At 42.1% G+C, this 51607-nt stretch carries 47 protein-coding genes and 2 riboswitches; of the genes, 12 read left to right on the top strand and 35 right to left on the bottom strand.

Annotation, left to right across the window (positions count from 1 at the left end):
- Positions 1 to 549: 549 nt before the first annotated feature.
- From GJU40_RS13245 to GJU40_RS13260, 4 genes are all read right to left on the bottom strand, one after another.
- Entirely contained in the window at positions 550 to 822 is a 273-nt protein-coding gene (locus GJU40_RS13245) for an excalibur calcium-binding domain-containing protein (protein ID WP_154308485.1), read from the bottom strand.
- Between the two features lie 416 nt (positions 823 to 1238).
- Complete coding sequence (locus GJU40_RS13250) at positions 1239 to 2024, bottom strand: LysM peptidoglycan-binding domain-containing protein (RefSeq protein WP_154308396.1); 786 nt, start codon at positions 2022 to 2024, stop codon at positions 1239 to 1241.
- A gap of 502 nt (positions 2025 to 2526) precedes the next feature.
- Positions 2527 to 3765: a S8 family peptidase gene (locus GJU40_RS13255; protein WP_154308399.1), complete on the bottom strand. Its 1239-nt coding sequence runs from the start codon at positions 3763 to 3765 to the stop codon at positions 2527 to 2529.
- A 375-nt stretch (positions 3766 to 4140) separates the two neighbouring features.
- On the bottom strand, positions 4141 to 5163 hold the full coding sequence (locus GJU40_RS13260; protein WP_154308401.1) for a threonine aldolase family protein: 1023 nt from the start codon (positions 5161 to 5163) through the stop codon (positions 4141 to 4143).
- Positions 5164 to 5254: 91 nt separating this feature from the next.
- Between GJU40_RS13260 and GJU40_RS13265 the strand changes: the two genes are divergently transcribed.
- A complete protein-coding gene (locus GJU40_RS13265; RefSeq protein WP_154308403.1) occupies positions 5255 to 5719 on the top strand; it encodes a DinB family protein in 465 nt (154 codons plus the stop codon).
- Between the two features lie 68 nt (positions 5720 to 5787).
- On the opposite strand, the gene GJU40_RS13270 is transcribed toward GJU40_RS13265, so the two are convergent.
- The 8 genes from GJU40_RS13270 to GJU40_RS13305 form a co-directional block, all read right to left on the bottom strand.
- On the bottom strand, positions 5788 to 7002 hold the full coding sequence (locus tag GJU40_RS13270) for a homoserine dehydrogenase (RefSeq protein ID WP_154308405.1): 1215 nt from the start codon (positions 7000 to 7002) through the stop codon (positions 5788 to 5790).
- Positions 7003 to 8121: a homoserine O-acetyltransferase MetX gene (metX, locus tag GJU40_RS13275; RefSeq protein ID WP_154308406.1), complete on the bottom strand. Its 1119-nt coding sequence runs from the start codon at positions 8119 to 8121 to the stop codon at positions 7003 to 7005.
- On the bottom strand, positions 8093 to 9799 hold the full coding sequence (gene acsA / locus GJU40_RS13280; protein WP_154308408.1) for an acetate--CoA ligase: 1707 nt from the start codon (positions 9797 to 9799) through the stop codon (positions 8093 to 8095). Before acsA ends, metX begins: the two co-directional genes overlap by 29 nt.
- A gap of 22 nt (positions 9800 to 9821) precedes the next feature.
- Positions 9822 to 10553 carry an ABC transporter ATP-binding protein gene (locus GJU40_RS13285; protein WP_154308487.1) on the bottom strand — a complete coding sequence of 244 codons (732 nt, stop codon included), beginning with the start codon at positions 10551 to 10553 and terminating at the stop codon, positions 9822 to 9824.
- Between the two features lie 14 nt (positions 10554 to 10567).
- Positions 10568 to 11305, bottom strand: a complete 738-nt coding sequence (locus GJU40_RS13290; RefSeq protein ID WP_343031549.1) for an ABC transporter permease — start codon at positions 11303 to 11305, stop codon at positions 10568 to 10570.
- Positions 11306 to 11442: 137 nt separating this feature from the next.
- Entirely contained in the window at positions 11443 to 12429 is a 987-nt protein-coding gene (locus tag GJU40_RS13295) for an aliphatic sulfonate ABC transporter substrate-binding protein (protein WP_154308412.1), read from the bottom strand.
- Between the two features lie 18 nt (positions 12430 to 12447).
- Positions 12448 to 14235 (bottom strand): PLP-dependent aspartate aminotransferase family protein, encoded by a 1788-nt coding sequence (locus GJU40_RS13300; RefSeq protein ID WP_154308414.1) that lies wholly within the window; start codon positions 14233 to 14235, stop codon positions 12448 to 12450.
- A 74-nt stretch (positions 14236 to 14309) separates the two neighbouring features.
- A riboswitch (SAM riboswitch) is annotated at positions 14310 to 14421 on the bottom strand.
- Positions 14422 to 14598: 177 nt separating this feature from the next.
- A riboswitch (SAM riboswitch) is annotated at positions 14599 to 14704 on the bottom strand.
- A gap of 67 nt (positions 14705 to 14771) precedes the next feature.
- Positions 14772 to 15407, bottom strand: coding sequence for an FMN-dependent NADH-azoreductase (locus GJU40_RS13305; RefSeq protein ID WP_154308416.1), 636 nt, complete (start codon positions 15405 to 15407; stop codon positions 14772 to 14774).
- 333 nt (positions 15408 to 15740) lie between these two features.
- Between GJU40_RS13305 and GJU40_RS13310 the strand changes: the two genes are divergently transcribed.
- The 3 genes from GJU40_RS13310 (at position 15741) to GJU40_RS13320 (ending at position 16850) form a co-directional block, all read left to right on the top strand.
- The gene (locus GJU40_RS13310) at positions 15741 to 15962 is read left to right on the top strand and encodes a DUF2187 family protein (protein WP_154308418.1); all 222 of its coding nucleotides are present in this window, start codon (positions 15741 to 15743) and stop codon (positions 15960 to 15962) included.
- Between the two features lie 25 nt (positions 15963 to 15987).
- Positions 15988 to 16200, top strand: a complete 213-nt coding sequence (locus GJU40_RS13315) for a heavy-metal-associated domain-containing protein (RefSeq protein WP_154308420.1) — start codon at positions 15988 to 15990, stop codon at positions 16198 to 16200.
- A gap of 191 nt (positions 16201 to 16391) precedes the next feature.
- Positions 16392 to 16850, top strand: a complete 459-nt coding sequence (locus GJU40_RS13320; protein WP_170289407.1) for a DUF2512 family protein — start codon at positions 16392 to 16394, stop codon at positions 16848 to 16850.
- An 18-nt stretch (positions 16851 to 16868) separates the two neighbouring features.
- On the opposite strand, the gene GJU40_RS13325 is transcribed toward GJU40_RS13320, so the two are convergent.
- The 6 genes from GJU40_RS13325 to GJU40_RS13350 form a co-directional block, all read right to left on the bottom strand.
- Entirely contained in the window at positions 16869 to 17720 is an 852-nt protein-coding gene (locus GJU40_RS13325) for a manganese catalase (RefSeq protein WP_154308423.1), read from the bottom strand.
- Between the two features lie 110 nt (positions 17721 to 17830).
- Positions 17831 to 18379, bottom strand: a complete 549-nt coding sequence (locus GJU40_RS13330) for a DUF3231 family protein (RefSeq protein ID WP_154308425.1) — start codon at positions 18377 to 18379, stop codon at positions 17831 to 17833.
- A gap of 44 nt (positions 18380 to 18423) precedes the next feature.
- Positions 18424 to 18966 (bottom strand): hypothetical protein, encoded by a 543-nt coding sequence (locus GJU40_RS13335; RefSeq protein WP_170289408.1) that lies wholly within the window; start codon positions 18964 to 18966, stop codon positions 18424 to 18426.
- Between the two features lie 47 nt (positions 18967 to 19013).
- Positions 19014 to 20543, bottom strand: coding sequence for an alpha-amylase (amyS, locus tag GJU40_RS13340; protein WP_154308429.1), 1530 nt, complete (start codon positions 20541 to 20543; stop codon positions 19014 to 19016).
- Positions 20544 to 21366: 823 nt separating this feature from the next.
- Positions 21367 to 22767 (bottom strand): M28 family peptidase, encoded by a 1401-nt coding sequence (locus GJU40_RS13345; protein ID WP_154308431.1) that lies wholly within the window; start codon positions 22765 to 22767, stop codon positions 21367 to 21369.
- Positions 22768 to 23121: 354 nt separating this feature from the next.
- A complete protein-coding gene (locus GJU40_RS13350; RefSeq protein ID WP_154308433.1) occupies positions 23122 to 23628 on the bottom strand; it encodes a spore coat protein in 507 nt (168 codons plus the stop codon).
- Positions 23629 to 23753: 125 nt separating this feature from the next.
- On the opposite strand from GJU40_RS13350, the gene GJU40_RS13355 reads away from it, so the two are divergent.
- A complete protein-coding gene (locus tag GJU40_RS13355; protein WP_212029836.1) occupies positions 23754 to 24626 on the top strand; it encodes an SDR family oxidoreductase in 873 nt (290 codons plus the stop codon).
- Positions 24627 to 24789: 163 nt separating this feature from the next.
- On the opposite strand, the gene GJU40_RS13360 is transcribed toward GJU40_RS13355, so the two are convergent.
- Positions 24790 to 25584, bottom strand: coding sequence for an alpha/beta fold hydrolase (locus GJU40_RS13360; RefSeq protein ID WP_154308436.1), 795 nt, complete (start codon positions 25582 to 25584; stop codon positions 24790 to 24792).
- A 216-nt stretch (positions 25585 to 25800) separates the two neighbouring features.
- Between GJU40_RS13360 and GJU40_RS13365 the strand changes: the two genes are divergently transcribed.
- On the top strand, positions 25801 to 26280 hold the full coding sequence (locus tag GJU40_RS13365; RefSeq protein ID WP_154308438.1) for an RIP metalloprotease: 480 nt from the start codon (positions 25801 to 25803) through the stop codon (positions 26278 to 26280).
- 59 nt (positions 26281 to 26339) lie between these two features.
- Positions 26340 to 27158, top strand: coding sequence for a protein-glutamine gamma-glutamyltransferase (locus GJU40_RS13370; protein ID WP_154308440.1), 819 nt, complete (start codon positions 26340 to 26342; stop codon positions 27156 to 27158).
- Positions 27159 to 27169: 11 nt separating this feature from the next.
- Here GJU40_RS13370 and GJU40_RS13375 read toward each other — a convergent pair whose 3' ends face one another.
- The 3 genes from GJU40_RS13375 to GJU40_RS13385 form a co-directional block, all read right to left on the bottom strand.
- Positions 27170 to 27412, bottom strand: a complete 243-nt coding sequence (locus tag GJU40_RS13375) for a hypothetical protein (protein WP_154308442.1) — start codon at positions 27410 to 27412, stop codon at positions 27170 to 27172.
- Positions 27413 to 27726: 314 nt separating this feature from the next.
- Positions 27727 to 27981, bottom strand: coding sequence for a DUF2651 family protein (locus GJU40_RS13380; protein WP_170289409.1), 255 nt, complete (start codon positions 27979 to 27981; stop codon positions 27727 to 27729).
- Between the two features lie 496 nt (positions 27982 to 28477).
- Positions 28478 to 28879: a secondary thiamine-phosphate synthase enzyme YjbQ gene (locus GJU40_RS13385; protein ID WP_154308447.1), complete on the bottom strand. Its 402-nt coding sequence runs from the start codon at positions 28877 to 28879 to the stop codon at positions 28478 to 28480.
- Positions 28880 to 28994: 115 nt separating this feature from the next.
- Here GJU40_RS13385 and GJU40_RS13390 point away from each other — a divergent pair, with 115 nt between their 5' ends.
- Complete coding sequence (locus GJU40_RS13390; RefSeq protein ID WP_154308449.1) at positions 28995 to 29528, top strand: small multi-drug export protein; 534 nt, start codon at positions 28995 to 28997, stop codon at positions 29526 to 29528.
- 87 nt (positions 29529 to 29615) lie between these two features.
- Here the strand turns inward: GJU40_RS13390 and GJU40_RS13395 are convergent, their stop codons facing one another.
- From GJU40_RS13395 to GJU40_RS13435, 9 genes are all read right to left on the bottom strand, one after another.
- Positions 29616 to 32495, bottom strand: coding sequence for an ATP-binding protein (locus tag GJU40_RS13395; RefSeq protein ID WP_154308451.1), 2880 nt, complete (start codon positions 32493 to 32495; stop codon positions 29616 to 29618).
- Positions 32473 to 32853 (bottom strand): response regulator transcription factor, encoded by a 381-nt coding sequence (locus tag GJU40_RS13400; RefSeq protein ID WP_154308454.1) that lies wholly within the window; start codon positions 32851 to 32853, stop codon positions 32473 to 32475. Before GJU40_RS13400 ends, GJU40_RS13395 begins: the two co-directional genes overlap by 23 nt.
- 11 nt (positions 32854 to 32864) lie before the next feature.
- Entirely contained in the window at positions 32865 to 36122 is a 3258-nt protein-coding gene (locus GJU40_RS13405; RefSeq protein ID WP_154308456.1) for a hypothetical protein, read from the bottom strand.
- Positions 36115 to 37527 (bottom strand): glycosyltransferase family 2 protein, encoded by a 1413-nt coding sequence (locus tag GJU40_RS13410; RefSeq protein WP_154308457.1) that lies wholly within the window; start codon positions 37525 to 37527, stop codon positions 36115 to 36117. The genes GJU40_RS13405 and GJU40_RS13410 overlap by 8 nt, the downstream gene beginning before the upstream one ends.
- Positions 37517 to 38566, bottom strand: coding sequence for a HEAT repeat domain-containing protein (locus tag GJU40_RS13415; RefSeq protein WP_154308459.1), 1050 nt, complete (start codon positions 38564 to 38566; stop codon positions 37517 to 37519). The genes GJU40_RS13410 and GJU40_RS13415 overlap by 11 nt, the downstream gene beginning before the upstream one ends.
- Positions 38557 to 40179, bottom strand: a complete 1623-nt coding sequence (locus GJU40_RS13420) for a response regulator (protein WP_170289410.1) — start codon at positions 40177 to 40179, stop codon at positions 38557 to 38559. Before GJU40_RS13420 ends, GJU40_RS13415 begins: the two co-directional genes overlap by 10 nt.
- 373 nt (positions 40180 to 40552) lie before the next feature.
- A complete protein-coding gene (locus GJU40_RS13425) occupies positions 40553 to 42214 on the bottom strand; it encodes a glycoside hydrolase family 13 protein (RefSeq protein ID WP_154308463.1) in 1662 nt (553 codons plus the stop codon).
- Between the two features lie 294 nt (positions 42215 to 42508).
- Positions 42509 to 43747 carry a dicarboxylate/amino acid:cation symporter gene (locus GJU40_RS13430; protein ID WP_154308465.1) on the bottom strand — a complete coding sequence of 413 codons (1239 nt, stop codon included), beginning with the start codon at positions 43745 to 43747 and terminating at the stop codon, positions 42509 to 42511.
- 266 nt (positions 43748 to 44013) lie between these two features.
- Positions 44014 to 44697, bottom strand: a complete 684-nt coding sequence (locus tag GJU40_RS13435) for a zinc metallopeptidase (protein ID WP_154308467.1) — start codon at positions 44695 to 44697, stop codon at positions 44014 to 44016.
- Between the two features lie 236 nt (positions 44698 to 44933).
- On the opposite strand from GJU40_RS13435, the gene GJU40_RS13440 reads away from it, so the two are divergent.
- Both GJU40_RS13440 and GJU40_RS13445 read left to right on the top strand, forming a co-directional pair.
- Positions 44934 to 45200, top strand: a complete 267-nt coding sequence (locus GJU40_RS13440; RefSeq protein WP_154308469.1) for an atypical membrane-integrating protein (Mistic protein) — start codon at positions 44934 to 44936, stop codon at positions 45198 to 45200.
- On the top strand, positions 45187 to 46179 hold the full coding sequence (locus GJU40_RS13445) for a potassium channel family protein (protein WP_170289411.1): 993 nt from the start codon (positions 45187 to 45189) through the stop codon (positions 46177 to 46179). Before GJU40_RS13440 ends, GJU40_RS13445 begins: the two co-directional genes overlap by 14 nt.
- On the opposite strand, the gene GJU40_RS13450 is transcribed toward GJU40_RS13445, so the two are convergent.
- From GJU40_RS13450 to GJU40_RS13460, 3 genes are all read right to left on the bottom strand, one after another.
- Positions 46176 to 46580 (bottom strand): YugN-like family protein, encoded by a 405-nt coding sequence (locus tag GJU40_RS13450; protein WP_154308473.1) that lies wholly within the window; start codon positions 46578 to 46580, stop codon positions 46176 to 46178. The two genes, GJU40_RS13445 and GJU40_RS13450, sit on opposite strands and share 4 nt — an antisense overlap.
- Positions 46581 to 46753: 173 nt before the next feature.
- Positions 46754 to 48100, bottom strand: coding sequence for a glucose-6-phosphate isomerase (locus GJU40_RS13455; protein ID WP_154308475.1), 1347 nt, complete (start codon positions 48098 to 48100; stop codon positions 46754 to 46756).
- Between the two features lie 215 nt (positions 48101 to 48315).
- Positions 48316 to 48528: a hypothetical protein gene (locus GJU40_RS13460; RefSeq protein WP_154308477.1), complete on the bottom strand. Its 213-nt coding sequence runs from the start codon at positions 48526 to 48528 to the stop codon at positions 48316 to 48318.
- A gap of 186 nt (positions 48529 to 48714) precedes the next feature.
- Here GJU40_RS13460 and GJU40_RS13465 point away from each other — a divergent pair, with 186 nt between their 5' ends.
- Positions 48715 to 49449: a DUF6973 domain-containing protein gene (locus GJU40_RS13465; protein WP_154308479.1), complete on the top strand. Its 735-nt coding sequence runs from the start codon at positions 48715 to 48717 to the stop codon at positions 49447 to 49449.
- Between the two features lie 190 nt (positions 49450 to 49639).
- Here the strand turns inward: GJU40_RS13465 and GJU40_RS13470 are convergent, their stop codons facing one another.
- On the bottom strand, positions 49640 to 50803 hold the full coding sequence (locus GJU40_RS13470) for an iron-containing alcohol dehydrogenase (RefSeq protein WP_154308481.1): 1164 nt from the start codon (positions 50801 to 50803) through the stop codon (positions 49640 to 49642).
- A 148-nt stretch (positions 50804 to 50951) separates the two neighbouring features.
- Here GJU40_RS13470 and GJU40_RS13475 point away from each other — a divergent pair, with 148 nt between their 5' ends.
- Positions 50952 to 51188 carry a DUF378 domain-containing protein gene (locus GJU40_RS13475; RefSeq protein WP_154308483.1) on the top strand — a complete coding sequence of 79 codons (237 nt, stop codon included), beginning with the start codon at positions 50952 to 50954 and terminating at the stop codon, positions 51186 to 51188.
- Positions 51189 to 51607 lie beyond the last annotated feature (419 nt).

Raw genomic sequence — 51607 nt, forward strand, 5'->3', positions numbered from 1 at the left:
AGGGGCGATGAAGGACATAACTCAGTGAAAATGCTAGAGAAATGTCCTTCATAGGGGCGATGAAGGACATAACTCAGCGAAAATGCTAGAGAAATGTCCTTCATAAGGGCGATGAAGGACATAACTCAGTGAAAATGCTAGAGAAATGTCCTTCATAAGGGCGATGAAGGACATAACTGAGTGGAGCAGCAAGCTCAAGGCCCCTCCCCTTCATACCAAAGGAAAAATAAGCGTAAGAATTCCGGTTACATCCAAATTAGAGCGTTTTATAGTGAAAATAAGGGAATGAATTCCGCTTAAGCTGCTGAAAATACTTCATTTTAAGGTTTTTTAGGTGCTTAGACGGAAATACTCCGTTTATTTCAGACCATTTTCGGTGTTTTTTCTGAATAGGCGGAATTTCTCCGTTTATATGCGATGTATATAGTGGCTTTCACAAGGCGCCTTTCCCCCGATTTGGGGGTTTCCCCGAAAATAGTAGAACAAACCCACCCCCATTATTTTTTATAAAAAGTATAAAAAAAAAGGCATTTCTGCCTTCAGCAAGTATCACCTTTCACATGCAATCCCATCTTTATCACGGTCTTTGCCGCTGTTCGCATCATAAAGGGCTTTGGATACAAATGGCTTGTACTTTGTCTTGCCACCTTTGTTTTTTACAGAAGAAGAGCGGGCTACCCCTCCCTTATATACCTTGTTAAGTTCAGTGCAATTACCGTACTTCACTACTTTTTCCGCTTTAGCAGCGGATACTTGATCAGCGGCCATGTGGAACCCAAGAGTTGTGCTGAGTGCCAAGATGAGTGCAAAAATCTTTTTCATTAGTATTCTCCCATCCAAAATTGAATTTTCTCTAATAGAATAATCTTTTTTGGAAGTTTTTACAATCATTTTCCGCATTAAAAACCCTCTTCACAGAAAGAGGGTCAGACCGCAGGACAACTTGGGAATTCCGATTTTGCCTGCCAATATAACTGCTGCTTGGAGCGGAGGGTGCTTGACTCCTGGGGGATTAGCGGGACAAGTGAGACCCCACAGGAGCGTCAGCACCGAGGAGGCTCACCGCCGGCCCCCAGGAAAGCAAGCACCCGGAGCGGAGATCAGCCTTTTCCCCACCATTCCTAAACAAAAAATGACAAAAGGTAGCGAGAAGGGTTTCTCACTACCTTTTGCCGACAATCTGAACCCCTCTTCAGAGAAGAGGGGTATGTATATAAAACTGTTATTCTATAAGATAACTAGTTTAATACTTTAATATTCACTGAACGTTTGCCCCATGCCATGGCTGCATCCTGTGAAGGAATGAATACATCAATTTTGTTTCCTTTGATTGCTCCGCCTGTATCTGAAGCAGTTGCATAACCGTACCCTTCAACATACACTTTGGAACCTAAAGGGATAACTTTTGGGTCAACAGCAATTACTTTTTTATCAGGGTTCGCTCGTAAGTCGTCCCCCGTTGCTGTTGTTCCGGAACATCCATTACAATATGCTGTATAGGCCGTTGCAGTTACTGTAAATTCTTTTGCTACCTGCTCGGATTTTACGCTCGTTTCTGTTACAGCATTCGCTGATGCTTCATTAACTGCCGGATTTTGATCTTTTACCTGAGCTTTTTTCTTCTGTTCTGCTTTTGGCTTAGCCTGCTCCTGAGGCTTTGCAGCAGCCTGGCTGCCTTTTACAGTAAGAGTCTGGCCGGGAATAATTAAGTCACTGCTTAGGTTATTTAATTTATATATAGAATCTACACTAACACCGTACTTTTCTGAAATGCTCCATAAGGTATCTCCAGACACGACAGTATGAACCTCTTCTGAAGAGATAGTTAAAGTTGAATTCGGCAGGATTAAATCAGACGTTAAACCATTCAGATCTTTAATCTCCTGTACCGAAGTTCCGTGCTGCTGTGAAATGCTCCACAAAGTATCACCTTTGTTGACCACGATTTGTTCTGCTTGTGCGGAAGCTACACCTGCTGTTGAAAGTGCCGCTACAGCCGCAATCGAAAATATTGTTTTTTTCATATTGTTCATAACCTCCCATAGCATTTGCTAACAGTGACTATCGTATCATGAATATTTCTGATACAAAGAACAAGAAGGTTATAAAAAAGCTACAATCATAACATAAACATCACAGCAGTATTACAAAGAAACTGAAAATTCCGTTATATACTTGCTGATTTACCAGGGTTTATATCAGGGGTTTATCTGTTTTTTATTCTTATAAATTACCTCTACGCAAGAGTTTACAGCTCTTTCATTGTCTCTTCTTTTTTATTTGAATAGTGAAGATTTTCATTTTTTCAGCTAATACATTTTATTCGACACAAACAAGATATCTGGGTCTATTTTCCATAAACTTTTGTACTATTCAGCAAGAACGCAAGGAAAAAAAGTAATCTTTTTTATATTGACAGGGGAAAAAAACACACCAAAATGGCATTTACTTCCTATTCAGATATAACAAAAAATAAGAAAGCCGTCTGACAATCAGACGGCTTTCTACTATAATGTAAGAAATGAATTATTGAACTCTGGCAAATCCGAAACCAGAAGCATAGTCATCTCCAGTCGCTGCTCCATATCCACCTTTAATGTCATACTTTTTGGCGCGGTTTTGTAAATCTGCTCTCACCTGAACGTTGCTCAAAGATCTGTTTGAAGACCAAATTTTTGCAGCCAGTCCTGAAACGTGAGGGGTAGCCATTGATGTTCCGCTCAACACTGTATAACCTCCGTTGCTTGCAGTAGACTCAATGCTTGCACCTGGAGACGAAATTTCAATATCACGTTCCTGAATTACGTAGTCGCCTGCCGTATTAGGATTTCCACGAGATGAGAAGTTTGCCACTCGGTACGTTCCATTTTGCTGAACGTTCTCTAGAGCTGCTACAGCTACTGCGTTTGGAAGAGCACCAGGATAGCCGATTGTGTTGGCATTATAACCGCTGTTTCCTGCAGCTGCGATAATAAGGGCACCTTTGCTGTACGCATAGTCAACAGCATTTGCAATCAATGTATCTTTAGATCCTCCAAGTGACATGGAGATGATTACCTTGGAACCTGTTCTTGTTCCTTCGTCAGCAGCATGGCGGACCGCAGCTGCAATATCATCAGAATAGCCTGATCCACTGTCAGTAAGTACTTTGTATGCCCAAAGCTTTGCTTGCGGAGCAACCCCATAAATACCAAGGCCATCAGAGCCTCCATTGGCAAGAGCTGAACCAGCAACATGAGTTCCGTGGCCGTTTTTGTCAGTACATGAATTGTTTACATAAGTAGATGTGGTGGTAAAGTCCTTACATTGTTCTGAATTTCCAGCAAGGTCAATATGGCTTGTATTTACGCCTGTATCCAGAACTGCTATTTTAATGCCGTCTCCGCCAGAAGTAGAAGTAAGAGAGCTATTATTATAAATTGCTTTAATGCCCCATGGCACTCTTGCAGCAGGTACCGCAGCAGCCTTTACCGTCTGCCTTGCCGCAACTTGAATTTCAGGAACGACCTCTACTTCAATATTTTTATTTTTTTGGAGAGCTTGAAACTGTTTTTCATTCACGTCTGTTGTAAAACCATCATTCCCAAAATCCCTGTGCAGCCCGTGAGAGCCTTTCAGTTTTGATTTTTCTGTACTAGATCCCTTGATTACAACGCGGAATTTCTCACTGCTTTCCGGCGCTTTAGCAAATGCATCATTTGCAAACAAAGATAAACTTAAGGACAAGCTCAACAGCCCTGCGCCCATAATCTTTCTCATTTTCATCTTCTTTCTCCTCTCAATTCTTAATTTACTGTGTTGCAAGCTTAGTATATTCTTAATAAAGAATATTCACAATAATGTAAATTTACTAAATATTAAGTCTATTATAGTTCGGCCTTTTGATATGTTCTTTTGATAAAACCATTGCTTAAGAATCAGACATTTTGCAGTAGAAAATATGAAAGAGAGCAGTCCCTTTGATAAAAAAAAGGGACTACTCTCTCATTTTCAGGAAGGTAATTTCCAGTATTTTAATGTTTTGCAGTTACATATACGCACATAAGTTCTCTATCAAACTGTATCTATCAGCTTATACAGTTTCGGCTTGCACTCAATGCTGTCCGGCAATCAGAACGCTGTACGTAAACTACTTTCTTCCTATTTAACAGCAGCTTGTATTTTCCTCAGCGCTCTTTCTATATCATTAGAAGCAACATCGTAATGTGTTGTAAATCGGACTGCATTCCTGCCAAACCCAACAGCAAGCACTCCCTCTGTTTTAAGTTTGTCCACAAATTCCGCCGGAGTCAGGCTTGTTTCGCTGACATCCACTACAACAATATTCGTGTCTATTTCATTCACTACCCGAAGACCCTTCATTTCCCTTATTCCCTCAGCCAGCTGCTTTGCATGAATATGGTCTTCAGCAAGCCTGTTCCGCATTCTTGTTAATGCTACCAATCCTGGCGCTGCAATGATACCTGCCTGCCTTAATCCTCCTCCGAGCCTCTTGCGCCATTTTCTTGCTGCAGAGATCGTTTCACTGTTTCCAGCGAGAATTGACCCGGCAGGCGCTCCCAATCCTTTGGATAAGCAAATCTGCACAGTGTCGGTGTATTGGGTAAAGTGTGTGATGGGCAGCCCGCTTCCTTCCGCTGCGTTAAACAGCCTTGCGCCATCAGTATGGACAGGAACATGATGACTTTTGGCAATTTCATAGATTTGTTTCATATTTTCCAAAGGAATAACGGCCCCTCCTGCACGGTTATGTGTGTTTTCAATACAGATAAGACCTGTTTCAGGATAATGCTGATCCTCGGGCCGGATAGAATGCAGTACATCTTCCGCACTCATCGCACCCCTGTTTCCAGGCAGTGTCCTCGTCTGTACCCCGGCAAGGGCAGAAACAGCCCCTGATTCATAGTAAAAAATATGAGACTCTGATTCTAAGATAATTTCATTTCCGGGCCGGCAGTGCGTTAAGACTGCTATCTGGTTTCCCTGTGTGCCGCTTGTCACAAATAAAGCTTCCTCTTTGCCGAGAATCTCAGCAGCAGTTGCTTCAAGCTCATTGACTGAAGGATCCTCACCGTAGACGTCATCCCCCACCTCAGCCTTGTATGCGGCCATCCTCATTTCTTCAGTCGGTTTTGTAACAGTGTCACTTCTCAAATCTATCATAATGCAGGCACTCCTTTTTGCTTTATTATACCGTATCTTTTTAAAAGAGCTTATAATGAGATGTATACATATAAAAAGGAGGAAGATACAAATGAACCGTGCAGAAAAAATTGTCAATCAATTCCTGGCACACCGTCTTGTTACAAATGAATTAATTCAAAAAATTGAAGAGGGACATTACCAGTATCAGCCTGCTCCAACCTCTATGACTGCCCAAAAACTTGTTACGCATATGATGACTTCTTTTTATAAATTCGCTCAAGTGGCTAAAATTGGGAACTTGGAGCCGTTTCAATCACCTGCAGAGGAGACTGAATCCAATCTTCAGGAATTGGCAGAGTCCTATACCGAAAAAACCGTAAATGTCTTAAGGTCCATTACAGATCAAGAGCTTGACCAAATCATTGATGTGTCTGCTGTATTTGGCGAAAAGCTTCCTGCTGGACAGCTCATTAAAATGGCGCTGGAGCACGAAATTCACCATAAAGGCAACTTATTTGTATATGTGAGGGAAATGGGTCATACCGAGCTTCCGTTTTATGTAAGAAAGCAGTAACCCCAAAACCCCCGCTTCTTATAAAAGCGGGGGTTTTCATATCCATAGTAAAATTTTAACAAGAACGTCTAAGATATTTTCACCGATTTCTGAAGTCCCTGAATTTGAGGAAGGTCAATTCCCCCTAATACCTCAAGTGCATGATCCCTTAATTCCAGAGATTCTTCATCCAGATTTTTTGCAATAAGACATTTGCTACCAAGCTTTCCGAGTATTTTCTTTTTATCCTTCAGCTGCTTTTCAAGCCGGATCGGCAATATCCACAGACTTTGTTCAATTTCTTCTGCTTCGAGATGAACGTCTTCCCTCCAGACTGGCTGGGAATGCTGATTTTCAAGCTGAACAAGATCCTCAATCACTGCGCTTGCTGTCGGGTACATCCCTGCTCCCAGACCTTGAAGAGTAATGCGGCCGGCAATAGTTGTTTCTACCGCAATCGCATTTTGTTCGTATTCCACCTGATAAAGAGGATGCTCGGGAGAAACCAGAACAGGCCTGACTGCACAGCTGATTTTCCCAGGTGCTTTTACAATTTCGGCCACATGTTTAAAGCGGAGATTCAGCGAAGAAAAATAATTGATTTGTTCAATCGTTATGTCTGTGATTCCTTTTAGGAGAGTATGCTCTTCTTCAGGCTTTTTGCCGTATGCCAGGTCGCTCAGCACAAGCGCCTTAAAATAGGCATCTCTTCCTTCTATATCATTGCCGGGATCACTTTCTGCATAGCCTTTCTCCTGGGCTTCCTTCAATGCCTCTTGAAAAGAAAGCCCCTTTTCTCTCATGCTCGACAATATAAAATTAGATGTTCCGTTCAATATTCCCTGTATTCTTTTTACCTTATTCACCTGCAGGAGCTTACTAAGCGTCTGAATTATGGGTATACCGGCCCCGACTGTTGCCTCGTATCCAATAGAGACACCTTTTTCGTCAGCTAGAGATTTTAATTCTCTTCCATGGTGGGCAAACAGCTCTTTATTAGCAGTGATGATATGAGTCCCATTTTGAATGGCTCGCTTTAAATAAGAAAACCCCGGCTCTCTGCCAACAATGGCATCGATGACCACATGAATGTTTCCAAGCGAGAACAGTTCCTCACAGTTGTCTGTCAGCAAGACACTGCTATCTTCAATATGATGTTTGTTTATATTTTTCACCAAAACCCCTGCAAGTTCCACCCTTTTTCCAAGAAGGGTTTGAAGCCGTTCCTGTTGAAGCTGAATGGTTTGATGCACACCTTTTCCTACCGTTCCATAACCTAATAAAGCAATTCTAATAACATCCATTTATAACGCAACCTCCTTGCTTTTTGCTGATAGCGCTTCTTTTATAGGGAAACTCCATTTACTGTACTCCGCAAGGAAGCCATCGTGCCCAAATTTAGTGTCCACATGATTGTACAATGCAGATTGATGATAACTGTATAGCAAATCAGAAGCTTCTCTCAATCTTTCCCCTGGATACAAGAGATCACCGGAAAAGCTGATGAATAACGTCTTTGCTTTTACCTTCCGGAGTGCTTCTTTCCAGCCTCCTCTTCCCCTGCCGATGTCATGGCTGTTCATGGCGTGAAGAAGCCGAAGATAACTGTTTGGGTCAAATCTGCGGGCAAGCTTTTCCCCCTGATATAGCAGATAAGATTCAACCTGATATTGAGCGCTGCTACTACCTTCTTGGGGAGTTTTTATCTCCCGCTGAAAACGGCCATTATACATAGCATCAGATCTATAGGTTACCATGCCGACCATTCTGGCTATTTCTAATCCTTTTAACTGCGTTCCCTCCGGATACTGTCCCTCCTGAAATTGAGGATCACATACGATGGATTGAATTGCGATTGAATTAAAAGCAATTCCATAGTCGCTCAGTTCCGGTGCTGCTGCCAAAATCACAATCGTATCTGCAAAATCCGGATAGGATATACTCCACTCAAAAGCCTGCATGCCTCCCAGAGATCCGCCAATCACCGCTTTTACTGAAGATATTCCCATCTGCGTCAATGCTTTGTACTGAGTGTGCACCATGTCTCTGACCGAAACTAACGGAAAGTCCGAACCATACCGCCTACCCTGCTTGCTGCCGGCTGGCCCGGTGGAGCCTGAACATCCTCCTAAAACGTTAAAGGTAATAACGTCGTATTCATTTGTGTCAATGATTCCTCCAGCTCCGATCAGTCCGCTCCACCAGCCAGGGTTTTCTTCAGTTCCGACAGCATATTGATTTCCTGTTAGTGCATGGCATACCACTATGACAGGCTTCCCTCTTCTGCCGGCACGTTCATAAGCAAGCTCAACAGAGTCAAGTTTCTCCCCTGACTCCAGCTGATAGCTTCCTATTTTTATTGTGCCAGTTTCATACTGAGGTGTTTTTTTGCTTTCATCCTGCTGCAGATTTTCGAAGTTCATGCGCCTTCAACTCTCTTCTAAGAATTTTTCCGCTGATTTTCGTCTTGGGCAATTCCTCCAGTATTTCAATTTCCCTTGGAGCAGCATGAGCTGCCAGCTTCGTCTTTACAAACTTTTTAATATCATCCAGCAGCTGCTCATCAGCAACATAGCCGTTTCTCAGCACAATAAATGCCTTTACAACTTCTCCCCTTAGCGGATCCGGCTTTCCAATTACACCTGCTTCTGCAACTGCAGGATGCTCAATCAGCTTGCTCTCAACTTCAAATGGTCCAATTCTCTCACCTGAAGAGTTGATCATATCATCGCTTCTGCCCTGGAAAAAAACATAGCCATCATCGTCCTGTACAGCTAAGTCTCCTGACAAATACCAGCCTTGAAATGGAAAATAACTGCTGTATTTTTCTTTGTTTTTCCATACTTCCTTCATGAGCGCGGGCCACCCCGCTTTAATGGCCAAGTGACCAATCTCACCTCTCGGAAGCTCATTTCCATGGTCATCAAGTACAGCAGCCTCTATGCCTGGCAGGGGTTTTCCCATCGAGCCAGGTTTAATGATTTGTGAAGGAAGATTCACAATCAGCTGAGCGCCAGTTTCTGTCATCCACCAAGTATCATGGATTCTTTTCCCGAGAACAGACTGTCCCCAATAAATCACTTCAGGATTCAGCGGTTCTCCGACACTTAGCAGGTGGCGGAGCGAAGACAAATCAAATTCGTTTACAGCCTCTTTTCCTTCCCCCATCAACATGCGGTAAGCTGTTGGCGCACTGTACCAGACTGTTACGCCGGCTTTTTCAATGGCGGAATACCACGAACGGGCATGAAAACGTCCTCCATTAATGACAATAGTCGCCCTGTTCAACATTGGGGCAAAAATACCGTAAACAGTTCCTGTTACCCAGCCGGGATGAGCGGTGCACCAGTATACATCATCCTCTTTTAAATCCAATACCCAGTGTCCCGTCAAGTACTGCTGCCCCATTGCCCTGTGTGCATGAATAATGCCCTTCGGTTTTCCTGTTGATCCGCTTGTATAGTGAATGTTAAGCCCATGGTCAAGATCTACCCATTCTGTTACAAAAGGATCTGCCTGAATGCTGTGAAGCTCATCCTGAAGCTGTACTTCGTCTGAACCTGCCTTCCCGCTGGTAATGAAAATTTTCTGAAGAGAAGGGAGATCATTTTTTGGAACTCTTTTAACAAGATCTTCATCAGTAATCAGATATTTGCCTCCGCAATCCGAAATTCTGTCTTTTACAGCTTCTTCCATAAAAGCTTCAAATAGCGGTCCTGCAATTGCTCCCAGCTTAACCACAGACAAAATGGCAAAATAGCAGTCGGGATGCTTTGGAAGAAAAACAAATACAAAATCACCTTTTTTTACACCGTGGTGCTTGAGGATGGAAGCGTAATGGTCTGTTTTTTCTTTTACTTCTTTATAAGTAAAAAATGCTTCCTCATCTCCATTTATGTAGTGAAAAGCAATTTTGTTTCCGTGGCCTTCAGCGACATGGCGGTCAATGCATTCGTGAGCCATATTGACCTTTCCTGTTTGTTTCCAGCTGAAGCCTTCGTCAGCCTGCTTCCACGAAAATTGTTCCCGTTCTTGCTGATAGTCCTTGAAGTGATAATCTCCTTTTTCAGGATGCAGAACTGTAAAATCCGCTGTACTCATTCTTTTCCGCTCCTTTCTGAAATCAATTGTGAACAGCATTTAAATCCAGAAGGCTTAGTATCTCTTCTTTCAGCTCTCCCAGCTTTCGATTGCCCCTTGCACGTGGTTTTGGCTGATCCACCTTTAAAGTGGCATAAATTTCTCCTGGCTGTCCCCTTAAAATAATAATTCTGTCACATAGATACAAAGCTTCATCAATATCATGCGTGACAAGCATAATCGTGTTGCGAAACTCCTTCCATAGTGACAGAAGAAGATCCTGAAGCTGCATTTTTGTAAATGCATCAAGCGCACTGAAGGGTTCATCCAGAAGGAGAATTTCCGGATTGGTCACTAACGATCTGGCAATAGCAGCTCTTTGTGCCATTCCTCCGGATAAATCCTTTGGATAGTGCTTTTCAAACCCTTTTAATCCAACAGAAGACAGGTACTTTTCCGCCTTTGTTAATCTCTCTTTATCGCCGGAAATTCCAAATGAAATATTATCGATAACATTCAGCCATGGCAGAAGACGGGGTTCCTGAAAGATCATTACAACCTTCTTATTTACGTCGCTTACTGCCTCTTCGTTAATCTCAAGAGAACCGGAATACTCTCCATCAAGACCTGACAGTACGCGGAGCAGCGTACTTTTTCCGCATCCGCTTGTTCCTAGAATTCCGACAATCTCTCCCTGCTCAACAGTTAAATCTACATTGATAAATCCCGTTTCCCCTTCGGAAAACGTCCTTGATAGTCTTTTTAAACTAAGCATCATCCTTCAGTCCCTTATGCTTTTTTTACAAATGTATCCTGCCAGTGCAATGTTCTTGACTCCAGTGTCTTCAAAAAGGAATCGGTTATTTTTCCCAATATGGCAAACAGGACGATGCTTGAAATAATTAGTTCAGGCGAGTAAGTATTTTGCCCGTATACAAGCAAGTAGCCAATTCCGCTGCTTGCCCCCATCAATTCGGCTGCAACCACAAACATCCATCCAAGTCCCATGCCGCTTCTCAACCCTGTCAAGAAGGAAGGCAGTGAAGCCGGGAGAATAATTCTCCTGATGATCTGCAAAGTTGAAAAGTGATAAATTTTCCCCACTTCAATCAATTTGCGGTCCACTCCTTGTATACCAGCGACAATGTTTAAATAAACAGGAAAAAATACTCCGACTGCAATGAGTACTACTTTTGAGGATTCTCCAATGCCCATCCACAGAATAAACAAAGGCACCCACGCCAGAGAGGGAATTGAGCGAAATGCCTGTATTAAAGGATCAAACAAGCTTTCAGCTTTTTGAAAGTATCCTACAGCCGCTCCCAGTAAAACGGCAGCAGCTGTTCCAATTACGAAACCAAAAAACAGCCTGTATAGGGTGATACCGACATGGCCCCACAGCGATCCTTCACTGGCCATTTGAATAATATTTTTCAGGATATAAGAAGGTGCCGGAAGGAGATGGGGCGGGAAAACTCCCCCCCTGCTGAATGACTCCCAAACCAGAATCAGAATGGCTGGAACAATCCATCCGAGAAACGGGAAAGTAAATTTAACCCCGTTTCCTGTCCGGCCCCTTTGCTTAAGCTTTAAAGGTGTTGCAACAGTTGAATCCTTCGCACTCAAGGAAATCTTCCTCTCTGTAAAGCTGCTAAAACAGCTTTCTACTTATTAATTACTTTTTCAGCAAAGTCAGGAAATATCAAATCCTCTGCCAGCTGATCTGTATCTGTTTCTTTATTAATAATGCCATCTTCCTTTAGAACACTTCCTGCCGATTGAAGGGCCTTCACCTGCACGTCTCCTGGTACAGGGCTTGAAAAGTCATTTCTTTCCAGCTGCTTTTGGGCAACCTCAAGGCTGATTTGTGCTTCTTCAGAAAGGATTTTTGCCGCTTCTTCCGGATTATCCAGTATCCATTCTCTTGCTTTCTCATAAGCTGCAATGACTTTCTCTGCATAAGCTGGATATTTTTCTGCAAATTCGCTTCTTACATTCAATACACCATAGGTATTGAAGTCAGGATTACGGTAAAACAATTCTGTATCAGCCTCAAGCTCAACTCTTGCCATATGGGGATCAAGCCCTGCCCAGGCGTCTACCTGTCCTGTTGTTAATGCACTTGCTCCGTCGCTGTGCTGAAGGTTCACAATTTCAACATCTCCTTGTGACAATCCAGCTTCGTCCAGTGCTCTTAACAGAAAAATGTAAGGATCTGTTCCAACCGTCGCAGCAATTTTCTTTCCTTTGAGATCTTCTACAGAAGAAATACCTGAACCCTTGGTTGTAACAAGCGCGGTCCACTCCGGCTTGGAATAAACATAGATGGATTGTACAGGAGCACCTTTTGATTTCGCCAGATAGGCTGCTGCTCCGGCAGTAGATCCAAAATCAATACTGCTGCTGTTCAAAAATTCCAGTGCTTTGTTGCTGCCTTGGCTTAGTACATACTCCACTTTCACACCGTCTTCTTTTAAATCTTCTTCAAGCCACCCAAACTTTTTCAATACCAGGCTTGATGGGGAGTAGTATGCATAGTCGAGCTTAATGCTTTGGGGCTTAGCAGCACCATCAGCATTTGTTTCGTTTGAACATGCTGACACTAGAAGAATGAAAGCGAATGCAGCACAAGATAAAAACCATTTTTTCATGTTAGTAATCTCCCTTTTTTATATTTCACATGCAAATGTGACAATTGTTCCTCTCAGCCGCTGGGCTTCCTTGTAAGTACAGCGGTTTTGGACTACTTCAAGCCCCGCATCCTTGGCAATATCAACAGCTCTTGGTGAAATGACGCCTTCCTGCAGCCAGAATACTTTTGGCTGTATATCTGCGGCTTCGCGGGCAATATCAATTGCTGCTTCGGGACTTCGGAAAACCTGGACAACGTCCACAGCAAATGGAATTGACTTTAAATCAGGATAAGCTTTTTCACCAAGCACCTCTGTTTCCCGCGGGTTGACTGGTACAATCTGATAGCCTAGACGCTGCATCTTTCGGGCGAGGCGGTGGCTGGGACGGGCAGGATTTCCACTCAATCCGACAACGGCAAGTGTTTTTGCTCTTTGACCGTCTCCTTCTTTTGTGAATGGAGATTGAAGCGCCCAGCGGATGACGCCTTCGTCATTAACGGCTGTTTCGCCTTTTTCTTCTCCTTTGCTGGATATTCCAACAGCCTGATAGAAAGCCTGATCCAAATCGTTTATCAAGTCTCTTACTGATTCAATTCCTACAGACAATCGAATCAACTCTTCTGTTACACCTGTTTTCACAAGGTCTTCTGCACTCAGCTGCTGATGAGTTGTGGAAGCTGGATGAATAATCAGTGACTTCGCATCCCCTACATTTGCCACATGTGACCAGAGGGCAATGGAGTCAATGACTTTTTTCCCCGCGTCCCTTCCGCCTTTAATTCCAAAGTTCACAATGGAACCTGCTCCGCCAGGCAGGTATTTTCCAGCCAGCTCATGGGCAGGGTGATCTTGGAGCCCCGGATATGAAACCCATTCCACAGCAGGATGGCTGCTGAGAAATTCAGCAATTTTCAAAGCATTTTCAGTGTGTTTCTCAATTCTTAAATGAAGTGTTTCCAGACCCTGAAGCAGATGAAAAGCATTGTGCGGACTTAAGCAAGAACCAAAGTCCCGCAGCAGCTGCACTCTCAGTTTTGTGCTGAACGCCAGGGTGCCAAAGTCATTTGCATACCGGATTCCGTTGTAGCTAGGATCAGGCTCCGTAAACCCTGGAAACTTGTCTGAATTCCAGTTAAACCTTCCTCCATCTATGACAACTCCGCCGATGGTCGTACCATGTCCGCCAATCCATTTTGTAGCAGAGTGAATGACGATATCAGCTCCCCATTGTATCGGCTTGCATAGATAGGGCGATGCAAAGGTATTATCAATGATAAGCGGAATGCCATTGTCATGTGCAGCTTCAGCAACACCTTCAATGTCCAGAACGTGCAGGCTCGGATTTCCAATAATTTCAGCAAAAACAGCCTTTGTCTTTGGCCCAATCGCTTTCCGGTAATCTTCCGGATTCTTTGAATCTACAAATTTAACAGATATGCCGTACTTAGGAAGAGTGATGGCAAAAAGATTATATGTACCTCCATAAAGACTTGCACTTGCAACAATTTCGTCTCCTGCCTGAGCAATGTTCATAATGGCCAGGGCGATCGCCGCCATGCCTGAAGAAGTGGCAACAGCGGCTACTCCGTCTTCCAAAAGAGCGAGTCTCTTTTCCAGCACATCCACTGTCGGGTTCCCAATTCTTGAGTAAATATTTCCTGGCTCATCCAGTGAAAAAAGGCTTTGCGCATGCTCTGTATTATGAAAAACATAAGAGCTGGTTTGATAAATCGGCACTGCTCTTGATCCTGTTGTAGGGTCAGGTGATTGTCCTCCGTGCAGCAAAACTGTTTCAATATCGTATGTTTCATAAGTATCGCTCATTAGTAATTCCTCCTAAATTGGTATGCTTTCCAAGCAAATAAAAACCCCCGCTTCATAAGAAGAGGGGGCTCCTCCTCTTATCTTTCAGACATACTTATGCCTGCAGGATGTAGCACCATTTCAAGCAGCTGCATGATGGTTGCCGGACGTCAACGGGCCTGTTCCCTCGGTCTCTCTCGATAAGAGTTTATATTTTATTTGTTTAACACGTTAAAACATGAATCCTAAACAGTAGTATAGAGAAGGTTATTCTTTATGTCAACAGAATATTCCTAATTTTCAAATTTTAAAAGTGTTCCTGTGAAAAATAAAAAACCCCTTTTCACGAAGAAAAGGGGGACAGTTTAAAGTAACCGGTCCTCCTTCTCATCTTTGGATTTATTTGAGTAAATCCTCTGAAATTGGCACCGTGCAAAAGCTGGTTGCCGAGGCTTCTTAGGGTCAGTCCCTCCACCTCTCTTGATAAGAAGAAAACATATAAAATTCTTATTCCCTATCTTAAACACATGTAGTGGAAGAGTCAACAGTTTTATTAATTAAAAATTTTTTGCGAGTTGAGCTGCTTCCTCAATTCCCTTTTGTTTGATCTCTTCTGCACGGTCAGGATATTGATTGTGCCCCTCTATAAACAAGCCCTGCAGTGAAGGAACTCCAAAAAAATTCAGTATAACAGTCAAATAACGGTGTCCCATTTCAAGATCCTGTGCCGGTCCTTCTGAATAGACTCCGCCCCGCGCCTGAATGTGCAATGCTTTTTTGTCTGTCAAAAGACCGACAGAACCGCTATCAGTGTACTTGAAAGTCTTCCCTGCCGTGCAAAGAGAGTCGATATATTTTTTCATAACCGGAGGAAACGAGAAGTTCCAAAGAGGTGTGACGAATACATATTTGTCAGCTTCAACAAATTGATCTGTCAGCTCGGACAGCCTGCTGACCTTACGCTTTTCCTCTTCTGAAAGTTGATCAAAAGAAGAGCCTGTTCTCAATTTTCCCCAGCCGCTGAAAACATCCGCATCAATCTGAGGAATATCCATATTGTATAAATCTAAATGAACAACAGCATCTTCAGGTTTTTCTTTTTTGTACGCGTCAAGAAATGATTTTCCTGCGGCCATGCTGTAAGAAACCGTTTCATCATGAGGATGTGCAGTGATATAAAGAAGAGTCGCCAAGAATGTTCACAGCCTTTCAATATTTTAAGTTTTTACCCCTTTATCTTGTTCTAGTTTCGCGAAAATTATCTGAGAAACTTTTTAACAAAAGCTTGTCCACATAGCAGAAAGTATTTAGCACTGTCCAAGTGTCTGCAACGATGAAAAACCAGCTAAATATAATGCACATTCTCCAAAAAATACTTGCATATTATTCCATAAGAGAGTAAAAATAAGGAAAGAAATAATTGGAAAATATTATTTCGCCATATTAGGATTAAAAGTATGAATAAAAAGGTATAGGAAAGGTAGAAAATAAAGAATTCTGAAAAAATAGGAAAAGGGGCCTAACATATGAGAGCAAATATAGGGGATATTATTGGTTTCACAAGGAAGGATATGCATTTAGAAGGAGTCGTAACACATATTCGCGAAAATTCCGTTATCGTTAAGCTTGCAAGCTGCTATGATTTCAGGGACTTAAATATTGATAATGAATTTACAGTAGTGGGCCACAGCAAATACGAAGTGGTTCAGAGTGCAAAAATACATTTGGCAGATGAGCAAACTGCCTAATACTTGTAAAGAAAGGACATGTTAAATGACTCAAGTCACTCTTTTGATACAACAATCATCGGAAGTGGAACCTGTTCAATCCATCGAAGAAATTTTATCAGCAGCGAATGGAATTGAACGAGCTTTGGCAGATGTGGATAACGGAGAAGTAAAAGTGGAATATAACGAGCTGATCATCACAGAAGATCAAATTCTGGCTGCCCTTCAACAGCACGGTTTTGCTGTAAGTGTGCGTTAGTCTATTACAGGCAGATTAAGTACATACATCTCCACATGTTATAACAAAGCCCTTGTCAAAGAGGGCTTTTTAGTATGTTTAAATTCATTATTGGTTTTTCAGAGTAGTGATCATCAACAGCACTCCAAAGAATAAAATCCTCACTTTACCTTCAAACTATGTATACATACCACAAGGAGGTTTTTTCATTTATGATAAAAAGCAACGTCCTGCTGACCAAGTTTCTTCTCACTCTTACAATCCTTTTTATGATCTTATCTCTCTTTTTTCGAGTAAGTATTATCAATACACTTATTATTGGGATAGTACTGACTGCAGTATCCTACTTTATCGGCGACAGATTGATATTGCCGAGGGCAGGAAATCTGATAGCCTCGATTGCCGACCTGGGATTGGCTTTTATTGTGATTATGATTATGCTTAATGTTTTAGTGCCAAGCCCCTTTTTTCCACATGCCGGTGCAGCTGCCTCGGCAGCAGTGGGTATTACACTGGGTGAGATAGCAGTTCATTATTTATTTAAACCGAAGAATACAGCAGATCACTCGAGATACCGCTATCAGCCGAAGGAGGCTGGCTACTCCACAGAGTCCTCAGAAGAATTTCCGGCTGTAAAAAAACAAGGGAAAAATGATCAAGAAGATGTGTAGATACCTACACATCTTCTTTTATTTTGTATGCGGAGGCACCATTGCCCCCAATACCTGCGGCGGCGTATCATGGATATAAGCCGGTGCGGGGCGGAGAACTGGCTTTTTGGCAAATGGCTGAGGATTTTCAACATATTGAAACTCTCCAAGCCCATCCATGCTTTTACCTTGTGCCCAGCGTCCTGCGGCACTTTCATTGCCTCTTGAATAATTGAAAAGTACATAAGAGACTTCACGTTTTTCAAGCTCTTTTGGAAACGTACTTGGAACAACAATATTTTCTTTTGCCTCCAGCTCTTTGATTGCGGCATACCATTGATTTTGGTGCATCGTATCTCTTGCGATCAGCCAGGAAAGCATATCCTTTACTCCCCTGTCAGTTGTTGATTCGTATAATCTGACTGCCTGCAATCTTCCTTGTGATTCAGCAGTTAAATTTGCCCGGAAATCTGCAAGAAGATTTCCGCTTGCAATAATATAGCTGGCTGTCCAGCGATTTCCAACACTATCGGCAGGCATGGCCCCAAGTCCTGAAACAATAGCATGCTGCGGATTCATTCCTCCAAGTATAGCGCCAATAACCGGATCTTTAGCTGCAATTTCCTGATCTCCGACAGGTGCACCATCAAGGAGCCTGGCAATCATGGTTGCCAGCATTTCCACATGTGCTAGTTCCTCAGCACCGGTATCCATCAGCAAATCCTTGTACTTTCCATCCCCTCTTACATTCCAGCCCTGAAAAAAGTACTGCAGAGCAACGGATATTTCACCAAACTGCCCTCCTAATACCTCCTGCAGCTTTTTTGCATAAACTGGATCAGGACGATCAGGCTTTGCCTTGTATTGAAGTTCCTTTATATGATAAAACATGGATCATTCCGCCTCCCCCTGTTTGCATTTCACTTTCTTTAAGAAATGTATTCTACAGGGGGTTTTCCAAAGAACAAAAAAACAGGAGTTTTTTTGTCCTGTTGTGTTGACTATTTTCCTGAGCTGCCGGAAGAATAATAGTACGGAGGGACCTTCAGCCAGCCTCTTTTTTTCATCAGTCTTTTCAGACTTGCTCCAAACAAGGAAAACTCAGTGAAAAACTCAAACCACATGATTCCTACATCAGTTCTGACTGAATCGGCCTGTCCTTTTCCTGCCATTATCATTAAATTGACTGCTTTAAATGCAATACCATTGCTGATGTCATCATCTGAGAGCTTTACTCCCGGAGGTATTTCATTCGGAGACGAGGAAGGTTTAGGAGGTGTCACATTAGGAAGCTCCACTCCCTCTTTTAACAAAAAGCCGCTCAGCCGTTCAGCCTGTTTTTGGCATATTTTCAGAGCATCTTTCAGCATTTCCACTAAATCATCGTCCGTTGTGGTATTCATGCCCATTTCCTCGAAGCGAATGAATTCTTCCAATGTTGCAAGATATGTCCAGCAGTCGCCAACTTCAATCACATGCAGGGGGGAAGTTTCTTCATGATCTGTCACTTCTTTAAAAATGTTTATAAAGGCTTCTATCGGGTTTGCCATTCTGCACCTCCTTACATAAAATAGCGTGCCCCATTGCTGCAAAGTTATGAAATAACAGAAACACTCCTAAACAGCTCTGGTGTCGGAAGCGTTTTGCTGTATTCCCAACGCTGCAGTGAACTGAAGGGGATATCTTCTTTATACCGTGCTTCGACCAGCTCCTCCTGCCCTCCTGCTGACTGTATCAGCACTTGTGGAGGACGCTTGAGATCTTTTACAAGGAGTGTTCCGCTTAAGAGATTATTGTGAAGGTAATACTGTTCATGATACACAAGCATGTTTTCCATCACTGCCAAACCCCGGATTCCTCCCAATCTAAGCTGAAAATGCACTTCTTCTCCACCGGCTGAAAGCTTTACATCCAGCTCAATGCCATGGGACGCTGAACCTGATTGTTTGTCCCCCATGATGTGAAAATCAAAGCCTCCATCTTTCTGTTTCGTCATTTGTTTTCTAATATCATACCTGCTGCTGGAAAAATACAGAGCCGTATCAGAGGAATTAGACATGAGAGTCAGACTTCCTTTTACTGCCCATTCCTTGAAGGAGTGATCTTCCAGAATAGCAGCATATCCATAAGAAACCATTTTTCCTCCAATCGCCAAAGAGGCCTATAAGGCCCCTCGGGAAGTTATTATCGTTTCACCCAAACAGAAACAGAGCCGCCATTTACGGGAAAAGTCGCCCATCCGTCTGAACTGATTGTAACTGTGTCGGTACGGTTTCCGGTAATATCACGCCAAACCTGGTTTGCTTTAGAAGTACCCACGAACATTCTCTTTGTCCCCCCGGGTCCATCAGACATAATGGTAGCCAGGCCTGAACCTGCATGTGCAGCGTCTCCTTCTCTTGTAAATCCAATAATATCATGATGATCAAAATAATCTCTTTGCGTCCCATAAGCATACTTTTGGCGAGCTTCTAAAAGAGGATCAATTTTCGACTTAAATGAAGGAACATTGTTATTTGGAATACCGTAATAATCACCGTAAAACACAGATGGATATCCCTGTTGTCTTGTAAGAATCAATGCATAGGCCAAAGGCTTGAACCAGCCTTGGACAAATGACTGAAGTGCCTGGCTCGGCTGCGAGTCATGATTGTCTACAAACGTCACGGCATGGGTAGGGTGCTTTTGCATCACCGTGCCATTCAAAATATTTCTCATATCATAATTTCCGCCGCCATTGGAGGCATTAAACAAATTGTAATGAAGCGGCACATCAAATACGGAATGATTCCAGCTCGTTTTAGTTAAGTAATTTTCAAGTGCACCCAAGTCATTTTTCCAGAACTCTGCTACAGCAAACATATTTTTCCCCCTGGCATTTCGTACAGAAGTCAGCCAGTCTCTTGTAAAGCTGTATTTGATATGTTTAACTGCATCAATCCGGAATCCATCCAGATTTAAAGTATTTGCATACCATGTTCCCCAATTTCTTAATTCATTTACCACATCAGGATGATCCATATCAACATCGGCATACATCAGATAATCATAGTTGCCGTTTTCACTATCAACTTCCCAATCCCAGGCCTTTCCTGTACCTCTGAATTTATATATGCGGTTGGCAAGCTGGCGGGACTGGTCCCAATCAGAGCCGTCAAAGTGATACCAGCGCCATTTAAAGCTGGAGTAAGTATTTCCCCGTCCCGGAAAATCGAATTTCGTCCATGCTTGAATATCATATTCACCGGAGATTTCCTGATTACGATTACTCGGATTGACTTCTACTGCCCTGACAGTTTCAGTTGCATCGGCGCCTCCCTTATGGTTCATAACCACGTCCCCATAAACCTGGATACCGTTATTCTTCAGCGCTGTAATAGCAGATTGAAGCTGGGCCTTTGTTCCATATTTCGTTCTCACCGTGCCCTTTTGGTTAAACTCACCTAGATCATATAAATCGTAAGCGCCATAACCTACATCATTTTGCTGTGTTCCCTTCCATGCCGGCGGAAGCCAGACTGCTGTAATTCCCTTACTTTTCAAATTGGCTGCATCGTTTTGCAGACGATTCCAATGGTTACCGTCATTAGGTACATACCATTCAAAATACTGCATCATTGTTCCATTATCAGCTGCTTGAGCTGATTTGTTTGCCGGCAGCAGTGAAATCAGCAGCAGTGCAGCTAGAAATACTGAAAACCCTTTTTTCCACATAAATTCTTCCCCCATCCCTCATTTAGTATTGCCGATCTATTCTAAGCAACCGTTTGCATAATCAGCAATACTTCTAAAATATAATCTGAATCGGTATTTTTGTAAACGGTTACATATTCCCCTTTTTTACTTACTGCCACACTCTTTTTTACCTATGAATATAACATGGAGCATTTAACAGAAACTATTGCGAAAGGTGGTTAATACAGCAGGTGAAAGCTCCTTTATAAGGGTGATGAAGGACAAAACTCTGTGGAATAGCAGGTGAAATGTCCTTCATAAGGGTGATGAAGGACAAAACTCAGTGGAATAGCAGGTGAAATGTCCTTCATAAGGGTGATGAAGGACAAAACTCAGTGGAAATGCAGGTGAAATGTCCTTCATAGGGGCGATGAAGGACAAAACTCAGTGGAAATGCAGGTGAAATGTCCTTCATAAGGGTGATGAAGGACAAAACTCACTGGAATAGCAGCTGGAATGTCCTTCATAAGGGTGATGAAGGACAAAACTCTGTGGAATAGCAGCTGGAATGTCCTTCATAAGGGCATGAAGGACAAAACTTAGTGAAAAAGCTGTTTAAATGTCCTTCATCAAGCAGATGAAGGACAAAACTCAGTGCAACAGCAACATTCAAGAGCTTTTGATGAAAGGAAGATGCTTCGATGAGCATGTACAAAAAGACGCCGAAAAAAAGTAACGAAGGCAGTAAAGAGACGAAACAAGATCAAGCTGCCAAGCCGCCCCGCAGCTGCGGAGGGTTGTAGACTGAACCCCAAAAGAAGAAAAGGCTTGAGACCCATTAGAGGGCTCAAGCCTGAATTTATTACTTAAAGTTTTTATGATGATATTGCTCTTTTGGAGCTTTTTGAGGCTTTCCTTTACCAGGTTTAGGTCCCATGTTGTCAAAACGGGCCACATCGTAAATAGCTGTTCCGACAATTTCAGCTACATCCTGAAGTTTTTCTTTGCTGATTTTATCAATTGTGTCTTCTGGTGTATGATACCATGGCTCAGCAGGATTATGGATAAAGAGTGCAGCCGGAATGCCTGCCTCTGCAAATGGAACATGGTCACTTCTTCCGCCTTGTCCATATGGAGTAGGTGTTCCGTTTAATCTTGCGCTTGATGCTTGAGCAAGCTCTGTAACAAGATTAGGCTTACCGTCTAATGTCAGCAATACGAGATCCCCGGCATCGCGGCTTCCAACCATGTCCAAGTTAAAGTTAGCAATAATTCGATTTTTGTCTGCATCAGAAAGGTTTTTCACATAGTGGCTTGAGCCCAGCAAACCTACTTCTTCAGCACCGAAAGTAATAAAACGGATTTCAGTGTCTGTTGGAAGATCCTTGAATACTCTTGCAAGTTCAAGTGTCATAGCCGTTCCTGAAGCATCATCGTTTGCACCCGGTGCTCCCTCTACAGAGTCATGGTGAGCGCCAAGAACAATTACATCATTATTTGCTTTCTTTTTGTTTGTTGGTGCTTTTGTTGCAATTACATTATGAGATGTGCGTTCACTTACTTCAGCTCCTACAACTTTCACCGAAGCAGTCAGTTTTTCTCCGCTGCTGAGCTTGGCAGCAAGTGCTTCACCCTCTGCCTTTGACAGAGATACTGCAGGAGCATATTTTTCATTCGGCTCGCCCAGCGTACCGTTAAGAGCACCTTCAGCATTGTTATAAACAATCACTGCAGCAGCTCCTCTTTCTGAAGCATTCAGTACTTTTTCACCAAAGCTGATTTCTCCGCGTCTGATAAGAGCTACTTTTCCTGTTAAGTCCAGGTTAGCAAGTTCTTCTTTTTTTCCTAAGCCGGCAGCCACAAGCTCACCTGTCACATTTCCGCTGACAGTATAAGTGAAGAATTGAGGCTTTAGTTCACCGGAATAACCGTCGACAGAAACGCTCACGGAAGTTGGCGCTGTATATCCGACAAACGTAAATGGCTGAATTTCAGCTTTGTATCCATAAGATTCAAATTGCGACTTTATGTATTGCACCGCTAGAAACTCTGACTCTGTTCCTGCTACGCGCGGCGTTTTAGCCAGATAGTCAATATTGTTATAAATTTTGTCCACATCAATTTTATTGATTACCTTTTTATCAAATACGTTGAAAGGCTGTGACTGGGGAGCTTCAAACGGTTTTGCAAGTACAGAGCTTGTCCCGACGGCTCCAAGGGCTAAGGATGCAGCCAATGCTGCAGATAATAATGGTTTTTTCAAAGAATAGTCCTCCTTAATAGATGTATAGTCTCTTGATTTCAAATTTTACAATATTCTAAATCATTTTATAAGGTAATATATTACTCTTTTAGTATAGTAAAGATTTACTATTTATTCTGAATTTTCTTGAGCCACCCTTACTTCATAAATTGTAAACTGAATCATTTTTCTTATTTTTTCCAGAGACGTTATCTTCGAAGAATCTTGAATAGGCCTGTATTCAAAGGAACTTATTACTGCGGGTATTATTTCTTCGTAACAGAAAAGTGGTTTTATTCTTTTTCGGAGCTCTAAAACTGTCTAAATCACTCCATAAAAACAAGCCCTGTTAATTCGAACAAGGCTCTTCTATCATTATTCCTCTCTCATTTCCAGAGCCCTTTTTACATTCTTTAAGTCATTTGCAATTAACTCCTGAAGATTGTACGCCGGATATAAGCCTCTGTTAAACATATAAAGAAAGATTCTTTCATGCCAATCAATCGCTGCATTTAGTTGTTTTTTCAATGTTTTTCTTAATGAATAAGAAGCTGTCTCTGTAATGGCAATTGAATAATTTCTAACGGAGGTTTTAGCAAGCAGCAAAAGATCTCCTGCGTAGAATGCGATGAAATCGGCAGGCGTTTCTTCTTCTTTTCTCGACTCCGGGACCGGTATGTTTGGATAGTACTGAATGAGTTCATGTAAATTTCCTTCAATGGCCTTGATAGAAAATAAATAGAGCTCTCTTAATTCTTTATCTTCAACTCTTTTCACTGCTTTTTTCAGTTTAATCAGGCTGTTCGCCTGAGACGCAGTCAGCTCATGCAGCTCCAGTGATTCATGCCAGGCAAGTGTATGACTCAAAGTAAATCCCTCCATTTTTTCATTCGGGATATAATATGCGGGCTAATCACCCAGTGTGCACTATGATTTTTCTGTATGTTTGCTCACTATCGAAGGGGGAAAAGAATGAGGGTGATTACATTGAAAAAGGAGAGATAACAATGTCAGAAAAACCTTCATCAGTACCAGGACAGGAGCAGGATCGTCAGCCTGGTCTGGAATCAGAAATGAACCCCAGACCGGACTTTAAAGAAAACCTTTCTAAAGGATCAGGAAAATTATTTGGAAAAACAGCGCTCATCACAGGCGGGGACAGCGGAATAGGCCGCTCGGTAGCTGTAGCCTATGCAAGAGAGGGAGCGAATGTGGCCATATCATATCTCGATGAACATGAAGATGCAAAAGAAACGAAGAAACATGTAGAAAACGAGGGAGCAAAATGCCTGCTGCTGCCTGGTGATATTGGGGATGAACAATTTTGTAATTCCCTTATTGATTCAGTAGTAGAAGAATTCGGGCAGCTTGATATACTGGTGAACAATGCTGCAGAGCAGCATCCTAAGGAAGCGGGTTTGGAGGAAATCAGCAGTGAACAGCTTGAGAAGACATACAGAACAAATATATTCTCAATGTTCTATTTGACCAAATCTGCACTGAAGCATTTAAAAGAGGGCAGCTCTATTATCAACACTACTTCGATTACTGCCTATCAGGGAGCGCCAAATCTGATTGACTATTCATCAACAAAAGGAGCCATTACCTCTTTTACAAGATCATTGTCTCTGTCGCTTGCTGAAAAAGGAATCCGCGTGAACGGTGTTGCCCCCGGGCCAATCTGGACACCTTTAATTCCTTCCACATTTGATAAAGACCTGGTGGAAGGCTTTGCTAAAGAAGCTTTTCCTGTACCGATGAAACGCCCTGGGCAGCCTGATGAACTCGCGCCAAGCTATGTATTTTTAGCTTCAGAGGATTCTTCCTATATGTCCGGTCAGGTTCTTCATGTGAACGGTGGAGTCGTACTGAATGGTTGACCTACTCACCGCTTATTACTCTTGCCAGTTGTTTTTTGGACTAGAATAGTCACTCAAAAGAAAAAATCCGAACTAATACATCATTCTAATCGTAAAATCATGAATGGTAGTTCGGATTTTTTCATTGGCTAAAACACTTTTGTCCCGGCCTCTTTATTTTCCTTCAGTGTATCAGGATATCGTTGGTTTCTGTTTTTTGATATTGAGTCAAAAACCCCGCGATCATTTGATTAAATTCATTCCATTTTTTTGTGGGAAGCTGGTGGTTAACGTCCTTGAATATGCCAATCTGTTTATATTTCAGGCTCTTTTTATATATGCGCAGATGTTTATTGATGACGTCTGACTTAGCACCATACAGCAGAAGAACCGGACAGGTTATCGCAACAAGCGCTTTTCTGCAGTCATAGTGCTGTGCAGCATGATAATATTCCCTCCATACTCTTGCGTCTGCCTTATGCATATGAGCCGCCAGCTCCCTGCGAAAGTTTTTTTCCTTCGTATGTGCAGCCGCCAGCCCTTTTGCAAGAGGCCTTCTAAAATGGTTTACGAGGTGTTCGCCTATTTCATGTTCCATCCTTAATCCAATGTTTTCTGTGGAAGGGTAGCCTCCCGACAATATGAGTGCCTTCACCCTGGCTGGATGCTGTATAGCAAGGCTTTGAGCTATTGTTCCTCCAGCTGAATAGCCGCAAATAATTGCTTTTGAAATACTAAGCTCATCCAGAAGATTCAGTATTTCCCTTCTGTATTTCTCAATGGTCACTGCACCCCGTACTGCGGGACTGTCGCCGTGTCCGCTTAGATCTGGAAGAATGACCCGGAACTGGCTGCTTAGACTGATTTGTTTTTGAAAAACTACCCGCCCCATTCCCGGCGGGTGGATAAAAACAAGGGGCTGTCCCCTGCCATGTTCCTCATAATAGATTCTGCCGCTTATAGTTTCTGCATATGGCATTGTTCATCAGCTCCACTTTAGACATAGCCATAGTTTTTTCTCATAAAGTAATTCTATTCTTGTAAGTTGCTGTGACTTCTCTTTTTACGTTACAGCGTTAAAAGAAGAACGTGGTTCAAATGTATGATTTTTGTCCTATTTCGTTTTAATCATCTCTTACCTTGGTATAGAACACTATTAGAGAAAATGGACACGGAGAAAAAGGAGGATTCAGTTTTGTTTGGTTTAAGTGATATGCCGTCATTTTTCGTGGCACTGCTGATTGTTTTGCCGCTGGTCGCTCTTGTTCACCAGCTTGGACATATCTTTTTTGCGTGGCTGTTCGGGGGAAAGGTTTCTTTCATACTGGGAAGAGGGCGAACTCTCTTAAAGATAGGTTTCCTGGAAATTAAGACTGTTTATTTTATAGATTCCTTCTGCCACTACGAAGACTTGGCTGTAGATAATAAATTGACACATTCCCTCGTTTATGCAGGCGGGGTTATTTTTAATATTGTGAGTGTTTTCATATTAAACAGCATCATTCTCGCAGGTTATCTCGATCCAAAAATGTATTTTTATCAATATGCATATTTCTCTGTATACTATGCGTTCTTTGCAGTTCTTCCCATTCAATACGGTGAAAATCACCCAAGCGACGGCAAAGCTTTATATGATGTGATCAAATATGGAACCAGATGTGATCTAATTGATTAAAACAGTATCGCACCTCCTCCTGCAGGCATACGTTGTAACAGAAGCCTGTAAGGAGGAGCATGATGATTATAATTGGAGGAATTCCTCAAAATGAGGAACTGATAAACAATCCTGTTTTCACTGGTGAACAGCAAAATATTGTCATGGAAATGCTGAGAACAAACGAGCTCTTTACGTATACCAGCTTTCAACAGTTTTTATTTGAAATAAATGTGAGATCAAGTACAATATCCGCTTCACGTGCACTGTTGGAGAGCGGAGTAAGGTTCAGTACATTTGCAAATTCAAAAGGCAATCCCCAATTCTGGGATGTTACCCCTAAAGGAGCCATTGTCATAAAGCCCGGCATCAAACCCTCTGATGCTCTTTCAGATATATTTAGAAATGGCAGTTTCTATTCTTTTGAGTGTGCAACCGCAATGATTGTTGTTTTTTTCAGAGCTGTTTTAGAAAATATTGATGTAGATCAATTTGACAGGCTTTTTGATGGAATGATTCTTTATGACTGGCAATACGATGAGGATTTAGGCGTCACTACCACAAGAAGCAATGAGTTTGTACCTGGGGATTGTGTTTACTTTATTAATCCAGATGTAGCTCCTGAAACTTCTTATTTCAGAGGTGAAAATGCCATTTATCTGGGTTCAAATTTATATTATGGGCACGGAATTGGTATTATGGATGCTCAAAGTATGATTGACAAGCTTAACACTTTCAGAATTCCCGGCTCTTTACAATCTGCCTATTTGATGTCCCAGGTAACACGGCTGGGCTATAAATATTTATTTCAATTCTCAAGCACCGGACGGGGGATACCGATCTTTCTGCTTGAAAATAAAACCGTGATACATGTTGGCTCTTACTACTCTGCTTCATAGCTGAACTAGGGTTAATCATCTCCTGGCCCTTTCCGCTTGTCATACCAAATCTCCCTGCCCATCTGCCGGTTTACAAGCTGTTCCATTTTCTGCAAATCTTCCCGTGAAACAACCGGATCTCTCTCGTCCCAGCGGACATAACGGACGAAATAGTAATTTCTGATAGGCGAGAACATCACCTTAGAATGAGGCCAAACATCAAAAACAAACTCCAGATTTCCTCTTTTTTTATAAGAATAGTTGATTATTTTCATGGAATTCACCGCTTATAGAGAGTCATTGCATGCTGCTTGCATGTAATGTTACAAGTACCCCCTATGAGTGCAGAAATAAACTCTTGAAACAGACTGCAGGGAATGTGAAGAAGTATAGGAGCTCTTATGAGAGCGGTGTTTCCAAAACATTGATGTGATTTCACATTGCAGCAAGAAATCTCAGTTTCTTCCTTGAAGGAGACACTGTATACGGAAACTATTCAATTGCAGCTGCTTTCCCCAATGGATAGAGGAGAGCCCGGAGCACTATGATACAGCCATTGTTCAGCCTCATATATAAAATTTATAATTCTTTATGAGAAAATAATTTTTGCCAGCAGTGCTGCTGTGATTGACAAAACAGTGAAAGCTGCAGTCCAGCTGAAAAATTCTATACCATGAACAAGCAGCGCCAATAAAAAGAACAAAGCAAATGTTATGATGGGGAAAAGGAACAATTTTTTAGTCACAACATAACCAATAAATGAAAGTATAAAAACAGCCAGGGGATACACAACCATTATCAATAGTGCTTCCATCATAAGCCTCCTTTTTCGCAGTGTGATCATATTCTTCCCCCTGCAACGTTTCTTATCAGGTAAGGTTTTGGCAAATAAATAGGTTGATCTTCCATCATCTATCATAAAAAAAACGATTTAGTCCGTACCCTTGTGAAAAAGGGAAGAGTCATTTTATACACAGTTAGCAATTCTTATTTCACAAGACGCCTCCCCATTACAACAGAAAAAATAAGCGTATAAATTCCGGTTAAATCCAGAATAAGCTGTTCTTCAGAGAAAATAAGGGAATGAATTCCGCTTAAGCTGCTGAAAATACTCTATTTTAGGCTTTTTTTAGGTACATAAACGGAAACCCTCCGTTTATTTCAGTCCATTTTCGGTATTTTTTCTGAATAGGTGGAGTTCCTCCGTTTATATGTATAGTAACTTTCACATGGCGCCTCCCCACCCCAATAGGAGTAGCTGTATTTGTGCGAGTATCTGTAACAAAGTATTTACACAATCTTATTGACTTGATATAAAAAAACACCGTAATCCGGTGTTTTTAACTGCTTATCACTTTCACATAGTAGGTCCGCTGCCTTGGCCCATCAAACTCACAAAAATAAATGCCCTGCCATCTGCCCAGCAGAAGATTTCCGTTGTCGATAATTACCTGTTGAGAAGCGCCGACTGTGCTCGTTTTTAGATGTGCTGCTGTGTTTCCTTCCATGTGTCTGTCCCTTTCATCATTCCAGGGATACAATTCGTCAAACCGCCTTAACATGTCTCTTTTCACATCAGGATCTGCATTCTCGTTAATGGTGATGCCTGCAGTTGTATGGGGGCTGTAGATTACCGCTAGCCCTTCTTGAACCTCTGTGTAGGTAACAAATCCCTGAATTTGCTCAGTAATATCTCTGAATTCATCCCTGCTTCCAGTTGTGATTGAAAATTTTTTTAACATTCCGAATCAGCTCCTTTCCCTAGACTATTCTTTCCTTAGAACTAAAGAAAATAAACATTACCTGTTCCACATTGTGGCAATCTTTAGTACCATAGTAATTGAAGGAGTTGAACAAATGGAAATTGTATGGCCTTACATAGTTGTGTTTATTCTTGCTGCAATTCCTCTCTTTGAAGTTGTAGGCATTGTTCCTGTGGGTATTCTTGCAGGACTTGCTCCTGTTCCTGTTGCCATCGCCGGTTTTATAGGCAACTTTCTGACTGTCCTGCTGCTGATTATCTTGATTGACAAAGTAAAGATATGGATGGCTGCAAGAAAACAGCGTAAAGCAGGCAATATGGCTGAAGCAGCCGCTGCTGCTGAGGATGGAGAAATTCAGACAGAATCTAAACGTTCAAAGAGAGCTAAGAATCTATGGGACAAATATGGACTTCCAGGACTTGCTTTTATTGGTCCGCTGTTTGTCGGCTCCCACGTTTCTGCCTTTATGGGAATGGGCTTCGGATCAAAACGAAGAGCCGTCACAGTCTGGATGACTCTCAGCCTTGTATTCTGGACTGCTGCCGCTGCTGCTCTTACTCATTATGGAATTGGTTTTGTGAGCGGCGAACAGGAATATGAAGGCTTTCTTATCAACTTACTAAGATAGCCTCATCCCCTATGTTCTGTTGAACATATCCAATAGAGCATGTGAAAACAAATGCAAAAAAGAACGCCGCGCCGGCGTTCTTTTTTGTTATTTTGACGGAATAAGAATTTGTCCGTCTCTGTCTTTATTCAACAGTGTCTGCACAATCAATTTGGAAAGCTTGCTTGGCTGATATGGCTTAATTAAATAGCCCTCTGCTCCCAGCGCCAGCCCCTTCTCTTTTTCATCCAGTGCTGAAGAAATAAAAATAGGTATTGAACTTGTTACGGATGCTGCTTTTAAATACTTGATGATTTCCCAGCCTGTCAGATTATGATCTTGCAGCATAATATCTAATACAATCGCTTCGGGCATTTCTGTTCCTATTGCAGCAAGCGCCTGTTTCCCGCTGCTGTATGTTTTCACAAGAAACCCGCTTTCTTCCAGTTCTGTTTGCAGCAGTTTGGCAAGGTTGGAATCATCTTCAACGATGACAACATTGGCACCTGTTTTTTCGGCTTCCTGTGCTTCTTCCTCTGCTGAAAAGCTTTGCAGGACAAGCGGGAAAGTGACGCTGAAGGTACTTCCTTCGCCAAGCTTTGAGTACACCGATATATCCCCGCCATGCGCTTTCACAATTTCCTTTACAATTGCCAATCCCAGACCTGTACCGCCAATTCTTCTTCGATCGGAATTATCCACACGATAAAACTTTGTAAACAGTTTGTCCAGGGACTCCTCTGGAATGCCAAGCCCCTCGTCAGCAATATTAATATATAAGCTGCCGTCTTTTTCAAAAATCGAAATTAAAATCTCTCCTCCATCAGGAGAATATTTAACAGCATTGCTGATCAAATTGTTAAATACCTGGCGAAGCTTATCACTGTCTCCCAGTACTTGGGTTAAAGAGGTTTCTTCTTTCAGTCTGATTCTGTGGGAAGAAGCATTCACATTTTGAGCATCTATTACTTCATTTAGAATGGGCACCACATCATAATAGCGTTTTTCATAGGTTTGCTTGCCAGCTTCCATTCTCTGCACATCAAGAAAGTCATTGATGAGGGAAGTCAGCCTTTTTGCTTCTTGATAAATAGTTGTTAAATATTTTTTCTGCCGCTCCGGCTTCAGTTCTCTATGAAGCATCAGTTCAGTAAAACCCAGAACACTTGCAAGCGGCGTTCTAAGTTCATGGCTGACTGTACTTACAAATTCAGATTTCATCTGATCCACTTCATACTCCCTCGTAATATCTCTGTGAACCAGAACCATGCCTATCTTTTGCCCCTCGCGGAACAGCGGCTCTGAGTATACCTGAATTACTTTGCCTGACTCCAGGCGGTACACAATATTTTCAGAAGCTGCACCATCCTCAGAAAGAACCCCGCTGTCCAGAAAAGCTTTCAAACTTTCAGGTTCACTAACTGACGCCAGCAAATCTGCCGTCCATTCTTCATAAGCCTGACCGTTAATGGCAGCCCCGTTCCAGCTATTCACAAGGGTTCTTACTTTTTCATTCACCTGAATTAAGCGGCCGTTTCTGTCAACAAGCTGGACGCCCTCATTGATTGTGTTCAAGATATCTTGTACCATCGTTCGTTCAGCTTCAGACTGTTCAAATATTTTAATTTTGTCCAAGGAGATGCTGGCATTTTTCGCCAGACTACTGTACTCTTTGATATCCTGCTCCTGAAAGGGAAGACTATATCTTGTAAACAGCATGACTGCCTCTACCGTCTGATTGGAAGAGATGACAGGAATATAAAGATCTTCAGATTGCTGTTCATCCTCATGATAGGCCTTCTCGCCAGGTTCACTCCTGCGCTTGATTGTAAAAGCTTCTTTTGTCTCCAAAAGGCGCTGTACTGGCCCTTCTTCTAGATGATCTAAAAATTGCTTTGCGCCAGCAGGGGAAATTCCAAAAACCGCATAGTCTTTTTTGCCATCCATTGTTGCAATCATTCCTCTATCTGCTTTCACAATGCCGCTCATGGTTTGAATGATGCTGGATAGGATCTTTTGTTTGTTCAAGGTATTGGAGATGCCATGCACAAGTTCATTGCGGAGCTTAAGCTGCGTCTCCCTTTCCCTCATCATTTCAAGCACCTCTTCCAGCTCTGCCTGCTGTGCCTGCAGTTCATCCTGCTGTGCAAATAACTCTTCATTTTGTGCACTTAAATCCTGTTCCTTCTCGTTTATGCTTTTGCCCATTTTGACAAATGCATTATGAAGAAGTCCAAGCTCATCTTCGCGGGTTGATTCCTCAGTTAGCCTGAAGTCTTCTCCGTTCGCAATGCTGCCTGCCGCAGCAGTCAATTCTTTTAGAGGCCCCCCGATTCTGCGCAATAAAATCCGTACAAATACAACCAAGGAAATTAACAATATGCCTAGAGTGATCATAAAGCTCAACTGGCTTATAAAGGTGGTATCCGTATAGTTTTCGTAATTGCGATCAAGCTGATTTTCCAGCGTATCCCGGTATTGTCTTAAACTGTTTTGAAATGCCCGTATGTTGTTGGAGACATTTCCTTTTACTGCAACTTCTGTTACATACTCGAGATCTCCGGCTTCAAAACGGTCCACACTGTCTGGCACAATTTCATTAAAGTAATATTGATAAAAAGATTTTACATCTTGAAGAAACAATGTATCTGCGCTATTTACTGCAATTACTTCAAGCTGTTCCATATTGTTTAGCACATTCTGCTGCTGCTCAAGACCTTTTGTCAGGTAAAAGCGGTTTTCTCCGTTACTGCCATAAGCAAAATAGGCACGAAATTCCGATACAGCTGCATTAAAAGAATACTCCAGATCACTGACCAGATGCTCTTTCCGGTTCAGTTCGTCGTTAACTGATTCATAATGAGCAGTAATGGCATTTTGATACCAGATAAATGCAAAACTTACACTGGAAAACAGCAGAATGATTAAAAGTGCCAGCAATCCGAAGCTCCTTGCAAGGCTCTTCTTAATATAGTGATTGATGTTCACTCAGTATCTCCTCTATTCTTTCTGCAAGGGCCAAGGGACTGAATGGTTTAGAAATAAAGTAATCTGCTCCGGCTTCAATCACTCTTTGCTGATCTGCCGCCTGGCTTTTGGCACTCAGCATCACAACCTTAGCATGCTGAGGCATCGGCAGTTCCCTCATCATTTCTATTAATTCCAAACCTGTGTGAACAGGCATCATATAATCCAGCAAAATTAAATCATATTGATTTTGTTCAATAAAGGAGAGGGCTTCAGCTCCGTCTGCTGCCTCATCAATGTCATGGCCCTCATCCTCAAGAGTATCCGTTACGAGCATTCTAAGCACTTCTTCATCTTCCGCAAGAAGAATTCTTGCCATTGTAACACCGCCTATTTTATTGTAATTTCTGCATAAGCCTGCTTCATTATATCGAAAGATACCTTTAGGCGTTCATGGTAAAGAGGTTCATCCCACGTATCCCACGTATAAAACAGCCATTCATCCTCTTCCAGATTTTCCGGCAGGGTTTCAATTGGCAAGGAAGAACCTTTTTCTGCGGCTACAACAGCAACTCTGATTCCGTCTGCCTTAGCCGAAGCTTCTATACCATCCTTCCAGATATCCCCCATCATTTCCCTCTGACTTGGATCCTTGAAATTTAACAGCATCCATTGCAGCTTTAATTCAATGATGCCATTTTCTTTATTCACTGCAAAATCTGTAAGAGAATTGTAGTTCTTTGAAGAAGGGTTTCCATTGCCCATCTGCAGCCTTCCTGTTTCGTAAGAATCAAAAGGCAAATCTATTTTGCCTTCTTCATTATTTATCGTCAGCGCCTTGTTCAATGTTAAACGAATTGGGTGGTATATACCGTTATTCTTTTTGTCAGCGTTGTTTACGGATGGTATCATCTTTTTTACATGTCCATAATCATAATAAAAAGTGTCATAGTAGCTGTCTATTAAAAGCCTGGAATTCTCTTCTCCCTTTAATTGGGCGGCAAAATCAATACCGGAGCCCACCGTGCCTTCAATGCCGGGAATCGCGGATTGTCCCTGGCCCTTTATTGTATCCAGCAAAATATAAAAATCATACTCATTTTGAAGCCACTGATTCTGTTCCATGTCTAAACGGATATTCAGACTGGACTCATCACTGGATAGATAAATATCCTGAATAAGACCCTTCCCATTTTGAAAAACCGGCTTTTCTTTCCGTGCTTCCCAATCTTCCGTATCTCCATCAACCTTGATCAGTGTATCTTCCGTTTGCGGATCAAAACTCAGCAGCCCAAAATGCTGCTCATTGATTTGCATATTATTCCAAAATGGACGGCGCTCCGGATTGTCATAATCCATCGTATTCCATGTTCTCTTAAACCACTCATCCTGCCAGGAAAACACCATGCCTCCTGCCATTTTTTCCACAGTAATATCCTCAAAGAGCCTTGCGACCATGGAACCTTGCTCTTGTTCAGAATGATAGCCCTGATTCAGCCCGTATACATTTCTGTGCGTCATTCCCCTTGAAGCAGGAATTCCAAACTCTGCAACAAGCAGGGGCATACTGTGGACACTTTTCATATCGTTTAAATAGCCTGCATAATTGTTTTTCTGTCCTCTGTGGTCCACATATTCTGTATACTTCTTCTCATAGTTCAGGAAATCAGGGTAGTATGGATAAATATGATAAGAAGCAAACAGTCCTGCTTTGAAGTTTTCCGTAGCTGAAATGTGATTAGGATTGATCGTTACTTTGTCTTCCTTCTCAGAAGGCTCGCTCGGATGTGTAAGCAAATCTGTTGTCACCCAGTTTGTAAAGCTTGCTGGATGCTGCCACTGATATGTGTCACTTTCGTAGCCGACTGTATAATCAAGCATTTCGGCAAGCCAGGCTTCAAAAGGTTCAGCACCTTCTTCGGTCCGGATATACTTGCCCTGATAGCTTCCTTTGTCAGGATTCGATAGATTTGTGCTCTCAGCGGCATCTGGATCCCATTCTACCCCAATCACCCACCCCAGCAAATATGGAGACAAATCGTAAGCATACGTACCGCCGGCATGGCCCGGTCTTTTTGGAAGAGCAGCCTCTCCATGCACAAGGTCGACGACTCTCTTGATCTCATCCTTGAATTCATTGGTAACCTCAGTATCAAAAGCGTTGGCTTTTTCAACCAGCACTTCTTCGTTCACCCACACACCGTGAAATAAATACAGCGGCTTTTCCGCATCCTGGTTATGTTCATACAGCGCTTCATAAAATTCAGGCGGATGAATGGTATAAATTCTGATAGAGTTTGCATTCATTTCACTGATTTGTTTGAACCAGCGTGCGTACTCTCCTTTAGATATCGCAGTCTCCCCGGGAAACGTCCCAGGCTTCGCTATACCCATATTAACCCCTTTGATCAGGAGGTCTTCCCACTCGCCATCTTTATAAATTTGAATATAGTCACTTCCTGTTTTTCCAATCATGCTTGTGCTGCCGTCTTTAAAAATCTCTGAATTTTTATGAACAGGGGCAGAAACAGCTTCCTCATTTCTGTCTGCTGAGAGTATTGCTTTCATAAGAGGAGCATATGCTTTCCAGAAAAATCCGTCCGTTCTTCCTCTTTTGTCAGACGAAGAAAGCTTCTTCCATTCCATTATTCCCTGTGCCTGATAAAAGCGGGGAATACTTGGCTCATCCACAAAATCTCCGGCAAAGTAGTAGCTGGAATAGAAAGGGCTGCTATGGTGAATGACTGCAGGGAACTTCAGAGGCAATCCTGCTTCAGCAAGCTTTTTTTCTCCCTTATCGTCTATATTCAGAGTATATTCTGCGAGGATTTCGCTGCTGTCCTCAGCTTGTACAACATCAAACCAGTAAGAATATTGAACAGAGCCGCCGAGGTTCAGTTCTTCGCTTCCTCTTTCTGTAAAAGAAAACATAACCGGCGCACCATTCAGCTCATCGTCATTCAGTACTATCACTTCATCCCCCTCATTCACAAACACAAGGCCGCTCCCTTTGAGTGAATAGGCTTCTCCAGTAGCTTTTTCATAGTTTTCCTTCAGCCAAAGCGGAACCTCACTGCTGTTGAGTTCTTGAAAAAAGCGCCCGGTCCATCCCGACCACCTGAGGTTTAAAAGATTGTAAAACCGTTCCTTTACTTCCGGCTTTGTCGGCGAAGCAAATGTGTTAAATTCTGCTATAAGAGTGGAGCCATTTCTTTTCATGGCATCTTCAATCCGCAGGAGGTCTTCTTCCTCCATTCCCCCATACACCAGCTCTGATCTGCTGCCGTCTGACAGCGTGTCACCCTCCAGATCACTTTCAAAGACACCATAAGTATCAACAATATAAATATATTCATATTGTGACAAATCCTCCGGCAGTTTCTTCACTGTCTCTGTTCCTTCCATTGCAGGGGCATAGCCTGAGTAATCTTCTTCTTTATACCTTTTTCCATCACCTTTTGTGATTTTCAGATTATTTAATAGCCATGTCAGCCCTCTGTGTTCCCTGAATGAGGTGTCAGGAACTGTATAATTTACAATCAGTACATCTGCAGTTTTGCTGTCTTTCATAGTCCATGTCCAGAATGGTGCTGTTATAATGGCTGCAGCCAAAGTGATGCCCGCTGCAACAGCAGTTTTTTTACTCATTTGACACTCCTTTTCTTGCCATTTCTCCCCAACCCTTTTTCTTAAGAATGACATCCATAATTCCCTCTATACGCCAAAAGACTGTCATCGGTCTGTACCAAAAAGATTCTGTTAAAGCTACCAGGAATAATTTCATTAAATGGCTCACTTTTGGGTATTTCTCCATACTCCATTCTTCAAGGAGTACAGCCATAGCTGAAAAGATTGAGCCGTATACTACTGTTAAAAGAAAGAAAAGCAATGCTACTTCAATAAAAATTTCCCCCCTGAAGTAAGCCACAATCATAATGATATAGCCAAGAAGTTCAATAACAGGGCCAAAAAATTCAATCAGCAGGTAATAAGGCATCGAGACGAGACCGATGGATTTGTATCTTGGATTAAAAATTGTTTTTCTGTGTTCCCATAAGCTTTCAAACAAACCTCTGTGCCACCGCTTCCTCTGCCTTCTAAGATATTTCAGTTCTTCGGGTGCTTCCGTCCAACAGACAGGGTCCGGCACATAAACGATTTTTTTGTCCAGTTTTTCTTCTTTAATCAGACGGTGAAGTCTCACAACAAGCTCCATGTCCTCACCCACTGTGTGAGAATATCCGCCTGCTTTTATCACCCATTTTTTCGAGAAAACCCCAAAAGCCCCTGAAACAATCAGGAGGAGATTTGTAGAGCTGAGCCCGATTCTTCCTGCTAAAAAAGCTCTCAAATACTCTATCACCTGCATAATGACAACAGGCTTGGAAGACAAGCCAATCTCCGTAACTTCTCCGTTTTGAATGCGGCAGCCATTGGCAATCCGGATGCTGCCCCCGGAGGCAATGATGTCATCATCTGATTCAATAATGGGCTTCATCACTTTTAAGAAAGCATTTCTTTCAATGACCGAATCGCCATCCAAGGAACAAAAGTAAGGATATCTTGAAAAATTAATTCCTGCATTCAGCGCATCAGCTTTTCCTCCGTTTTCCTTGTCCATGACATACAGATTCGGATAGATGACTGATTGATATAAAGCTTTTACAGGCTTGGTATGAAGTTGATTTCTGATAACTCTATGAATTTTCTTCAATTGAAAACGCTCTATCAGCTTTTCAATTGTATCGTCAGTGGAACCGTCATTAATAATGATAATTTCATATTCCGGATACTCGATGCTGACCAGGGAGCGGATAGATCCATATATTCCTGCTGATTCGTTGTATGCCGGAACCAGAATAGAGACTGGCTTTGTATAGGACGACTTCAGAAGCTCATCATATGGTTCCTTTTCATCAAGCTGATACTGCTTCCGTATATGCTTAATAGACAGAACCATCATCCCGCCGTACACAATAATCACAAAAAGCATATAGCCAATCAGCAGCCATGCTGTAAAACCCAGTATGGAGTCAAACGTATCAATCAGCATAATCCATCCTCTCCTTCTTCAGCCACTCTGCTGCCATATCTCTCGCAAAAGGGTCTTGTGAGTTTTCAGCAACTCTTCTCAGGATATCAGTTCCTCCATGAAACCTGCTCAAAGCTCCGGCTGCCTCTGATCGGACCAGATATTCCTCATCACTCATCAAGTCAGCAAGAACATCTGAAAAGGATATCAATTTAAGAGAATTCACCACTTTTGCTGCCATTAGGCGCTCAAGCCACATAGCTGACGAAAAGAATGGCAGCAGCTTTTCTTCTTCAACAAGCAGGCCGGTCTCTCCGATCGACTTGAGAGCCCTGACCCTCAGCTCACTTTCTTCAGAGTTCAGCATATTGACTAGAAGTCCGTGATAATCAAAAAGCTGCCGCTGACCAATCACCTCAAGAACAACGCATTTTAACTGAAGGGGAAGTGCATCAAAACGTTCCGCAAACACGGAAAATTGATCTTCCTGCAAATGTTCAAAAATGGACAAATAACTGAAGTCTGACAGCTGATATTTTGGATGCTGTAATTTCTCCAGTAATTGGGGGTCGTTTCTGTCTGCTGATATTTTCAGCAGAAGTACTTCTTCAGCTGCAGTAAGCCTGCGTGAAAGGTAATGTTTTTCAATCTCCTGAGTAAAATTTAACCGCAAATCCTCGATCATATATAAACTGTTCATTCTCAGGCTCCACCTTCTCGAATGGAGCTGTTTCAAAATCCATGAAGATAAATGTTTTTCTGCGTAAGCCCTCATCCTGTTTCTGACTTTTTCACCTTCAAGCACTTGAGAGTATTCGTTCAGCAATTCAGATGCTGCGATCAGCGAAAACCTGGAATGCGGGATAATAACCTTAGAGACTGTACCCTCGCTTAAAAAATGATAAAGAGGAAGCCTGTACTTTTCCTTGCTGAAAGACACTCTTCTTTTGAAGCGAATTTTATAAGCCTTATGAATGACCAGGTAGCCGAACAGCACAAAGAGCAATAACAGAGAAAATAAAAATATCGTGAACAGATCTGCCAAATCTATCATTTCCACTCGCTCATCCTCTTTACCAGATGTGTTAATCTTGATTCCAGTTCCAGCAGCTTAAACGGTTTTGTTAGATAGTCATCTGCACCAAGCTTGAGAGCGCGGGCAACATCTTGCTCGCCCTTTCTTGAAGTCAGCATCACGACTGTAAATTGATTCTGATTTTCAAATCCTCTGATTTTTTGCAGAACCTCCAGGCCGTCCATTTTCGGCATCATACCGTCAAGTATCATAAAATACGGTTCTGCCTTCTTCTTGTACCAACCGGACTCTATAAATTCCATCCCATCTTTAAAAGCTTTCATCTCAAGCTGAAACTGTTCATTCAACTGACTCTTCTTAAATAAATCCTGCAAAATCGTCCGAATAATCGGGTCATCGTCTACAACGCCGATATTAAGAACTTTCTTTCTCGGAAGAATATCTGAAAAGGCTGCCAGCTTTACATTTTTCCTTCCTGCGGCCTTTGCCTCATACAGTGCTCCGTCTACTAAATCAAGAACAATCTGGAGGTCATTACTTTCTCTTATCTCCATAACACCCGCAGAAAAACTTACTCTAAAAGCAGAGTCTTCACTAATAAATTCTGTTCTATGCAGTTCTGATAGTATTCTCTCCAACACCTGCTTCGCTGTTTTTCCATCTGTTTTGGGAAGCAAAATCAAAAATTCTTCGCCGCCATATCTAAAAACAAGGTCACTTGGACGCATCTGCTGCCTCATGATGTTGGCAAATTCCATTAAAACCTTGTCTCCGGCTGGATGCCCGTAAGTATCATTAATATTTTTAAAATGATCCAGATCGAGGATTGCGATAGAAAAAGCCACGTTCTCTCTGCTCATCTGGTTCATGAGCCTTTCAAAAGCTCCAGCAAGGAAGCGGCGGTTATATAGGCGCGTTAGTTCATCCACGAGAACAAGCTCATCGATACTTCTCTTCTTCTGAAGCTGATTACCCAGCCTGATTTTGAATTCTTCCAGATCAAAAGGCTTTAAAATAAAGTCATCTGCTCCGCCCGAATAGCTTTGCACCCTGGTTTCTTTTGAACTGTCAACGCTGATCATAATAGTTGGAACATAGGACTTCTGCATCAGCTCCTTCAAGCTGTTTAACACCTGAAGGCCGTGCTGAGACTTCATATGTACATCAATAACAACGCAGTCCGGATTTAAATCATAAAAGCTGGCAAGGGCCCGTTCAGGATCTGCATATGCCATCACTGAATAGCCGTCCTTTTCCAGTTCATCCTTTAAAAACATTAATAAAGTAGTATCATCATCAATCAGCATGATTAACTCTTGTTCAACATCGGAGTTAGTTTCAGCCACCTGAAGATTTTCCGATTTTAATTCTTCATTATATAGTGCGGAAAGAAGCGGAAGAAGGAAGATTTGGACATCTTTTGTTGTCCATTTCCGCTCTTCGTTTTCCGTAAGAATGTGATGAAGAGAAGCAGCTATATTTCCTAAGCTGGTAAGACCGATTGTAGAAGCAGTGCCTGCCAGAGAATGGATAAATCTGTATAATTCCAGATGCGGAATCTGTTCATCAGAGTTCAGCCAGTTATCGAGCTGAGAGCGGATTGTATTCAATAATTTTTGCTGATATTTATTCATCATTAACTCCTTTGAAAAGGTAATCGACATAATTTTACTACTTTCGCCAATAATTGTAACTATATATTTAGTACCTTTTGAGTATGTGTTGATCATTTTTCCCGAATAGGAAAATATTATATTTTTCCTATTCGGGATGACTGTGAGTCCAATCTGTTTCTGTTCTGCCTTTTTAAACAGGCTGTGTAAAATAAATAAAGCTGCTTTTTTGTCTGAACATAAAATGCCTCTCCTTACTCAGAAGTAATAAGAAGAGCTTTTCCGGTTAACAGCAGGAATTTCGAGAGGATATAGGAAGCTTTTGCAGGAATCTCCACTTGAACTTCTTATTGAAAAATCCCCATCTGAAAAATCAGATGGGGATTTTTATTCTCATTTATAACACGTATACTCTGGCCTCGTATGGTTTCAGTGTGAAGGAGGTCATATGCTTGTGATTGTCTATTTGATAATTTGACAGAAGCAGGCTTTCACTGGAAAGCGGCAGCTTGCTGTATTGGTAGTACGCAGGCTTGTCGCTGATATTCGTGATTACAAGCGCTTTTTTATCTTCGTACGTACGGGTATACGCATAAATCTGCTTATCTTCCTCAAGAATACAATCATAATTTCCATATACCAAAACATCATTTTCTTTTCTGATTTTAATGAGGTTTTTATAATAGTGATAAATGGACTGAGGATCCTTCAGCTGCTTCTCCACATTTGTCTCTTTGTAGTTCTCATTGGCACCAAACCATGGGGTGCCTGTTGAGAAGCCGCCATGACTCTCAGTATTCCATTGCATTGGTGTCCGGGAATTATCCCTGCCCTTTGCCCAGATAATTTGCATGATTTCATCGTGCGAGCGTCCTTTTTCAATTTCAATACGGTAAAGGTTTTTCATTGCTACATCATCATAGTCATCTATGGAAGGAAATTGAACGTTGGTCATGCCGATTTCCTGCCCTTGATAAACAAACGGGGTGCCCTGCATGAGGAAGTACATGGTTGCCAGCGCCTTTGCACTTTCATTCAGGTATTTTATATCATTGCCCCACGTCGAAACTGAGCGTGGCTGATCATGGTTTTCAAGGAACAAAGCATTCCATCCTCTTCCTTGAAGCCCTTTTTGCCATTTTGTTAAAGTCTGCTTCAAATTCACAAGATCAATGCTGCCTTCTACCCCGGTATCCCAAAGTCCAAGGTGCTCAAATTGGAAAATCATATTAAAAATCCCCTGATCTTCTCCAACCCAGTCATCTGCCTGCTCAATCTTCACACCGTTTGCTTCGCCAACAGTCATAATATCGTAACGCGCAAACGTTTGCGCTTTCAGTTCTGTTAAATGTTCCATGATTCCGTCTACATTCATGTGATAATCAAATGATGACACATAATCCAGCCCATATGGATTTGGAAGGTCAGGGAAACCTTCTTTTTTCTTGATATGAGAAATTGCATCTACCCTGAAGCCATCAATTCCCTTATCAAGCCACCAGTTAATCATCTGATAAACTGCTTCTCTCATGTCACTGTTATTCCAATTTAAATCAGGCTGTTTTGTTGCAAAAACATGAAGATAATACTGTCCAGTTTCTTCGTCAAGCTCCCATGCAGAACCGCTGAAGATACTTTCCCAGTTATTCGGCTCTTGACCGTTTTTGCCATCATGCCAGATATACCAATCCCGTTTTTCATTACTTTTGGAAGAACGGGATTCAATAAACCAAGGATGCTCATCACTCGTATGATTCACAACTAGATCCAGGATCAGCTTCATCCCGCGGCTATGAACTTTTTCAAGCAGTTCATCAAAATCTTCCATTGTGCCGAAGTCTTCCATAATATCCTGATAATCGCTGATATCATAGCCGTTATCTGCATTAGGTGACGAAAATACAGGGCAGATCCATATGACATCGATTCCAAGATCCTTCAAATAATCCAGTTTGGAAATAATCCCTCTAATATCGCCTATTCCATCGCCGTTTGAATCCATGAAACTCCTAGGATATATTTGATAAGCAACTGCTTCTTTCCACCAGGCTTTTTTCATTTCATACACTCCTCTTCGAAAGCGCTCTCTTTTTTGTCGGCTAGCAATCAGCCGTATCATAGTTATGACAACTAAACTGTATTATACTCTAAATTTGTTAATAGTTGAACAAGAACTTTGCGAAAACAGGAGATTCTAAAATCCTATTTTTACCACATGTTTTATCATCTTTAGTTCAGAAGTACTGAAGGACGGCAGGAAAGCTCTCGCAGCTATAAAAAAGGCGTGACAAATACTCTCTTTGTCATGCCTTTTCATGATAGCCCATGTCTTTGCATTTACTTCCAATCCCATTTAAGAAGCAATCTTTTCTACAGCTTTTTCACCCTGCCGCTTCAGCCAGTCCTTTCCCTCGACAACTCTTGATGTCAGCATACTGCTGACAGTGTCACCGGTAACATTCAGCATCGTTGCCGGAGGATCAATAATTGTGCTGATAGCTGCGATAATCGGCAATGCTTCCGGAGGGAATCCATACAAAGATAGTATCAGCATTTCTCCAATCATACCGCCGCTTGGAATAGCACCCATAACCATTCCTACCAGCAGGGAGACCAGTATGATGCTTGTGTATGTTCCAAAACCGCTTAAGTCCATATCAAAAATGCCAAACAAAAAGACAATCTTAAATACTCCCCCAATTACAGAACCGTCTTTATGGAGAGCAGCTCCCAAAGGTATGGTGGTTTCACGAATATCACTTTTCACCCCCATCTTTTCTGCAGCTGCCAAATTCACAGGAAGAGATGCAGCACTTGAACAGGTCGCAAGGGAAGTGACTGCAGGAGAAAAAATATTCTTCCAAAAAACTTTTACTCCTGTCATTCTTCCCGCCAAATAAGCAAACAAGGTGAAAAAGACAAGGAAATAAATGACGGCACCTATGTAGTAAGCGGCACTTGCCCTGACATATGTGCCCAGCAGCATTGGTCCGTATTCCCCTGCCAATGTGGCGAAGTATGCACCAAGGCCGATAGGTGCGTAATACATGATGAATGAAACAAGCTTCATTAACACCTCAGAACCTGAAGTAAGAAAAGAAGCAAATGGCCTCCCTTTTTCTCCCGACATGGATACCGCCAGTCCAAGGAGAAGTGAAAAAACAATCAGCGCCAGCATATTTCCGCGGAAAAAAAGATCAATAAAATCCGGTACTGTGAATGTGCGGACAATCTGGTCTGCAAGGCTGACCTCCTCCAAAGCTTCAGGTTTTTCAAGCTGAATGGATACACCCTGAGCGGGAGGAACAATTTTAACAATAAGAAGTCCAAATAGGGCAGCTGCAAAGCCGGTAGCTAAAAACACTCCCATCATGCTGCCCATTATCTTGCCAAGGCGCTTTGTCCCATCCATATTGGCAATGGACGAAGCAATCGTAAAGAACACCAAGGGAATTACAACTGTAAACATAGCGTTTAAAAATATGTCTCCAAACGGCTTCAGAACCACAGCTTGTTCACCCGCAACAATTCCAATCAGGCCGCCAATTAAGATGCCTGATAATAAAATCAGCGGAAAGCGATACGCTTTCATCTTACTCCACCCCTTCAATTAACATAACAATTAATGGTAGCAAGATAAATTCATTTCTGTCAATAACTTCTATAGAAATACACTATTTCCCAACAATCATTAAAAGTGGATTTCTTCCTCATTCATCTGGAGCAAAGGGCTTCATACATTCTCAGGAGAACTTTCGAAGGTTTAAAAAGGCTTAACAGCTCAATGAATTCGGGATGCAGTAACACATAACAAAAAGCACCCCAAATGATACACGTTGGGATGCCGCTTTGAAACGATCAGTTTCTGTTCGCAGAAGCAAACAATGCTATAAATTTAAGGAGCTGAAGCAAAGAAATCACAGCTGCGGCTACATAGGTGAGTGCAGCAGCATTCAATACCTTGTTCACTCCCCTTTCTTCATCGTTCCTGATAAACCCTTCTGAGAGCATTAAGTTTTTCGCTCTTGAGCTCGCATTAAACTCTACAGGAAGTGTGACAAGCTGGAAGGCAACAGCAGCGGAAAAGAAAACAATTCCCAGACCGAGCATATTGAGGCTTCCAAGCAGTAAGCCTGCTATGAGCAGGAATGGTGCTACACCGGAAGTTAAATTAACAACCGGAAACATTTTATGGCGCAGTACCAGGGCTCCGTATGCTTCTTTATGCTGTATTGCATGCCCAATTTCATGGGAAGCAACAGAAATGGATGCAATAGAGCTTCCGTAATACACCGGCTCCGAGAGTCTGACTACTTTGTTCACAGGATCATAATGATCAGTTAATGCTCCTTTGACAGCTTCTACTCTTACATCATTAATGCCGCTTGAAGCGAGCAGTCTTTTGGCGGCCTCTGCCCCAGTAATACCTGAAGAAGCTGGTACCTTTGTATATTTATCAAAATTTCCTTTTACCCGGACCTGAGCCCACATGGCAACACCAAAAGCTGCAAAAATTAAAATATCCAGCGGATGAAAAAACATGCTGATGCCTCCTTGCCTCTATAGAATAAAGAGCTGTACTATCCTGCTAAATGGATGCCAATAGTATTGCCTGCCAGAGAACGATGTAACAGATGTGTTTTTTTCCATGTAAGCATTTTGGCTATATTGTATTCTTACCTCTTTTAAATTTTGCACAAACCTCCCTGAAGTGATCTCATTTTTCAGCGGAATATGTACATACTACACAATAACTGGTATTTTGGGAGGGCACTTTCTTGAAGCTGACAGAAGAAGAAAAATCCTCATTAAGCGAGGCAATTGACAGAATGAATGAAGGCCTTGATGCCTTTATCCAATACTACAATGAATCAGAAGAAGACAAGCCGCTGATTGAGTTTTCTGAGGAGACTCAGTCTGCCATTCATGCAGCTGTCAGCTCTTACGGAAAAGAAGAAGTTGAAAAAAGAATTAATAACATTATTAAAGAGATTTTCTCTTTTCTTCCCCCGCATCAAGGAGATGAAAACAATGAGGTCAAATAAACTGATGATTGATTGGCTGAAATGGCCGATTTTTGTCAGGTTTGGCATAATTGGTATTCTCATCATTCTTGTATTCGGCGAAATAATCAGCATCATGGAGCCTGACGAGTTTACGACAAGATTTGATGGAATTTGGTGGGCGATAGTCACCATTTCCACAGTAGGATTCGGAGACTATGTGCCTCAGACTGTGCTGGGAAGATTAACAGGCATTCTTCTTATCCTGCTTGGGGTCAGCTTCATTACAGCCTATTTTGCCACCCTCTCTGCTGCCGCTATTCAAAAACAGCAGGACTTTGCAGCAGGAAAAATGACTTTTAAGCAGAAGGAGCATATTATTATCGTCGGCTGGAGTCAGAAAACCCTTGAAATGATCCAAACCATCCGCAAGCTGAAGCCATATAAGCAAATCGTTTTGATTGACCAAACGCTGGAAGAAGCGCCATTGATTGAAAATGTGTATTTTGTCAGCGGCAATCCTATAGAGGATGAGGTATTACTGAAAGCAAATATAAGCCTGGCGGACAGTGTTATCATCACAGCCAATCAGCATAAAAGCGAAATGGATGCTGACATGCTGTCAATTATGGTGCTGCTGGCAGTGAAGGGATTGAATGCCGGAATATACGTTATTATAGAAGTTCTCACAGAACAGCAGTCACAAAACGCGAAAAGAGCCGGAGCAGACGAAATTATAAAAACCTATCAGCTGGCCAGCCAATCATTAATGAGCTGTTATTTGTCTAAAAAGGGTCTCGCTTGTGTGTACGAGGAGCTGAATCCAGCAGCAGGGAATTTATACAGAATCCTGCCTGTCCTGCAGGAGTGGGACGGAAAAACGTTTTTGGAGCTTCATACTTTTTATATACGTAAGGAAATCATTTTAATCGGCATTAAAAAAGGAGATGAAACGGAAATTAATCCGCCCATCTCCAGGACTGTGCAGCTGGGCGATGAACTGATTGTGCTGTCTCACTAATCGAGCAACACACTCTCAAGTTCATGAACAAGTGCCTTTCCAAGATCTATATATTTTTCAGGGAAAGAAGCATCTTTATCCTGCGGCTCCGAAAACTGGTCAAATGACGCTCTGAAGTTTCCTACATGCGCGTGATCATCTAGCCCGATCTGATATTTATGTGAAAGCAGATAAGGCCGCCCAAGTCTGACCGTCGCATTTTGACCGTCGAGCTGGCCGTCTGCAGCTTGAAAAGGAATGCGCAGAAATTGATAACCCACTGTGTCATCTATCTTATAATCAAATGACCCGTGATCATAATCCCAATTTCCGCCAATATCGTACCCCAGCGGCTTAAGCTCCTGCTCCAAATAATACAATTTATAATCCCTGCCCTCTATGCTTGAAGGTATCTCAATCATCCTGCATGCCTCCTTTTTACTTAGGCTATCCTAACGGGCAGATTCAATGTATGTAGAATCAGTCTGCTCATTGAGTAAAAGAAACGGCACATGAAGCTGTGCAAAGTTGATAGAAAACAAAAAAACTGCCCGAGGGTGCCGCTTTAACGGCTCCTTCAGGGCAGCATTTTTATTTACAGGCGCTTTTCAAGTTCAGCTTTCTTTTCCTCATAGCCAGGTTTCCCCAGCAGCGCAAACATATTTACTTTATAAGCTTCTACTCCAGGCTGATCGAAAGGATTCACTCCAAGCAGGTATCCGCTCATTGCGCATGCTTTTTCAAAGAAGTAGACAAGATAGCCAAATGTGTATTCATTCAATTCAGGAATGTTCACAACAAGGTTAGGCACTCCACCGTCAGTATGAGCAAGCATCGTCCCTTGAAATGCTTTTGTATTAACAAAATCAATCGTTTTTCCTTCAAGGTAATTCAAACCGTCAAGATCATTTTCTATTGCCTCGATAGACAGCTCATGACGCGGCTTTTCAACATTAATAATGGTTTCGAAAAGATCTCTGCGTCCTTCCTGTACATATTGGCCAAGCGAGTGAAGATCTGTAGAGAAGTTTGCAGAAGAAGGAAAAATCCCTTTATTATCTTTCCCTTCACTCTCCCCGAACAGCTGCTTCCACCATTCAGAGAAGTACATAAGTGATGGCTCATAGTTAATCAGCATTTCAATTGTTTTGCCTCGGTTGTAAAGTACATTACGAACTGCAGCATATTGATAAGCAGCGTTATCCTCTAGCTCTGAAGAATGAAAATCCTCCTGTGCAGCAGCAGCACCTTTCATCATTTCTTCAATGTCAGCACCCGCAACTGCGATTGGCAGAAGTCCGACAGCTGTTAAAACAGAGTAGCGGCCTCCGACATCATCAGGAATCACAAACGACTCATAACCTTCATCATCAGCAAGCGTTTTTAGAGCTCCGCGAGCTTTGTCTGTTGTTGCATAAATGCGTTTTCTTGCCTCTTCCACTCCATATTTCTCCTCAAGAAGCTTGCGGAAAATACGGAAAGCGATAGCTGGTTCTGTAGTGGTACCCGACTTGGAAATGACATTTACGGAAAAATCTCGTCCATCTAGCAGGTCCATGACATCTTTCATATATGTAGAACTGATGTTGTTTCCAACAAAGATAACTTGAGGAGTTTTACGCTGTTCTTTTGTTAAAGCGTTATAGAAAGAATGGTTAAGCAGTTCAATCGCTGCTCTTGCCCCAAGATATGATCCCCCGATTCCGACAACTAGCAGGACATCTGAATCTGACTTGATTTTTTCTGCGCTTTTTTGAATGCGGGAAAACTCTTCTTTATCGTATTCAGAAGGAAGATCTACCCATCCAAGATAGTCACTTCCTGCGCCGGTTTTTTCATGAATTGAATGATGGGCAACTTTTACAAAATCTCGTAAGTAGGTTAGCTCATGCTCTCCAAAAAAAGACAACGCTCTTGAATAATCGAAACTAATATGTGCCATAGCGTTTTCCTCCATTTAAATATATTTTCACCTCTTTCACTTTACCCAAATTGCTTGTGTAAATCAAGCAAACACCCAAGTAAGTGCTTGATAAAGACCGACTGATGAACATGTGATGAAACAAATCGAAAGCTGTAGATCAATTCTCATGCTCTCCATTTAACGAACGCAGCTGTTTTCTTATAAGCTGTGCAGACTGCCGACTGGTCCCTCCGTTAAGAACAGCAAGATACAGCATCGTCTAATGCATCTTCCGGAATGTACACCTGATCTTCTTCTATTTTATAGGGAATACTATTTTCTTCTAATTTTTCAGTACCTGTATTGCCTTCTCCCCATTGCACATATTCTCCCTGATAAGTTTTTTGACAGCCTCCAAGAATGAGCAAGCATAGTACAGTAACCATACTGATTATATATAGTTTCATAAATATTCTCCTTTTTTTATTTAAAGATTATCTCTATTTCATTTTTTTTACAATTAGCCAAATGTCCTGAAAGATAAGTTCAATTGTCATATTTTTCAAAATATGACAATTGGTCCATTCCCTTTATTTTACAAATTATGATATTTTTTAACAGTAAGATAATTTACTAATTGGAGGATAAAAAGCATGAAAAAGAAAATGATCGGTACATTGTTACTCTCCCTGGTATTTTCAGCCACTGCAAATGCCGCACCACCTGTTAGCGTAGACTTGGAAAAAGAAAGAATTCTTCATCAGCAAGTGATGGAGCAAGTAGAAAAGGAACTAGAGGACACCAACCGCGATTACCATGTTTTCGAAAGATTAACAGACTCAGAGTGGAATAGAGTTGCCGAGAAAACAATTGGCTTTGCAGAAGAATATCCGGATCTTTCAAAGGAAGAATTAAATGAAAAGGTTTACGAAGAGTATGTTGCTGAGACCCAAAAAGATATCATCCGCATTCAATATATTGGCGGAATGAATTCTCAAGAAGCAAAAGTGTGTGCATTAAACCCTATTGATTGTACAAAAGTTAAAAAAGCAGCAGAAACAGCTAAAGCTGAAGCCGAAAGAAGATATGTTTCCTCCGCATTGCATAACGGTAACGGAGATGCGTTCAGACATATGTATTGGAATAAACTCATGACAAATGCAATTGGAGCAAGCGAAGCTAAAAAATTCGCAGATGCACATGAATTTGGTGCATCCGGCCAACCAAAAAATGAGGAAACAATGGATCTTCACAATAACAGCCTTGGCCGATCAAATGCAAAATATACAGCAGCAGAGATTGTAAAGTATCTCGTTGATTCCGGATCTGGAAGAAGGCTTAATAGCTCTGGGCAGCTTATTTCCACAAATTCCTCTGGAAAAAGGTAATAAAGTCGTAATTGGTCTTTATTTTTCTTACTTATTGAATATCAGGAAAAAAAGGGGAAGGATTCCTTCTCCTTTTTTTGTTGAGAAATAATGACTGGCAGTATTTTTCCCGGCCAGCGCAGCCACATGCACGTAATACAAAAAAGACCCAAAAAAATTGTTTTGTAACAATTTTTTGAGTCTGAATGGATTACAATGAATTTTCGAGAATAGCTATAACATCTTCCTTCTTGAGGCTCTTAAAGTTTCCGAACTCCCCGTTTATCATAGCTTTATCAGCCACAAGTTCCAGGTTTTCAGAGTTTATATCATAATCGCCAAGAGTAGACGGAGCTCCAAGGCTGCTCCAGAATTCCCTTAGTTTATCAATTCCTTCAATAGCTGTTTCTCGGTCTGTTTTCCCTTCAGGGTTCACACCAAATACTCTGACAGCCAGCTGTTTTGCACGGCTGGTATTTTCATCGAGTGTGAATTTCATCCAGTTTGGAAACAGGATTGCCAGTCCTCCTGCATGCGGAATGTCATAAACAGCTGAAACAGCATGCTCAATATTATGAGATGCCCAGTCGCCGCGGTAACCCATTTGCAGTGAACCATTTAAAGCAATTGTACCACTGTAAAGAATCGTTTCACGAAGCTCATAGTCCTGAAGATTCTCAAGAAGCTTTGGTGCAGCTTCCATGACAGTCATAAGTACTGATTCACATAAGCGGTCCTGAAGCGGCGTATTAGAAACATGATGGAAGTACTGTTCAAATACATGTGACATCATATCAACAATTCCATACACCGTTTGATCTCTCGGAACGGTAAAGGTATTTACAGGATCAAGAATGGAGAACTTCGGAAAAGTGTAAGGACTCCCCCAGCCGTATTTCTCCTTCGTTTCCCAGTTTGTGATAACAGAACCGGCGTTCATCTCTGAGCCTGTTGCAGCCAGAGTTAAGACTGTTCCAAGCGGAAGAGCTCCTTCAGGAATGTGTTTGCGTGTCACAATATCCCATGCATCGCCGTCATATAGGGCACCTGCCGCAACAGCTTTAGCACAGTCTATAACACTTCCGCCGCCTACAGCAAGTATGAATTGAATACCGTCATTTTTACAGATTTCAACGCCTCTGTTCACTGTGGACAAACGGGGGTTTGGCTCTACCCCAGACAATTCAGAAACTGACACGTTGATTTCTTCTAATAGCGAAAGTACATTGTCATAAAGACCATTCTTCTTGATGCTTCCGCCTCCATATATAAGGAGCACTTTGTCACCGTATTGAGGTATTTCATTTTTTAGCTGTTCCAGCTCGCCTTTTCCAAAAATCAGCTTGGTTGGATTGTAATATGTAAAATTATCCATTAACATCGCCTCCTTACTTAGATTATGTACAAGCAGGTGTTTTCTTGTAAAGAAATCAGCTTCAAAAAATTATTTTTTCTCTATGTATAAAAACGTCTGTCTTTCACACGCTAATACCGTAGGAAAAGATACTTAAGGAGGCTGTAACATGAGTACAATTCAACGTATTGCACTAGTTCTTACAATTATCGGAGCCATCAACTGGGGTCTGGTTGGTTTCTTCCAGTTTGATTTAGTAGCTGCCATCTTCGGTGGGCAAAACTCTGCTCTTGCACGTATTATCTACGGCTTAGTAGGAATTGCGGGACTCATTAACCTTGGGCTGCTGTTCAAACCATCTGAAGAAACATCAAGAGCAAGCGAACCCCGTCCGGAAACCCGGTAATAAGAAAAGCGGAGGCAGCTTGCTCAGGCCCGACAAGCATAAGGCAGCTTGGGCAGGAGGTCGCTCTTTGACCTCTTGACCAAGATGACTTATGACCTCGAGGGCCTAGCTGCCGGAGCTGGACAATGTAGAAAAGCGCAAGGCGCCCGTTCAGCGGCGACAAGCATAAGACGAGCCGGTATGAAGGTTGTTCTTTAACCTTCAGGCCGGCTTGGCTTATGACCTCGAGCCGCTGGCGCCTGGAGCTGGACAATGTAGAAAAGCAGAACCGCAGTAAAGGAAGTCATGCTAAGAGCGCCACGTCCTGTGGCAACGCATGACTGTCCGACATCCTGTCGGGCTCCGACAAGCATAAGGCAGCTTGGGCAGGAGGTCGCTCTTTGACCTCTTGACCAAGATGACTTATGACCTCGAGGGCC

It is taken from the genome of Metabacillus lacus, assembly GCF_009674805.1.
GTDB classification, from domain to species: domain Bacteria; phylum Bacillota; class Bacilli; order Bacillales; family Bacillaceae; genus Metabacillus_C; species Metabacillus_C lacus.

Excerpts from the sequence above, each read along its gene's own strand:
- GJU40_RS13245 (WP_154308485.1), bottom strand. The coding sequence starts at position 822 with ATGAAAAAGATTTTTGCACTCATCTTGGCACTCAGCACAACTCTTGGG.
- GJU40_RS13250 (WP_154308396.1), bottom strand. The coding sequence starts at position 2,024 with ATGAAAAAAACAATATTTTCGATTGCGGCTGTAGCGGCACTTTCAACA.
- GJU40_RS13255 (WP_154308399.1), bottom strand. The coding sequence starts at position 3,765 with ATGAAAATGAGAAAGATTATGGGCGCAGGGCTGTTGAGCTTGTCCTTA.
- GJU40_RS13260 (WP_154308401.1), bottom strand. The coding sequence starts at position 5,163 with ATGATAGATTTGAGAAGTGACACTGTTACAAAACCGACTGAAGAAATG.
- GJU40_RS13265 (WP_154308403.1), top strand. The coding sequence starts at position 5,255 with ATGAACCGTGCAGAAAAAATTGTCAATCAATTCCTGGCACACCGTCTT.
- GJU40_RS13270 (WP_154308405.1), bottom strand. The coding sequence starts at position 7,002 with ATGGATGTTATTAGAATTGCTTTATTAGGTTATGGAACGGTAGGAAAA.
- metX (WP_154308406.1), bottom strand. The coding sequence starts at position 8,121 with ATGAACTTCGAAAATCTGCAGCAGGATGAAAGCAAAAAAACACCTCAG.
- acsA (WP_154308408.1), bottom strand. The coding sequence starts at position 9,799 with ATGAGTACAGCGGATTTTACAGTTCTGCATCCTGAAAAAGGAGATTAT.
- GJU40_RS13285 (WP_154308487.1), bottom strand. The coding sequence starts at position 10,553 with ATGCTTAGTTTAAAAAGACTATCAAGGACGTTTTCCGAAGGGGAAACG.
- GJU40_RS13295 (WP_154308412.1), bottom strand. The coding sequence starts at position 12,429 with ATGAAAAAATGGTTTTTATCTTGTGCTGCATTCGCTTTCATTCTTCTA.
- GJU40_RS13300 (WP_154308414.1), bottom strand. The coding sequence starts at position 14,235 with ATGAGCGATACTTATGAAACATACGATATTGAAACAGTTTTGCTGCAC.
- GJU40_RS13310 (WP_154308418.1), top strand. The coding sequence starts at position 15,741 with ATGAGAGCAAATATAGGGGATATTATTGGTTTCACAAGGAAGGATATG.
- GJU40_RS13315 (WP_154308420.1), top strand. The coding sequence starts at position 15,988 with ATGACTCAAGTCACTCTTTTGATACAACAATCATCGGAAGTGGAACCT.
- GJU40_RS13320 (WP_170289407.1), top strand. The coding sequence starts at position 16,392 with ATGATAAAAAGCAACGTCCTGCTGACCAAGTTTCTTCTCACTCTTACA.
- GJU40_RS13325 (WP_154308423.1), bottom strand. The coding sequence starts at position 17,720 with ATGTTTTATCATATAAAGGAACTTCAATACAAGGCAAAGCCTGATCGT.
- GJU40_RS13330 (WP_154308425.1), bottom strand. The coding sequence starts at position 18,379 with ATGGCAAACCCGATAGAAGCCTTTATAAACATTTTTAAAGAAGTGACA.
- GJU40_RS13335 (WP_170289408.1), bottom strand. The coding sequence starts at position 18,966 with ATGGTTTCTTATGGATATGCTGCTATTCTGGAAGATCACTCCTTCAAG.
- amyS (WP_154308429.1), bottom strand. The coding sequence starts at position 20,543 with ATGTGGAAAAAAGGGTTTTCAGTATTTCTAGCTGCACTGCTGCTGATT.
- GJU40_RS13350 (WP_154308433.1), bottom strand. The coding sequence starts at position 23,628 with ATGGAGGGATTTACTTTGAGTCATACACTTGCCTGGCATGAATCACTG.
- GJU40_RS13355 (WP_212029836.1), top strand. The coding sequence starts at position 23,754 with ATGTCAGAAAAACCTTCATCAGTACCAGGACAGGAGCAGGATCGTCAG.
- GJU40_RS13360 (WP_154308436.1), bottom strand. The coding sequence starts at position 25,584 with ATGCCATATGCAGAAACTATAAGCGGCAGAATCTATTATGAGGAACAT.
- GJU40_RS13370 (WP_154308440.1), top strand. The coding sequence starts at position 26,340 with ATGATGATTATAATTGGAGGAATTCCTCAAAATGAGGAACTGATAAAC.
- GJU40_RS13375 (WP_154308442.1), bottom strand. The coding sequence starts at position 27,412 with ATGAAAATAATCAACTATTCTTATAAAAAAAGAGGAAATCTGGAGTTT.
- GJU40_RS13380 (WP_170289409.1), bottom strand. The coding sequence starts at position 27,981 with ATGATCACACTGCGAAAAAGGAGGCTTATGATGGAAGCACTATTGATA.
- GJU40_RS13385 (WP_154308447.1), bottom strand. The coding sequence starts at position 28,879 with ATGTTAAAAAAATTTTCAATCACAACTGGAAGCAGGGATGAATTCAGA.
- GJU40_RS13390 (WP_154308449.1), top strand. The coding sequence starts at position 28,995 with ATGGAAATTGTATGGCCTTACATAGTTGTGTTTATTCTTGCTGCAATT.
- GJU40_RS13400 (WP_154308454.1), bottom strand. The coding sequence starts at position 32,853 with ATGGCAAGAATTCTTCTTGCGGAAGATGAAGAAGTGCTTAGAATGCTC.
- GJU40_RS13405 (WP_154308456.1), bottom strand. The coding sequence starts at position 36,122 with ATGAGTAAAAAAACTGCTGTTGCAGCGGGCATCACTTTGGCTGCAGCC.
- GJU40_RS13410 (WP_154308457.1), bottom strand. The coding sequence starts at position 37,527 with ATGCTGATTGATACGTTTGACTCCATACTGGGTTTTACAGCATGGCTG.
- GJU40_RS13420 (WP_170289410.1), bottom strand. The coding sequence starts at position 40,179 with ATGATGAATAAATATCAGCAAAAATTATTGAATACAATCCGCTCTCAG.
- GJU40_RS13425 (WP_154308463.1), bottom strand. The coding sequence starts at position 42,214 with ATGAAAAAAGCCTGGTGGAAAGAAGCAGTTGCTTATCAAATATATCCT.
- GJU40_RS13430 (WP_154308465.1), bottom strand. The coding sequence starts at position 43,747 with ATGAAAGCGTATCGCTTTCCGCTGATTTTATTATCAGGCATCTTAATT.
- GJU40_RS13435 (WP_154308467.1), bottom strand. The coding sequence starts at position 44,697 with ATGTTTTTTCATCCGCTGGATATTTTAATTTTTGCAGCTTTTGGTGTT.
- GJU40_RS13445 (WP_170289411.1), top strand. The coding sequence starts at position 45,187 with ATGAGGTCAAATAAACTGATGATTGATTGGCTGAAATGGCCGATTTTT.
- GJU40_RS13450 (WP_154308473.1), bottom strand. The coding sequence starts at position 46,580 with ATGATTGAGATACCTTCAAGCATAGAGGGCAGGGATTATAAATTGTAT.
- GJU40_RS13455 (WP_154308475.1), bottom strand. The coding sequence starts at position 48,100 with ATGGCACATATTAGTTTCGATTATTCAAGAGCGTTGTCTTTTTTTGGA.
- GJU40_RS13460 (WP_154308477.1), bottom strand. The coding sequence starts at position 48,528 with ATGAAACTATATATAATCAGTATGGTTACTGTACTATGCTTGCTCATT.
- GJU40_RS13465 (WP_154308479.1), top strand. The coding sequence starts at position 48,715 with ATGAAAAAGAAAATGATCGGTACATTGTTACTCTCCCTGGTATTTTCA.
- GJU40_RS13470 (WP_154308481.1), bottom strand. The coding sequence starts at position 50,803 with ATGGATAATTTTACATATTACAATCCAACCAAGCTGATTTTTGGAAAA.
- GJU40_RS13475 (WP_154308483.1), top strand. The coding sequence starts at position 50,952 with ATGAGTACAATTCAACGTATTGCACTAGTTCTTACAATTATCGGAGCC.